55 protein-coding genes, 1 tRNA gene and 1 riboswitch (1 of these 57 running past the window's edge) are annotated in these 57,671 nt (G+C 70.5%); of the genes, 41 read left to right on the forward strand and 15 right to left on the reverse strand.

Annotated elements, in window-relative coordinates; all coding sequences use genetic code 11:
• The first annotated feature begins 178 nt into the window (after positions 1 to 178).
• The 35 genes from R4P08_RS15585 (at position 179) to R4P08_RS15755 (ending at position 34,139) form a co-directional block, all read left to right on the forward strand.
• Positions 179 to 1,312 carry a tetratricopeptide repeat protein gene (locus R4P08_RS15585; protein WP_317814820.1) on the forward strand — a complete coding sequence of 378 codons (1,134 nt, stop codon included), beginning with the start codon at positions 179 to 181 and terminating at the stop codon, positions 1,310 to 1,312.
• 5 nt (positions 1,313 to 1,317) lie between these two features.
• On the forward strand, positions 1,318 to 2,316 hold the full coding sequence (locus R4P08_RS15590; protein WP_317814821.1) for an HAD-IIA family hydrolase: 999 nt from the start codon (positions 1,318 to 1,320) through the stop codon (positions 2,314 to 2,316).
• A 10-nt stretch (positions 2,317 to 2,326) separates the two neighbouring features.
• Positions 2,327 to 2,533, forward strand: coding sequence for a hypothetical protein (locus tag R4P08_RS15595; RefSeq protein ID WP_317814822.1), 207 nt, complete (start codon positions 2,327 to 2,329; stop codon positions 2,531 to 2,533).
• Positions 2,533 to 3,354: a TlyA family RNA methyltransferase gene (locus tag R4P08_RS15600; RefSeq protein WP_317814823.1), complete on the forward strand. Its 822-nt coding sequence runs from the start codon at positions 2,533 to 2,535 to the stop codon at positions 3,352 to 3,354. The genes R4P08_RS15595 and R4P08_RS15600 overlap by 1 nt, the downstream gene beginning before the upstream one ends.
• A gap of 71 nt (positions 3,355 to 3,425) precedes the next feature.
• A complete protein-coding gene (locus R4P08_RS15605) occupies positions 3,426 to 4,355 on the forward strand; it encodes an NAD kinase (RefSeq protein WP_317814824.1) in 930 nt (309 codons plus the stop codon).
• Between the two features lie 9 nt (positions 4,356 to 4,364).
• Positions 4,365 to 6,110, forward strand: coding sequence for a DNA repair protein RecN (recN, locus tag R4P08_RS15610; protein ID WP_317814825.1), 1,746 nt, complete (start codon positions 4,365 to 4,367; stop codon positions 6,108 to 6,110).
• Positions 6,111 to 6,169: 59 nt separating this feature from the next.
• The gene (gene steA, locus R4P08_RS15615; protein WP_317814826.1) at positions 6,170 to 7,342 is read left to right on the forward strand and encodes a putative cytokinetic ring protein SteA; all 1,173 of its coding nucleotides are present in this window, start codon (positions 6,170 to 6,172) and stop codon (positions 7,340 to 7,342) included.
• A complete protein-coding gene (locus R4P08_RS15620) occupies positions 7,339 to 8,271 on the forward strand; it encodes a copper transporter (protein WP_317814827.1) in 933 nt (310 codons plus the stop codon). Before steA ends, R4P08_RS15620 begins: the two co-directional genes overlap by 4 nt.
• A 76-nt stretch (positions 8,272 to 8,347) precedes the next feature.
• Complete coding sequence (locus R4P08_RS15625) at positions 8,348 to 10,108, forward strand: CTP synthase (protein ID WP_317814828.1); 1,761 nt, start codon at positions 8,348 to 8,350, stop codon at positions 10,106 to 10,108.
• A gap of 5 nt (positions 10,109 to 10,113) precedes the next feature.
• Positions 10,114 to 10,683, forward strand: a complete 570-nt coding sequence (locus R4P08_RS15630; protein ID WP_317814829.1) for an NUDIX hydrolase — start codon at positions 10,114 to 10,116, stop codon at positions 10,681 to 10,683.
• Between the two features lie 14 nt (positions 10,684 to 10,697).
• Positions 10,698 to 11,648, forward strand: coding sequence for a site-specific tyrosine recombinase XerD (locus R4P08_RS15635; protein ID WP_317814830.1), 951 nt, complete (start codon positions 10,698 to 10,700; stop codon positions 11,646 to 11,648).
• A gap of 70 nt (positions 11,649 to 11,718) precedes the next feature.
• On the forward strand, positions 11,719 to 12,594 hold the full coding sequence (locus R4P08_RS15640) for a ParA family protein (protein WP_317814896.1): 876 nt from the start codon (positions 11,719 to 11,721) through the stop codon (positions 12,592 to 12,594).
• A 44-nt stretch (positions 12,595 to 12,638) separates the two neighbouring features.
• On the forward strand, positions 12,639 to 13,478 hold the full coding sequence (locus tag R4P08_RS15645; protein ID WP_411741225.1) for a segregation and condensation protein A: 840 nt from the start codon (positions 12,639 to 12,641) through the stop codon (positions 13,476 to 13,478).
• An 82-nt stretch (positions 13,479 to 13,560) separates the two neighbouring features.
• On the forward strand, positions 13,561 to 14,316 hold the full coding sequence (gene scpB / locus R4P08_RS15650) for an SMC-Scp complex subunit ScpB (RefSeq protein WP_411741219.1): 756 nt from the start codon (positions 13,561 to 13,563) through the stop codon (positions 14,314 to 14,316).
• A gap of 7 nt (positions 14,317 to 14,323) precedes the next feature.
• Entirely contained in the window at positions 14,324 to 15,082 is a 759-nt protein-coding gene (locus tag R4P08_RS15655; protein WP_317814831.1) for a pseudouridine synthase, read from the forward strand.
• Positions 15,083 to 15,159: 77 nt separating this feature from the next.
• A complete protein-coding gene (cmk, locus tag R4P08_RS15660; protein WP_317814899.1) occupies positions 15,160 to 15,849 on the forward strand; it encodes a (d)CMP kinase in 690 nt (229 codons plus the stop codon).
• Entirely contained in the window at positions 15,846 to 17,315 is a 1,470-nt protein-coding gene (gene der, locus R4P08_RS15665) for a ribosome biogenesis GTPase Der (RefSeq protein ID WP_411741220.1), read from the forward strand. Before cmk ends, der begins: the two co-directional genes overlap by 4 nt.
• 71 nt (positions 17,316 to 17,386) lie before the next feature.
• Positions 17,387 to 17,460: transfer RNA gene (locus R4P08_RS15670), tRNA-Pro, on the forward strand.
• Positions 17,461 to 17,653: 193 nt separating this feature from the next.
• Positions 17,654 to 18,280, forward strand: a complete 627-nt coding sequence (locus R4P08_RS15675; protein ID WP_317814832.1) for a DUF4178 domain-containing protein — start codon at positions 17,654 to 17,656, stop codon at positions 18,278 to 18,280.
• Positions 18,277 to 18,855, forward strand: coding sequence for a DUF2617 family protein (locus R4P08_RS15680; protein WP_317814833.1), 579 nt, complete (start codon positions 18,277 to 18,279; stop codon positions 18,853 to 18,855). Before R4P08_RS15675 ends, R4P08_RS15680 begins: the two co-directional genes overlap by 4 nt.
• Positions 18,852 to 19,271, forward strand: a complete 420-nt coding sequence (locus R4P08_RS15685; RefSeq protein ID WP_317814834.1) for a DUF4247 domain-containing protein — start codon at positions 18,852 to 18,854, stop codon at positions 19,269 to 19,271. Before R4P08_RS15680 ends, R4P08_RS15685 begins: the two co-directional genes overlap by 4 nt.
• Positions 19,272 to 19,314: 43 nt before the next feature.
• Positions 19,315 to 19,755 carry a DUF350 domain-containing protein gene (locus R4P08_RS15690; RefSeq protein WP_317814835.1) on the forward strand — a complete coding sequence of 147 codons (441 nt, stop codon included), beginning with the start codon at positions 19,315 to 19,317 and terminating at the stop codon, positions 19,753 to 19,755.
• A gap of 4 nt (positions 19,756 to 19,759) precedes the next feature.
• The gene (locus tag R4P08_RS15695) at positions 19,760 to 21,391 is read left to right on the forward strand and encodes a polyamine aminopropyltransferase (protein WP_411741221.1); all 1,632 of its coding nucleotides are present in this window, start codon (positions 19,760 to 19,762) and stop codon (positions 21,389 to 21,391) included.
• A gap of 139 nt (positions 21,392 to 21,530) precedes the next feature.
• Positions 21,531 to 22,670: a hypothetical protein gene (locus R4P08_RS15700; protein ID WP_317814836.1), complete on the forward strand. Its 1,140-nt coding sequence runs from the start codon at positions 21,531 to 21,533 to the stop codon at positions 22,668 to 22,670.
• 103 nt (positions 22,671 to 22,773) lie between these two features.
• Positions 22,774 to 25,071 carry an accessory Sec system translocase SecA2 gene (gene secA2 / locus R4P08_RS15705; RefSeq protein WP_317814837.1) on the forward strand — a complete coding sequence of 766 codons (2,298 nt, stop codon included), beginning with the start codon at positions 22,774 to 22,776 and terminating at the stop codon, positions 25,069 to 25,071.
• The gene (locus R4P08_RS15710) at positions 25,068 to 25,808 is read left to right on the forward strand and encodes a CDP-alcohol phosphatidyltransferase family protein (protein WP_317814838.1); all 741 of its coding nucleotides are present in this window, start codon (positions 25,068 to 25,070) and stop codon (positions 25,806 to 25,808) included. Before secA2 ends, R4P08_RS15710 begins: the two co-directional genes overlap by 4 nt.
• 72 nt (positions 25,809 to 25,880) lie before the next feature.
• A complete protein-coding gene (gcvH, locus tag R4P08_RS15715; protein ID WP_317814839.1) occupies positions 25,881 to 26,285 on the forward strand; it encodes a glycine cleavage system protein GcvH in 405 nt (134 codons plus the stop codon).
• A 120-nt stretch (positions 26,286 to 26,405) separates the two neighbouring features.
• Positions 26,406 to 26,825 (forward strand): FHA domain-containing protein, encoded by a 420-nt coding sequence (locus R4P08_RS15720; protein WP_317814902.1) that lies wholly within the window; start codon positions 26,406 to 26,408, stop codon positions 26,823 to 26,825.
• Entirely contained in the window at positions 26,822 to 27,556 is a 735-nt protein-coding gene (locus R4P08_RS15725) for a MerR family transcriptional regulator (RefSeq protein ID WP_317814840.1), read from the forward strand. The genes R4P08_RS15720 and R4P08_RS15725 overlap by 4 nt, the downstream gene beginning before the upstream one ends.
• A gap of 69 nt (positions 27,557 to 27,625) precedes the next feature.
• The gene (locus R4P08_RS15730) at positions 27,626 to 28,126 is read left to right on the forward strand and encodes a bifunctional nuclease family protein (protein ID WP_317814903.1); all 501 of its coding nucleotides are present in this window, start codon (positions 27,626 to 27,628) and stop codon (positions 28,124 to 28,126) included.
• A 249-nt stretch (positions 28,127 to 28,375) separates the two neighbouring features.
• Positions 28,376 to 29,017 (forward strand): MerR family transcriptional regulator, encoded by a 642-nt coding sequence (locus R4P08_RS15735; RefSeq protein WP_411741222.1) that lies wholly within the window; start codon positions 28,376 to 28,378, stop codon positions 29,015 to 29,017.
• A gap of 33 nt (positions 29,018 to 29,050) precedes the next feature.
• Positions 29,051 to 29,147: riboswitch (glycine riboswitch) on the forward strand.
• A gap of 182 nt (positions 29,148 to 29,329) precedes the next feature.
• Positions 29,330 to 32,203: an aminomethyl-transferring glycine dehydrogenase gene (gene gcvP, locus R4P08_RS15740; RefSeq protein WP_317814841.1), complete on the forward strand. Its 2,874-nt coding sequence runs from the start codon at positions 29,330 to 29,332 to the stop codon at positions 32,201 to 32,203.
• Positions 32,204 to 32,251: 48 nt separating this feature from the next.
• On the forward strand, positions 32,252 to 33,094 hold the full coding sequence (locus tag R4P08_RS15745) for a hypothetical protein (RefSeq protein ID WP_317814842.1): 843 nt from the start codon (positions 32,252 to 32,254) through the stop codon (positions 33,092 to 33,094).
• Between the two features lie 26 nt (positions 33,095 to 33,120).
• Positions 33,121 to 33,954: an alpha/beta hydrolase gene (locus R4P08_RS15750; RefSeq protein ID WP_317814843.1), complete on the forward strand. Its 834-nt coding sequence runs from the start codon at positions 33,121 to 33,123 to the stop codon at positions 33,952 to 33,954.
• Complete coding sequence (locus R4P08_RS15755; protein ID WP_317814844.1) at positions 33,951 to 34,139, forward strand: hypothetical protein; 189 nt, start codon at positions 33,951 to 33,953, stop codon at positions 34,137 to 34,139. Before R4P08_RS15750 ends, R4P08_RS15755 begins: the two co-directional genes overlap by 4 nt.
• On the opposite strand, the gene R4P08_RS15760 is transcribed toward R4P08_RS15755, so the two are convergent.
• The gene (locus R4P08_RS15760) at positions 34,114 to 35,670 is read right to left on the reverse strand and encodes a fatty acyl-CoA synthetase (protein WP_317814845.1); all 1,557 of its coding nucleotides are present in this window, start codon (positions 35,668 to 35,670) and stop codon (positions 34,114 to 34,116) included. The genes R4P08_RS15755 and R4P08_RS15760 overlap by 26 nt on opposite strands.
• A gap of 429 nt (positions 35,671 to 36,099) precedes the next feature.
• Here R4P08_RS15760 and R4P08_RS15765 point away from each other — a divergent pair, with 429 nt between their 5' ends.
• A complete protein-coding gene (locus R4P08_RS15765) occupies positions 36,100 to 36,423 on the forward strand; it encodes a YchJ family protein (protein WP_317814846.1) in 324 nt (107 codons plus the stop codon).
• Here R4P08_RS15765 and R4P08_RS15770 read toward each other — a convergent pair.
• The 7 genes from R4P08_RS15770 to R4P08_RS15800 form a co-directional block, all read right to left on the reverse strand.
• A complete protein-coding gene (locus R4P08_RS15770) occupies positions 36,420 to 36,956 on the reverse strand; it encodes a hypothetical protein (protein ID WP_317814847.1) in 537 nt (178 codons plus the stop codon). The two genes, R4P08_RS15765 and R4P08_RS15770, sit on opposite strands and share 4 nt — an antisense overlap.
• A 50-nt stretch (positions 36,957 to 37,006) precedes the next feature.
• Positions 37,007 to 37,948: a TY-Chap domain-containing protein gene (locus R4P08_RS15775; RefSeq protein WP_317814848.1), complete on the reverse strand. Its 942-nt coding sequence runs from the start codon at positions 37,946 to 37,948 to the stop codon at positions 37,007 to 37,009.
• A gap of 63 nt (positions 37,949 to 38,011) precedes the next feature.
• Positions 38,012 to 38,827, reverse strand: coding sequence for an NUDIX hydrolase (locus tag R4P08_RS15780; protein WP_317814849.1), 816 nt, complete (start codon positions 38,825 to 38,827; stop codon positions 38,012 to 38,014).
• 60 nt (positions 38,828 to 38,887) lie between these two features.
• On the reverse strand, positions 38,888 to 39,517 hold the full coding sequence (locus tag R4P08_RS15785) for a TetR/AcrR family transcriptional regulator (RefSeq protein ID WP_317814850.1): 630 nt from the start codon (positions 39,515 to 39,517) through the stop codon (positions 38,888 to 38,890).
• Positions 39,514 to 39,972: a DUF3817 domain-containing protein gene (locus R4P08_RS15790; protein ID WP_317814851.1), complete on the reverse strand. Its 459-nt coding sequence runs from the start codon at positions 39,970 to 39,972 to the stop codon at positions 39,514 to 39,516. The genes R4P08_RS15785 and R4P08_RS15790 overlap by 4 nt, the downstream gene beginning before the upstream one ends.
• A gap of 85 nt (positions 39,973 to 40,057) precedes the next feature.
• Positions 40,058 to 42,604: a DEAD/DEAH box helicase gene (locus R4P08_RS15795; RefSeq protein WP_317814852.1), complete on the reverse strand. Its 2,547-nt coding sequence runs from the start codon at positions 42,602 to 42,604 to the stop codon at positions 40,058 to 40,060.
• Positions 42,605 to 42,646: 42 nt separating this feature from the next.
• Complete coding sequence (locus tag R4P08_RS15800) at positions 42,647 to 43,582, reverse strand: PAC2 family protein (protein ID WP_317814853.1); 936 nt, start codon at positions 43,580 to 43,582, stop codon at positions 42,647 to 42,649.
• 266 nt (positions 43,583 to 43,848) lie between these two features.
• Between R4P08_RS15800 and R4P08_RS15805 the strand changes: the two genes are divergently transcribed.
• A complete protein-coding gene (locus tag R4P08_RS15805) occupies positions 43,849 to 45,048 on the forward strand; it encodes a DUF4192 domain-containing protein (RefSeq protein WP_317814854.1) in 1,200 nt (399 codons plus the stop codon).
• Between the two features lie 95 nt (positions 45,049 to 45,143).
• Here the strand turns inward: R4P08_RS15805 and galE are convergent, their stop codons facing one another.
• Both galE and R4P08_RS15815 read right to left on the reverse strand, forming a co-directional pair.
• A complete protein-coding gene (gene galE / locus R4P08_RS15810) occupies positions 45,144 to 46,124 on the reverse strand; it encodes a UDP-glucose 4-epimerase GalE (protein WP_317814855.1) in 981 nt (326 codons plus the stop codon).
• Complete coding sequence (locus R4P08_RS15815; RefSeq protein WP_317814856.1) at positions 46,121 to 46,810, reverse strand: metal-dependent transcriptional regulator; 690 nt, start codon at positions 46,808 to 46,810, stop codon at positions 46,121 to 46,123. Before R4P08_RS15815 ends, galE begins: the two co-directional genes overlap by 4 nt.
• A 231-nt stretch (positions 46,811 to 47,041) precedes the next feature.
• Here R4P08_RS15815 and R4P08_RS15820 point away from each other — a divergent pair, with 231 nt between their 5' ends.
• Complete coding sequence (locus R4P08_RS15820; RefSeq protein ID WP_317814857.1) at positions 47,042 to 48,274, forward strand: acetoin utilization protein AcuC; 1,233 nt, start codon at positions 47,042 to 47,044, stop codon at positions 48,272 to 48,274.
• A gap of 66 nt (positions 48,275 to 48,340) precedes the next feature.
• Positions 48,341 to 51,067, forward strand: coding sequence for a GNAT family N-acetyltransferase (locus R4P08_RS15825; protein ID WP_317814858.1), 2,727 nt, complete (start codon positions 48,341 to 48,343; stop codon positions 51,065 to 51,067).
• 158 nt (positions 51,068 to 51,225) lie between these two features.
• Here R4P08_RS15825 and R4P08_RS15830 read toward each other — a convergent pair whose 3' ends face one another.
• From R4P08_RS15830 to R4P08_RS15845, 4 genes are all read right to left on the reverse strand, one after another.
• On the reverse strand, positions 51,226 to 52,194 hold the full coding sequence (locus tag R4P08_RS15830) for a sigma-70 family RNA polymerase sigma factor (RefSeq protein ID WP_317814859.1): 969 nt from the start codon (positions 52,192 to 52,194) through the stop codon (positions 51,226 to 51,228).
• 237 nt (positions 52,195 to 52,431) lie between these two features.
• Positions 52,432 to 52,860 (reverse strand): D-aminoacyl-tRNA deacylase, encoded by a 429-nt coding sequence (dtd, locus tag R4P08_RS15835; RefSeq protein ID WP_317814860.1) that lies wholly within the window; start codon positions 52,858 to 52,860, stop codon positions 52,432 to 52,434.
• Entirely contained in the window at positions 52,857 to 54,473 is a 1,617-nt protein-coding gene (locus R4P08_RS15840) for a methyltransferase (protein WP_317814861.1), read from the reverse strand. Before R4P08_RS15840 ends, dtd begins: the two co-directional genes overlap by 4 nt.
• A complete protein-coding gene (locus tag R4P08_RS15845) occupies positions 54,470 to 54,991 on the reverse strand; it encodes a DUF3099 domain-containing protein (protein ID WP_317814862.1) in 522 nt (173 codons plus the stop codon). The genes R4P08_RS15840 and R4P08_RS15845 overlap by 4 nt, the downstream gene beginning before the upstream one ends.
• 58 nt (positions 54,992 to 55,049) lie before the next feature.
• Here R4P08_RS15845 and R4P08_RS15850 point away from each other — a divergent pair, with 58 nt between their 5' ends.
• Positions 55,050 to 55,295, forward strand: a complete 246-nt coding sequence (locus tag R4P08_RS15850; protein WP_317814863.1) for a DUF3039 domain-containing protein — start codon at positions 55,050 to 55,052, stop codon at positions 55,293 to 55,295.
• Positions 55,288 to 57,129 (forward strand): DEAD/DEAH box helicase, encoded by a 1,842-nt coding sequence (locus R4P08_RS15855; RefSeq protein ID WP_411741223.1) that lies wholly within the window; start codon positions 55,288 to 55,290, stop codon positions 57,127 to 57,129. The genes R4P08_RS15850 and R4P08_RS15855 overlap by 8 nt, the downstream gene beginning before the upstream one ends.
• A 338-nt stretch (positions 57,130 to 57,467) precedes the next feature.
• Here R4P08_RS15855 and R4P08_RS15860 read toward each other — a convergent pair whose 3' ends face one another.
• Positions 57,468 to 57,671, reverse strand: the final stretch of a protein-coding gene (locus tag R4P08_RS15860; RefSeq protein ID WP_317814864.1) for an RNA polymerase sigma factor. It continues 1,158 nt past the right edge of the window; only the last 204 of its 1,362 coding nucleotides appear in the window; its start codon lies off the right edge, out of view — the gene reads right to left on this strand; it ends in the stop codon at positions 57,468 to 57,470.

Here is a 57,671-nt window from a genome sequence, read left to right on the forward strand (position 1 = left end):
GGAAGCTAAGCCTGCCAGCGCCGATGGTACTGCACTCGTGAGGGTGTGGGAGAGTAGGTCACCGCCGAACACAACTTCAAGATCAGCGGGAGGGACTTTTGTCCCTCCCGCTTTTCTTATTTGTATCCCCCTTCTTCGACTGCAGTGCCGTCAGCGCGGCGCACGTAAGGTGAACGACGTGAACGAATCCCGGTCAGACCAGTCAGATCCCTCGCCGCGCCGAGGCGATCGGGACGTCCCCCGCAGGGGCGACGGTCCCGTCAGTCAGCCCCGCAGGGACAACAGTTCCTACGGTGAGCGACGCGGCAAGCGCTACGACGGATCCGACGCCGGTGCGTCGTCCAGCGAGCGTGGCAGCGGCGCCCAGCGCGCCGACGGTCCTCGTGCTGAGGGCCAGCGGACCGAGGGCCAGCGCGCCGGCGGTGCGCGGGCCAGCCTGGGACGCGGCGGTGCCGGTGGCGACAGGCGAGGGAGCAGCCCCCGCGGAGATGCTCGCGGTGGTGGCCAGTCCAGTGGTGGCCGGTCCGGTGGCGGTTTCCGAGGCAGCGATGGCCGGAGCGGCGACGGTCGTACCGGTGGTGCCCGGGCGGGTATGGAGCGGCGTGGGGAAGGTCGTCCGGGGCAGGACGCCCGGCAGGCCGCGCGGGTCGATGAGCCTGCGCTTCCCGACGACATCGAGCCGGCAGACCTCGACATGGAGATCCGCCGGGATCTGCGGGGGCTCGACAAGGCCAACGCGGAGCTCGTGGCCCGTCACCTGGTAGCTGCCATGCACTTCGTCGACGAGGATCCTGCGCTGGCTCTGGCCCACGGGCGGGCCGCCAAGAACCGGGCGGGTCGGATCGGCGTCGTTCGCGAGACCCTCGGCGTCCTAGCCTACCGCTCAAAGGAATGGTCGGAGGCACTGGGTGAGCTCCGTGCTGCCCGGCGCATCTCCGGCGGTCCCGGGCTGTTGGCCATGATGGCCGACTGCGAACGCGGTATGGAGCGCCCCCAGAAGGCGATCGAGCTCGCCCGCGGCGAGGAGTCGCAGCTTCTCACCGGGGAGGACCTGGTGGAGTTGCGCATCGTGGAGGCCGGCGCCCGGGTGGATATGGGCCAGCTCGACGCGGCGCTGGTGACCCTCCAGGACGCCGGGTTGGACGCCAATGCCACGGGGGAGGACGCAGCGCGGTTGGACTACGCCTACGCCGAGGTCCTCCTCGCCTCGGGGCGCAGGGACGAGGCCGCCGAGTGGTTCGGTCACGCAGTGTCGGCCGATCCCGATGACACCACGGATGCGCACGCGCGTCTGGCGGAACTCGAGGGGTAGTCCGGGTGCCGATATCTGCGCTGTCCCACTCTCACGACGCCCTTCTCGTCGATCTCGACGGCACGCTCATCCGCGGCACCGAGCCGATTCCCGGCGCCGCTGAGGCGCTCGAACACTCCGGTCTCCCGGTTGTCTTTGTGACGAACAACGCCAGCCGTTCGCCGGCCGACACCGCCGCACATCTGAGGGATCTGGGTTTCGCCGCGCAGACCTCCGATGTCATGACGAGTGCGCAGGCAGCCGTGGTGATGCTGGCCGAGCACGTGGCCGCCGGCGCCAAGGTCCTCGTGGTGGGCCACGACAGCTTCCGTGACCTGGCAAGGGACGCGGGTTACGAGGTCGTCCTGTCAGCCGATGACCGGCCCGAGGCGGTCCTGCAGGGCTTGTCCCGGGAATTGACCTGGTCGGACCTGGCGGAGGGCTGCCTCGCGATCCGTCGCGGGGTGCCCTGGGTCGCCTCCAACGTCGACACCACCCTGCCCACCGAGCGGGGACTGCTCCCCGGGAACGGGTCCCTGGTCGCCGCGCTGCGGGCCGCCACGGATCGCGAGCCGGTGGTGGCAGGGAAGCCGGCCGCCGGCGTCCTGGTGGCCGCGGCAGAACTCGTCGGCGCACAGCGCCCGCTCGTGGTGGGTGACCGTCTCGACACGGATATCCAGGGTGCGGTGGCTGCCGGGATGACGTCCCTCATGGTGCTGACCGGCGTCCACGGGGTGGCTGACCTGCTCGTGGCCGAAGACCGATGCCGCGCCACGCACCTCGCACACGACCTGTCGGCGCTCGCAGAGCCTCCGGAGGCCAGTCGGATCGACCGGGCAGCCGAGCTCGAGTCCCGGGTGGTGGACGGTGCACTGCGCCTGAACGGCGTTCCGCCCCGACTGGCGGGGATCGACCTGGCCCGCAGCGTCATCCGTCAGGCGTGGCACCACGGGGTGACCGCCATCCGGGACCCCCGGGACGAGTTGCGGTCCCGGCTGGCCGACGCCGGCCTCGTCGTCGACTAGCGTGGACGCCGTGAGCACCCCTGGACCCAGCCCCCTGCCCGGGCCCGACGTCGCCGAGCTCCGCTCGGCGTTCGACGATCTGCTCGCCGATTCGGTCGCTGCTCGTGGCGACGACGGCGAGGTGGACGGTGCTGTCCGGGACCACCAGGTAGAGGCGCTCGACGCCGCACATGAGCTGCTCGCGCAGGCACTCACCGCACTGGACGCCGCGCGCTGATGGCGCCCAAGCGGATGCGACTGGACGCCGAACTCGTCCGTCGCAAGATGTGTGACAGCCGGGAACGGGCGCGCGACCTCATCGATACCGGGCGGGTGATCGTCAACGGCGTCGCTGCCACCAAGCCCGCCACCCAGGTCGAACCCACCACGTCCATCGCACTCACCGCCTCGGACGGGCCGGACTGGGCCTCCCGCGGCGCGCACAAGCTCGTCGGGGCGTTGGACACCTTTGCCGACGTGACGATCGAGGGGGCGCGGTGCCTCGACGCCGGCGCCTCGACCGGCGGATTCACCGACGTGCTGCTCTCCCGCGGCGCCACACGCGTCGAGGCGGCGGACGTGGGCAACGGGCAGCTGGTGTGGCGGCTGCGCACCGATGACCGGGTCGGCGTGCACGACAAGACCAATGTGCGCACGCTCACCCCCGAGGTGATCGGAGGTGAGGTCGACGTGGTGGTCTCCGACCTGTCGTTCATCTCCCTCCGGCTGGTGTTGCCGGCTCTCGCCGCCTGCGTGCGGCCCGGCGGCGACCTGTTGCCCATGGTCAAGCCGCAGTTCGAGGTGGGCCGCGAACGCGTGGGCCAGGGCGGGGTCGTCCGTGACCCGGCTCTGCGGATCGAGTCGGTCACCGAGGTCGCCCGGGTGGGGGCGGCACTGGGTCTGGAGCCGCTCGGCTGCGTGGCCAGCCCGCTCCCGGGTCCCTCCGGCAACGTCGAGTACTTCCTCCACCTGCGCAGGACCGAGGCTGGCGGCCCGGTGGAGCTGACAGATCAGGCGGTCGATGCCATCCGTGTCGCCGTGGAAGAGGGGCCGCAGTGACGCACAGCACCGGGACGGAGACGCCCGGGGCGGGAGCGACCGACACAGGTGTAACCGAGACGGGAACGACCGTGGCGGTTGCGCCCCCGGCGGGCGGCTCGCGCCGCATCCTTCTCGAGGCCAACGTCGAGAGACTGGACATCGCCGCGATCGTCGCCCAGGTCGTCGATGCGTGCGCCAGCCGGGGTATCTCGGTACGGATGCTCGAGAGCACGAGCGGGAGCGTGGCGACCGGGACCGGTGTGGAGTCGGTGGCGAACACGCCGCTGGCGGCCGACGGGTGCGAGCTGGTCCTGGTCCTCGGCGGCGACGGCACGTTCCTGCGTGCCTGTCAGTATGCCCACGCCGCCGACGTGCCCGTGCTGGGTGTGAACCTCGGGCACGTGGGCTTCCTGGCCGAATCCGAGATCTCCTCGCTCAGGGGAGTCGTCGAGCAGATCGCGGACCGCGACTACCGGGTGGTCGAGCGGATGACCGTCGAGGCGACCGTCATGCACGGCGAGAAGGTTCTCGGTCAGGACTGGGCGCTCAACGAGGTGAGCATCGAGAAGGTCTCCCGCCAGGGGGTCCTCGAGGCGTCCGTGGAGATTGACGGCCGCCCGGTGAGCGACTACGGGTGTGACGGCATGCTCGTGTCCACCCCGACGGGCTCGACGGCCTACGCGTTCTCCGCCGGCGGCCCGATCCTCTGGCCGGAACTCGACGCCATCCTGGTGGTGCCCAACAATGCCCACGCCCTGTTCGCCCGGCCGATGGTGGTGGCCCCCAGCTCGCGCGTCGCCGTGGAGACGGGGGTCCGGTCGGGACCTGCCGTGGTGGTGCTCGACGGGCGCCGCCTGGTGGACGCGCCCGCGGGTAGCCGCGTCGAGGTGATCCGCGGTCGGCGCCCGGTCAAATGGGTGCGTCTGGACGATTCGCCGTTCACCGACCGGCTGGTGACCAAGTTCGAACTCCCGGTGACGGGGTGGCGTGGTCGGTCCGCGGCTCGTCCCCTCCCCTAAGGTGGGTGCGTGCTCACGGAACTGCGGATCAGCGGACTCGGCGTCATCGACGAGGCCGTCGCCGATTTCGCACCCGGCCTGTCGGTCCTCACCGGTGAGACCGGTGCGGGTAAGACGATGGTGGTCACGGGCCTGAGGCTCCTGGCCGGTGGCCGTGCCGACCCGGGGCGGGTCCGCCGTGGTGCGGACAAGGCGGTGGTGGAGGGACGGTTCGACCTGGCCGCCGCCGCCACCATGGACGTCGCCGACCGCCGCGAACTGGACGAACTGCTCGAGGACGCGGACGTCGAGCTCGACGAGGACGGTTCGGTGATCGCGGCTCGTCGGGTCGGTGCTGACGGACGCTCCCGGGCCAGGTTGGGCGGGCGGTCCGTTCCCGCCGGTACGCTCGCCCGCTTCTGTGCCCCGGTCCTGGCCGTCCACGGCCAGAACGACCAGCTCCGCCTGCTCAAACCCGACCGGCAGCGCGAGGCGGTCGACTCCCACGGGGGAGCGGCCGCGCGGGCCGCACTCGACGCCTACCGCGAGGTCTTCCACAAGTGGCGGGAGGCGAGGCGCATCCTGGCCGAGCGCACCGGGCGCGCCCGCGAGCTGGCCCGCGAGGCCGACATGCTCCGTCTGGGCCTCGAGGAGATCGACGCCCTGGACCCGAAGCCGGGGGAGGAGGCCGAACTCGACGCGGTCATCCGTCGCCTCACCGATTCCGAGGAACTGCGCGAGGTCGCGGGGCAGGCCCACGAGGCGCTGACCGGCGACGCGGAGTCCGCCGAACCCGTGGTCAACGTTCTCGACCACCTGCGCCACCGGCTCGCCGCCGCGGGGGACCCCGCACTCGACCCCATCGCCACCAGCATCGGGCAGGCGGTCGCCGCGCTGGGGGACGCTGCCACCGAGCTCGGGCGGTATCTGGCCGACCTCCCGGTGGACGCCGCCGACCTCGACTCCGCCCTCGAGCGACGGCATGACCTCAAGGCGCTCACCCGCAAGTACGGCACCGACGTGGACGACGTGATCGAGTGGGCCCGCACGGCGCGGGTCCGGTTGTCGGAGGTCGACACCTCCGATGCCGCGGTGGCTGAACTGACCGCCGCGGCCGAGCGCCTGGCCACCGAGCTCGCGGATCGCGGCGCCGCCCTCACCGCCGTCCGCCGGGCCGCCGGGGACGACCTGGCGGGGCGGGTGTCGGCCGAACTCGCCGAGCTGTCCATGGGAGGGATCGGGCTGGTCGTCCGCGTCCGGGCGTCGGGCGACGGACTCGCCGCCGCGACCGAGTCAGGACTGGACGACGTCGAGTTGGCGCTGGACGGACCGTCGGGCGTGGTCCCGCTGGGCAAGGGGGCCTCCGGGGGCGAGCTGTCCCGGGTGATGCTGGCGTTGGAGGTGGTGCTGGCCGAGCGCTCCGGGGGCGGGACCCTGGTGTTCGACGAGGTCGACGCCGGCGTGGGCGGCCGCGCCGCGCTGAGCATCGGCAAGCGACTGGCCATCCTGGCCCGGACACACCAGGTGATCGCGGTGACGCACCTGGCCCAGGTCGCCGCTTACGCGGACACCCACCTCGTGGTGAACAAGAGCGGCGACTCCGCCGGGGGCGCCGGCGTGGTGTCGGGCGTGCGCTCGGTCGACGACGCCGGCAGGGTGACCGAACTGGCCCGGATGCTCGCGGGGATGGAGGACACCGACACCGGCCTCGCGCACGCGGAGGAGCTGTTGACGAAGGCGCGGGCGGAGAAGTCTCAAGCTCAAGTCGACCGTTAACCCGACACGCCGACGCGACCTCCGGCGTCACTTGAATCACACGCGTGATACTCGTGCACATGAAGATGTCGGGTCTCCTCAATCGCCGTTCCAACGAGCTCGCCGGTGTGGTCGGCACCGTCCGCCAGATCCGGACGGGGTCGCCTGTTCCCAGGAAGCTCGGCGCCAAGGATGTGGCCGTCCTCGACCTCAACCGGGCGTCGCCGGAGACCGCCCGCGCGCTGGTCGAGGCCGGCGTCGCCGCCGTCGTCCACGTCCCCCGCTCCGGGGAGGAGATGCTGCCCCGCGCCGCGTTCCGGACCCTCGCCGCGTCGACGATCCCGGTCGTCGAGGACGCCGACCTGTCCGCCGTCGACGACGGCACCCGCGTGCGCATCGACGAGGGCGTGGTCTACTCCGTCAAGGGCGAGGGCGAGCTCGCCAGCGGGCGCGAGGCGGGCCCCGCCACGCTGCTCGCCGAGGTCGACGCGGCCGAGACCGGCTACATCGAGTCGGCGCTCGCGCACCTGGCCAACGCCACGGAGTTCCTCAGCCTCGAGCACCCGTTGCTCCTCGACGGTGAAGGTCTGCCCGAGATCGACGTCGTGTTCACCGACCGCCACGTCGTGGTGGTGACCGGGGACCTGACGTCGGAATCCCAGCTCCACGAGCTCAAGCCGTTCATCAAGGAGTACCGGCCGCTCCTCGTGGGCGTGGACGGCGGGGCCGAGCTGCTGCGCGCGGCCCGGCTGACCGCCGACGTCGTCGTCGCCACCCCCACGGCCGTCTCCGACGAGGTCCTCACCGACGGTGCGGTCCTGGTGGTCCCCGCCGACCGCGACGGCCGGGCCGAGGGGCTCGAGCGCGTCACGGAACTGGGCGTCGGCGCCACCACCTTCCCGGCCGCGGCCACCGCCCGGGACATGGCGCTGCTGCTGGCGTTCCACGGCGGCGCCGAGATGATCGTGGTCACCGGCGACGAGCGTGGGCTCGAGAACGCCTTCGGCTCGGATTCCGCGCCGTCCTCGACGATGGTCGACACTGCGGTCTCGTCACGACTCGTCCACGCCGGGGCGTGCGCGACCCTCTACCGCTCGCGCGGCGCCGGGATCGGGATGGCCCTGGTGGTCCTGGCCGCCCTGGTGGCGGTGGCCGCCGTGGTGGTCGCCCGCGACTCCGCCCAGGACCTGCTGATCTGGGCCGTCGACATGTGGAACACCTTCGCGCTCTGGGTTCAGGGACTGATCCGTTGATCTCGCTGCGTCGCCACGTCCTGACGTTGGTCGCCGTCTTCCTCGCCCTGGCGATGGGGGTGGTCCTGGGGTCGACGTCGGTGGCGACGTCGATCCGGGACGCGGTGGTCGACCGCGAGGAGACGACGACGGCGCGGCTCGAGACCGTGGAGGACGACCTGGCGGCGGAGCGCTCGGTATCGGGTCGTCTGGATGCCATGGCCGGAACTCTCGCCCCGTCCGTGCTGGACGGCGTGCTCGACGGGCGGCCCGTTCTGGTGGTGGTGGCGCCCGGCGCCGCCGAGGAGGACGTGGACGCCGCCGTGGAGACGATCAGCGCGGCGGGCGGCGTCGATGCCGGGCGGGTGACGCTCACCGACAAGGCGGTCGACCCGGCCGCCGACGCCGAGATCCAGGCGCTCGTGGCCAACCTCCCGATCGGGACCGCGCCGGCCACCGACGCCGACCTCGGTACCCAACTGGGGACCGCACTCGGCCGGGCCGGGCTACTCCGCACGGAGGACGCCAGACCGCACCTGCGCGACGTCGACCGCGCGACGGTCCTCACGACACTGTCCGACGCCGGGGTGATCGGGTTCGAACCCGGCACGCTGCGCCCCGGCCAGCTGGCCCTGATCGTGACCGGACCCGCCCGGGACGAGGCGACCGCCGTGCGGCTGGCCTCGTTCGCGCGGACCCTCGACAGCGAGGGGGCCGGCGTGGTGGTCGCCGCCCAACTGGCTCAGGGGGAGCGGGACAACGCGGTCACCGTGTTGCGCTCCGCCGGCGAGGAGGGTGTCTCGACGGTCGACACGGCGGGCTCCGACGCGGGACGACTGGCCACCGGGCTCGCCCTCGCGGAGCAGCTCGCACGGAAGCAGGGACACTACGGTCTGCGGACGGATGCCACTGCGGCGGTGCCGTCGGTCCCCACCGCCCCCGCACAGTGATAGCCTGAAGTCCCGTGGGGTGAACCGGAGCCACACCAGCTTTCATTCATTCCGGCGTCTTGACACGGGAGTCCCCTTGGCACTGAATCGAGCCGCGTCGCGGTCCGCGACAAAGCACATCTTCGTCACCGGCGGCGTGGCATCGTCCCTGGGTAAGGGGCTCACCGCATCGAGCCTGGGGCAGCTTCTCACCTCCCGCGGGCTCCGCGTGACCATGCAGAAGCTGGACCCGTACATCAACGTCGACCCGGGAACGATGAACCCGTTCCAGCACGGTGAGGTGTTCGTCACCGAGGACGGCGCGGAGGCGGACCTGGACCTGGGTCACTACGAGCGGTTCCTCGACCGCGACCTGAGCGCCAACGCCAACGTGACCACCGGCCAGGTGTACTCGGCGGTGATCGCCAAGGAGCGCCGCGGCGAGTACCTCGGCGACACGGTCCAGGTGATCCCGCACATCACCGACGCGATCAAGGAACGCATCCTCGCGATGGGCGACCCCGACGAGGAGGGACGGCGCCCCGACGTCGTGATCACCGAGGTCGGCGGCACGGTCGGCGACATCGAGTCCCAGCCGTTCCTCGAGGCCTGCCGGCAGGTCCGCCACTCGGTCGGCCGCGAGAACATCTTCTTCCTGCACGTCTCGCTGGTGCCGTACCTCGCGCCGTCGGGCGAGCTCAAGACCAAGCCCACCCAGCACTCCGTGGCCGCGCTGCGGTCGATCGGCATCGTGCCGGACGGTCTGGTGCTGCGGTGCGACCGGGACGTCCCGGACGGGCTCAAGGCCAAGATCGCGCTGATGTGCGACGTGGACCTCGAAGGCGTGGTCTCCACCCCCGACGCGCCGAGCATCTACGACATCCCCAAGGTGCTCTTCAACGAGCACCTGGACACCCACGTCATCCGCAAGCTCAGCCTCCCGTTCCGCGACGTGGACTGGACCGTCTGGGGCGATCTGCTCCAGCGCGTGCACGAGCCCCGCGAAGTGGTCGAGATCGCTCTGGTGGGCAAGTACATCGACCTGCCCGACGCCTACCTCTCGGTGACCGAGGCGCTGCGCGCCGGCGGCTTCGCCCACCAGGCACGGGTCAACATCCGCTGGGTCCAGTCGGACCTGTGCGCGACCGAGGCCGGCGCGCGCGAGGCCCTCCGGGGCGTCGACGGCATGCTGATTCCCGGCGGCTTCGGCATCCGCGGCATCGAGGGCAAGCTCGGCGCCATCTCGTGGTCGCGCAAGAACCGCATCCCGCTGCTCGGCCTGTGCCTGGGGCTGCAGTGCTCGGTGATCGAGGCCGCCCGGTCGGTGGGACTCGAGGGCGCCTCGTCGACGGAGTTCGATCCGGACACCGAGCACCCGGTGATCTCCACGATGGCCGACCAGGTCGAGGCCGTCGCCGGTAACGCCGACCTCGGCGGGACGATGCGCCTGGGCGCCTACCCGGCCGTGCTCACCAAGGGCTCGGTCGTCGCCGAGGCGTACGGGGCCACCGAGATCTCGGAGCGCCACCGGCACCGGTTCGAGGTCAACAACGCCTACCGCGACACGATCGCCGAATCCGGTCTGCGGTTCTCGGGCACCTCGCCCGACGGCCACCTGGTGGAGTTCGTGGAGTACCCGAAGGAGCAGCACCCGTTCTTCGTGGCCACCCAGGCCCACCCGGAGTACAAGTCCCGCCCGACGCGTCCGCACCCGTTGTTCGCCGCGTTCATCGAGGCCTCCCTGGCCTACGAGAACGAGATGCGTCTGCCGGTCGAGCCGTGGCGAACCGATCAGGCAGACGCGGAGGGCGCCTCCGAGTCCGAGCTGACCTCCGACGTCCGCTCGGACGGGAGCTGAGCGCGGTGTCCGGCCCGGGTGCCCCCGGATCGCACGACTACCGGACCGTCGCCAGTCGCGAGATCTTCGACGGCCGGGTCGTGCGGCTCCGGGTGGACACCCTCACCATGCCCGGTGGGGGCACCGCCGACCGGGAGATCTGCGGGCACGACGACGCGGTCGCGGTGATCGCGCTCGACAGTGAGGACCGGATCACGCTGGTCCGCCAGTACCGCCACGCGGTGGGGGAGCGGCTCCTGGAGCTGCCGGCCGGACTGTGCGACGTCGAGGGTGAGGAACCCCTGGAGACCGGGCGCCGCGAGCTGGTCGAGGAGACCGGCCTGGAGGCGGATTCCTGGGAGCCGGTGATCTCGATCGTTCCCTCCCCGGGCTTCTGCACCGAGCGCGTCCACGTGTTCCTGGCCACCGGGCTCCGCGAGGTCGCCCGGCCCGAGGCGGAGCACGAGGAGGCGGACATGTCGGTCGAGCGCATGCCGTTCGCCGACGCGGTCGAGGCCGTCCTCGACGGTCGGATCGTCAACGGCATCGCCGTGGCCGGGATCCTCGCCGCGCGGGCGATGACCGCCCGGTCCTGACGGGGCACACCGCGATGACGCCGGTGGGTGGCGCAGCAGTCCAGATCCGCGGGTACCTGGACCACCTCGCCGTCGAGAAGGGGGCCTCCGTCCACACGCTGGCCGCGTACCGGCGCGACCTGGCCAGGTACCGCGAGTACCTCGCGGACTCGGGCGTCGGTGACCTCGGGGCGGTGACCGAGTCGCACGTGGAGGACTTCCGCGCGCGGCTCGCCACGGCCGATCCGGACACGGGCCGGCGGGCGCTTGCGCCGAGTTCCGTGGCGCGGGCGCTGGCGGCGGTCCGCGGTGTGCACCGCTTCGCCACCCGGGACGGGGTGACCCCGACAGACGTCGCGGCGGCGGTCACACCGCCCCGCCCACCCCGGCGGCTGCCCAAGGCGCTGCCGGTGGGCCGGATCATCGCCGTGATCGAGGCCGCGGGCGGCACCGAGGTGGACACCGACCCCGCGCGGCTGCGGGACCGGGCGATGCTCGAGCTGCTCTACGCCACCGGGGCGCGGGCGGCCGAACTCGTGGGCCTCGACGTGGACGACGTCGACGGCCTCGACCACCCGGACGGCGGCACGGTGATCCTGCGCGGCAAGGGCGGCAAGGAGCGCGTGGTCCCGGTCGGGCGCCCCGCCTGCATCGCCGTCGGCGCATATCTGGTGCGCGCGCGGCCCGCCCTCGCGGGGAAGGGGGGACCGGCGTTGTTCCTCAACACCCGCGGCGGGCGGGTCACCCGGCAGACCCTGTGGAACGTGGTGACGGTGGCCGCCGAGCGGGCCGGCGTGGCAGAGGACGTCTCACCGCACTCGTTCCGGCACTCCTTCGCCACCCACCTGCTGGACGGCGGGGCCGACATCCGGGTGGTCCAGGAGCTGCTGGGCCACGCCTCGGTCACCACCACGCAGGTGTACACCCTCGTCACCGTGGAGACGCTCCGCGAGGTCTGGGCCGAGTGCCACCCCAGAGCACGGTAACGTGACCGGGGGTACGACCAGCGAGCAGGACGAGCGAGAGGAGACGCGGGTGGCGCAGGACTCTGGGACCATGGATCCCGCACTGTTCTCCCGCGCGGAGCTCCTGGGAGCCGGCGACCCGGCGGCCGGCGAGGGATTCTCCGCGATCCCCGAGCCGCAGCCGCTCACCACCCACGGGCCGGCCGTGGTGATCTCCATGTGCAACCAGAAGGGTGGCGTCGGCAAGACCACCAGCACGATCAACCTGGCGGCCGCGCTGGCCGAGTACGGCCGCAGGGTGCTGGTGGTGGACCTCGACCCCCAGGGCGCGCTGTCGGCGGGCCTGGGTATCCCGCACCATGAGCTCGACCTGACCGTCTACAACCTCCTGGTGGACCACTCCGTGTCCACGGAGGAGGTGCTGGTCCGCACCCGGGTGGAGGGCGTGGACCTCATCCCCGCGAACATCGACCTGTCGGCCGCGGAGATCCAGCTGGTCAACGAGGTGGGTCGCGAGCAGTCGCTCAGTCGCGCGTTGTACCCGGTGCTCGACCGCTACGACTACGTCCTGATCGACTGCCAGCCGTCGCTGGGCTTGCTCACCGTCAACGCGCTGGCCTGCTCCGACGGTGTGCTCATCCCGATGGAGTGCGAGTACTTCTCCCTGCGCGGCCTGGCGCTGCTGACCGACACGATCGAGAAGGTGCGCGACCGCATCAACCCGCGCGTGCGCCTGACCGGGATCCTCATCACCATGTTCGACCGCCGGACCATCCACGCGCGCGACGTCCTGAGCCGCGTCGTGGAGGTGTTCGGCGACAAGGTCTTCGACACCCTCGTCACCCGCACCGTCAAGTTCCCCGAGACCACCGTCGCCGGGGAACCCATCACCACGTGGGCGCCCAGGTCCGCGGGTGCGCAGGCATACCGCGCGCTGGCTCGCGAGGTCATCCAGCGCGGCAGGTGACCGGCCCGGTGACCGGGTCCGGGCCCCCGCCGGGGGTGGGCGCGGTGGAGGGGGCCGGGGTCATCACGGGCACCGGGGGCGATGAGGGCGAGGCCGGGGACCCGCGTGCGTTCACCGTCCACCTGACCAACTTCACCGGCCCGTTCGACCTGCTCCTCAAGCTCATCGACTCCCGGCGCCTCGACGTGACCGAGGTGGCCATCCACACGGTCACCGACGAGTTCATCGCCCACACCCGGAATCTGGGGGCGGAGGCCGGGCTCGAGGAGGTGACCGAGTTCCTGGTGGTGGCGGCCACCCTGCTCGACCTCAAGACCGCGCGGCTCGTGCCGTCCGGTGAGGTCCAGGACCTCGAGGACCTGGCGCTGTTGCAGGCGCGCGACATGCTCTTCGCCCGGCTCCTGCAGTTCCGCGCGTTCCGCCAGGTCGCCGAACTGTTCGCCGAACTCGACCGCACCGCCCGGCACTCGTATCCGCGGACTGCGGGGCCCGACGACGAGTTCCTGGAGCTGCTGCCCGAGGTGGAACTGGGCGTGGATCCCGAGCAGTTCGCCACCATCGCCGCCGTGGCGTTCCGGCCCCGGCCGGTGGACGAGGTGGGGCTGGGGCACATCCACGCACCCGAGGTGTCGGTCCCCGAGCAGGCCGCCCGCGTCCTGGAGTTGCTGAAGTTCCGGGGACAGGGACAATGGGTGGACTTCCGCGAGCTGGTCTCGGGGAGCGGTGAATCCCTCGTCGTCGTCGCCAGGTTCCTCGCCCTCCTGGAGTTGTACCGGGCGCGCGCGGTGGCGCTCGCCCAGGACGAGGCGCTGGGCGACCTGTTGGTGAGTTGGACGGGCGGCGACGCCACCGAGGTGACACGCGGAAGGGACGAATGGACGTGACTGCACCATGGACGTGACAGGGGAGGACGTGACTGTGGAATGGACGTGAGAGTGGAATGGACGTGAGAGTGGACGTGGAGACGTGACAGTGGACACGGGCGCGATATCCGGGGAACCGGCGGGCGGCGACGACGAGGTGCACGCCGACGAGGTGCACGACGACGAGGCGTCCGACGACGAGGTGTACGACGACGAGGTGGAGCGGTCGGACACGCCGCCGTTGCGCGCCCGGCTGGAGGCGCTCCTGCTGGTGGTGGACCAGCCGACGGCCGAGGGGCCACTGGCGGCGGCGGCCGGCTCCCACCCGGCAGAGGTGGACGCCGAGCTGCGGGCGTGGCGCGACGAGCTCACGGCGGAGGGCAGCGGCATGGACCTGCGGCGGTCCGACGAGGGCTGGCGTCTCTACACCCGTCGGGAGCTCGCCCCGTACGTCGAGCGCCTCCTCACCGACGGCACCCGGTCGAACCTCACCCGCGCCGCGCTGGAGACCCTGGCGGTGATCGCCTACCGCCAACCGGTCACCCGGTCGCGCATCGCGGCGGTCCGCGGGGTCAACGTGGACGGGGTCATGCGGACGCTCGCGGCACGCGGTCTGGCCGTGGAATGCGGCACCGACGCGGACACCGGGGGCATCCTGTATAGGACCACAGAGCTATTTCTGGAAAGATTAGGTCTGACGTCGCTCGACGAGCTCCCGGACATCGCTCCGCTGTTGCCGGATGTCGACCTGGTCGACGAGATGAGCGACGATCCCGCGGACGATCCGCGGATACCTCTGGGGCGGCGCAGGACTCCCGCGCCCGACCCCACACCTGAAGACAACGACGAAGAGATGTGACGAACTCATGAACGAGTCCGCTGGCCGAGACGGCGCACCGGTCCGCCTCCAGAAGATCCTGGCCCAGGCCGGGATCGCCTCCCGCCGAGCCTCGGAGGACCTCATCGCCCGCGGGCGCGTGGAGGTCAACGGGAAGATCATGCGGGAGATGGGCGTCAAGGTCGATCCCGCCACCGCCGTGATCCGCGTCGACGGCACCCGGATCGTCCTCGACGACGACCTGGTCTACCTGGCGCTCAACAAGCCGCGGGGCTACCACACCACCATGTCCGACGACATGGGCCGACGCTGCGTGGGCGACCTCGTGGCCGACCGCGTGGACGCCGGGCAGCGGCTCTTCCACGTGGGACGGCTCGACGCCGACACCGAGGGCCTGCTCCTGGTGACCAACGACGGCGAACTCTCGCACCGACTGATGCACCCGTCCTTCGAGGTGTCCAAGACCTACCTGGCGACCGTGACCGGCGTCGTGAGCCGGAGCGTCGGCAAGGAGCTGCGCGACGGTGTGGAGCTGGAGGACGGCCCGGCCAAGGTCGATCAGTTCTCGATCGTCGACGTCCACGAGGGGCGGTCGCTGGTCAAGATCGTGCTCCACGAGGGGCGCAAGCACATCGTCCGCCGGCTCCTCGACCAGGTCGGGCACCCCGTGGAGTCGCTCGTGCGGACGCGCTTCGGTGCTGTCGCTCTGGGCGACCAGCGCGCGGGCACCTTCCGCAAGCTCAACCGCAAAGAGGTCTCGGACCTCTACGAGGCGGTGGGCCTGTGACCGCCTCGACAGGGACCACCGCGGCAGCGGCCGCCTCGACCGGGACCGCCTCGACGGGAACGTCCCCGCGGCGCCGGATCGCGATCGACGGTCCCGCCGGCACCGGTAAGTCCACGCTCGCCCGCTCGCTGGCCGCGCGCCTCGGCGGCGCCTACCTCGACACCGGCGCGATGTACCGGGTGGCGACCCTGCAGGTCCTGCGCGCCGGGATCGATCCGGACGATGCCGACGCGGTGATCGCGTCCTCCGCCGACCTGCCCATGGAGATCGGCACCGACGCCGGGTCCGAGCGGATCCTGCTCGGCGGCGAGGACGTGAGCGAGGAGATCCGCACCGCCCGCGTCACCGCCGGGGTCTCGGCGGTCTCCGCCGTGCCGGAGGTCCGGGTCAACCTGGTGAAACTACAGCGACGCCTGGCATCCGGCGGCGGCACCGTGGTCCTCGAGGGACGCGACATCGGCACGGTGGTGCTCCCCGACGCCGAGGTGAAGGTGTACCTCACCGCGAGCCCGGAGATCCGGGCCCGACGCCGCACCGACCAGGATCGCCTCGCCGGACGCCGCGCCGACTACGACGAGGTGCTGGCGGCCGTGGTCGAGCGCGACCACAAGGACTCCACGCGCGCCGCGAGTCCACTGCGGCCCGCCGCCGACGCGATCATCATCGACACCTCAGACCTCACCCTCGACGAGGTGCTCGACCGACTGGTCGCACTCGCCGAGGACACCGACACGTCGCGCAGCGACACCGCAGAAGGGAACGCATGATGGGGACCAACGGGGAAAACTCGGACTTCGACCTGCCCACGGGACCCGTCGAGGAGACCGTCGAGGACGCCTGGAACGACGACACGGACTGGGACTCCGTGGCCGCGGAATGGGCCGATGAGATCGGCGCCGAGGTCGACAATGTGGAGATCCTGCCCACCGTCGCGATCGTGGGACGCCCCAACGTGGGCAAGTCCACCCTGGTCAACCGCATCATCGGCCGCCGCGAGGCCGTGGTCGAGGACGTCCCGGGCGTGACCCGGGACCGCGTGTCCTACGAGGCGCTGTGGAACGGCCGCACCTTCATGGTGCAGGACACCGGTGGCTGGGAGCAGGACGCCAAGGGCCTGCACCGCTCCATCGCGCAGCAGGCGGAGATCGCCATGGGCACCGCCGACCTGATCGTGCTCGTGTGCGACGGGACCGTGGGCATCACCTCGGCGGACGAGACGGTGGCCAAGAGCCTGCGCCGCGCGTCCACGCCCGTGATCCTGGCGGTCAACAAGGTCGACAGCGAGAAGGCGGAGCTGCAGACGCACGAGTTCTGGGGCCTCGGCCTGGACCAGCCCTACGCCATCTCCGCCGCCCACGGCCGCGGCAGCGCCGACCTGCTGGACGAGATCCTGCGGCAGCTGCCCACCAAGGCCCGCATGCGCGAGGCGACCGACGTGCCCCGGCGCGTGGCGCTGGTGGGCAAGCCCAACGTGGGCAAGTCGAGCCTGCTCAACAAGCTCACGGGGGAGGAGCGGTCGGTCGTGGACAACGTCGCCGGCACCACCGTCGACCCCGTGGACTCGCTCGTGGAGCTGGGGGGCCGCGAATGGCGCTTCGTGGACACCGCCGGACTGCGGCGCAAGGTCAACCAGGCGTACGGGCACGAGTACTACGCCTCGCTCCGGACCCGCGGTGCCATCGAGGCCGCCGAGGTCGTGGTGCTACTGCTCGACGCCTCCGAGCCCATCACCGAGCAGGACCTGCGGGTCATCTCGATGGTCGCCGACGCCGGGCGCGCGCTGGTGATCGCCTTCAACAAGTGGGACCTGGTGGACGAGGACCGCAGGTACGTCCTGGACAAGGAGATCGACCGCGAGCTGTCCAAGATCCTCACCTGGGCGCACCGGGTCAACATCTCCGCCACGACCGGCCGCGCCCTGGCCAAGCTCGTGCCCGCGATGGAGGCCGCGCTGGAGTCGTGGGACAAGCGGATCCCCACCGGTCAGCTCAACACGTGGATGGCCGAGGTCGTGGCCGCCACCCCGCCGCCGATGCGCGGCGGGCGCCTGCCCCGGATCCGGTTCTGCACCCAGGCCACCACCCGGCCGCCCACGTTCGTGTTCTTCTCCACCGGCTTCCTCGAGGCCGGCTACCGGCGGTTCCTCGAGCGGCGCCTGCGCGAGACCTTCAACTTCGACGGCTCTCCCGTGCGCGTGAACGTGCGAGTCAAGGAGAAGCGGGTGCGCAAGTGACCAGGCGATTGGGGTGTCCCGAGGGGCGTGCGCTAGTCTGATCCAGTCGCCGCGCGAGTCGCGGAGGCGGACGGGCTGTGGCGCAGCTTGGTAGCGCACTTGACTGGGGGTCAAGGGGTCGCAGGTTCGAATCCTGTCAGCCCGACACAGATAAACCCCAGGTCAGAGAAATCTGACCTGGGGTTTCGTCATATCCAGGGCCTCCGTCCCGGGCATCGCGTCGCGGCCCCCGGGTGGGGCCGGGGACCGGGGGTCCCTGTGGGTTAGCCTGGCGTCTGGAGACCCGCGGGCAGGATGTGCCCGTCGGGCGGTGAACTTCTTGTCAGGGGTGAATCAAGGTGGGAGAGCTACTCGTCGTGATCGGCGTGGTGGTCGTGGTGGTCGCGGTCATCGGGATCGTCCTCAAGATGAGGAAGGAGCGCGCGAGCAGCGCCCCGGGGCCCCGTCGTGACCCTCTCGCCCCCGATCAGCCCGTGCACGGCTTCGGACCTCGCAACCTCGGTCCCGGCGCGATCGTCGCCTACGGCGGGATCGACTACGTGGTCCGCGGCACCATCTCGCTCCGGCAGGGATCGTTTGTGTGGTGGGAGCACCTCCTCGACGGCGGTGACGGCGCGCAGTGGCTCGGGGTGGAAGAGGACGAGGGTCAACTTGAGCTGACCTGGTGGGTCACCAGGAAGGGGCTCGGGGTGGGCCCACAGGCCGAGGTGGTCGTCGACGACCGGGTGCACCGCGAGGACGAGTCCGGCGAGGCCGAGTACTCGTGCGAAGGGACCACCGGTCTGCCCGAGCGCGGGCGCATGCGGTACCGCGACTACCAGACCGGTGACGGCAGCGCCCTGCTGTCCTTCGAGGACTGGGACGGCGCCGGGTGGGAGGTCTCGACCGGTCGGCCGATCTCCCCGGGCGAGATGACCGTCTACCCGGCCCCGCCCGCCCCCGGCGTTCCCGGGTACACCGCGTGACCCTGCACCGACTCGACCTCGAACCGGACGACGTGGCGGCGGCCTCCCTGGGATACCGCGTCGACACGCAGCCGGCACCTGAGTCGCTCGTGACAGTGCTCCTCGAGCACCCGCAGCACGCCGCCGCACTACGGTTGTCGATCCTCGGCGCGTCCCACGCCGTCACCCTCGTGGTCGATGGACGGGACACCGTCACCGAAGAGGTCTCGTGCCGGGCGTCCACCTCGGCCGACGGGTTGCCGTCGGTGGGGGCGCTCCACCCCGGACCGTGGGGCACCCACCACCTCCGGGGAGCCGTGGAGACGCTGTCGCCCGAGGCCTTTGCGGCGATGGTGGAGCAGTTGACCGCCCTCGCGGACTCCGGGCCCGAGGTCCTCGCGGGACGCTTCCCCGGTGCCGAGGGCGCGCTCACCGTGGTGTCGGCGACGGCGGAACCGGCGGGATGGCGGTGGCGCACATGGCACCTCTACCCGGTGGCCGACGCCGACGCGGCGGGAGCCGGCGGTGAGGTCGTGACCACCGTGTCCCGGCTCGAGGTGGCACTCACCGACTCGCGAGTAGAGGTGGCGTCATGAACCGCTACCGCGGGTGGATCATCGCCCTGGTCGGCGGGGTCATGGTGATCCTGCTCGGGCTGGTCCTGGTGGCCGCCGGCACCAACGCGGTGCGGTACGTGCGGGAGAACTACACGCCGGTGGCGGGCGCCTCCAACACCTACGAGTGCCGCGGGGACAAGGCCGCCACCGTCGCCGACATCACGGCCCACGAGCGCCCGGACGGGAGTGGGCAGCAGGACCAGACCGAGTACCTGCGGTACGGCGACGACATGATCCTCGTCGGCCCCTCGGGAGCGATGAGGTGCCGGGTCCAGCTGGACCAGAACTCCCGGACGCTGCGCTCCGGCGGGTTCCTGTTCCTCGGCGGCGCCTTCGGGCCCAGGAGCCCGGCGAGCTCCTCGGGCGGCAGCTCCGGCGGTTTCGGCGCAAAGTGACCATCCCGACCGGCCCTGCGGGCCTGACACCAAAGGAAATATCGTGAATCTGGCCGACCACCTCCCCGACCTGCTCGACGGAATCGGAGTGTCCCTGGCGTACTTCGGGGTCGGCGCCCTCGTGCTGGCCGTCGGCTTTGTCGTGCTCGACCTGCTCACCCCGGGCAGTCTGCGTCAGCACGTCTTTGTGGACCACCGGCCCAACGCCGCGGCCCTCCAGGCGGCCTCGGCCCTGGCGCTGGCGATCATCGTGGTCACGGTGATGGTGAACGCCTCCGACGAGCTCGCGTGGGGTCTGGTGGACGTCGTGGTCTACGGCCTGCTCGGCGTCGCCTTCCAGGCCGTCACGCTGGTGATCCTCGAACTCGTCGTGCCGGGCAGGTTCCGCGACCTCGTGGCCTCGCCCACGTTCAGCACCGCCTCGCTCGCCGTGGCGGCGACCCTCGTCGCCGTGGCCGCGGTCAACGCCGCAGCCATTGCCTGAGCCCGTGACCGCGCCCGAGCAGGGGGCAGTCGCGCCGCCGGCCGCCGAGGAGTCCGTCAGCGGCACGGGCGCCCGGATCCCGGCCGGGCGGTGGTGGCGCCCCATCGTCCTGGCCGCGGTGGCCGCGTGCGCGGCGTGCGGTCTCATCTACGAGCTGGCGCTGCTCACCCTCGCGACGACGGTCCAGGGCGGGGGGATCGTCGCGACGAGTCTCATCGTGGCCGGATACGTCGCCGCCCTCGGCCTGGGCGCACTGCTCGCCAAGCCGTTCGTCGACCGCGCGGCATCGACCTTCGTGGGGGTCGAGACCGCGCTGGGCTTTGTCGGGGGAGTCTCGGCGACGGCGCTGTACGTCACCTTCACCACGTTGGGGTCGCAGACCGGTTCCCTGGTGGTCCTCGTCCTGGCCACCGCGGCGATCGGTGCCCTCGTCGGAGCGGAGGTGCCGCTGCTCATGGCGCTACTGCAGACGGGCCGACGGAGCGGGGCGGAGGAGTCCGGGCGGACGCTGGCGAACCTCAACGCCGCCGATTACCTGGGGGCGGTCGTGGGTGGCCTATTGTGGCCGTTTCTCCTCCTGCCGACCATGGGGATGCAGCAGGCCGCGGCCGTCACCGGGCTCGTGAACCTCGCCGCCGCCGCGATCCTCCTGGCGGTCGTGCTGCGCCACTTCCTCTCCCGCGCGCGGTCGATCGCCGCAGCCCTGATCCTGGCCCTCGTCGCCGCCCTGCTCGGAGCGCTCCTCGTGGTCGTGGACGACGTGACGGAGTGGTCCCGGGCGCGCCTGTACCCGGACCCCGTGATCGTGCACACGCAGTCCGCCTACCAGGAGATCGTCGTCACCCGGGCGCGGTACAACGGCCGCACGGACCGTCGCCTCTACCTCGACGGCACGCTCCAGTACTCGAGCCTCGACGAGTACCGGTACACCGAATCGCTGGTCCAACCCGCCGTCGCCGGCCGCCCGAGAGACGTACTGGTGCTGGGCGGCGGAGACGGACTGGCGGCCCGGGATCTGCTCGAGGTCCCCGGGATCAGCCGGGTGGTGCAGGTGGAGCTCGATCCCGCGGTCCTGGAGATCGCGCGGACGGACCTGCGCGCGGACAACGGGGGCGCGCTCGACGACCCGAGGGTGGACGTGGTCGTCGACGACGCGTTTGCCTGGCTGCGCCGGGGCGGCGACGGGGCGGTGCCCGCCGGTGGGTTCGGCGCGGTTCTGGTGGACCTGCCCGACCCGCGGAGCCCCGCGTTGTCCCGTCTGTACTCCCGCGAGTTCTACGGCTTGGTCCGGCAGGTGGTCCGGGACGACGGGCTGATGGTGGTCCAGTCCGGCAGTCCGTACTCCACGCCCAACCAGTTCTGGCGGACCGCGTCGACCGTGAGGTCTGCAGGGTGGGGCACGACCCCGTACCACGTCCACGTCCCGACGTTCGGGGACTGGGGGTTCGTCCTCGCGTCGAAGGACGGGACGCCGCCGGACCTGCGACTGCGCGCCGACGTCGTCGACCTCCGGTACCTCGACGCCGGCGTCCTGGAGGCCGCCGCCGAGTTCGGTGGCGACGTGGCACCGATGAACCTCGAGCCCTCGACGCTGGACCGGCCGAGGATCCTCGACGACACCCGCTACGAACGCTGACCCGGGACCGCGAGGGGGAGTGTGACCTGCTCGGTGCCACCGCCCCGGCAGGGAACACCGCTCCACGGCCTACCGTTGTATCCGATGAACTATCCCGTGACACAGACGCGCCCAGGGGGCGCAGGTCGAGGAGGGGCGCATGGCTGACGAGCGCACGCCGCATACGGCCCGGGACCGGATCGTGTCCGATGTGGACCGGATGTGCCGGGGTGTGGGTGCGGCGCCGGTCGTGGAACTGTCCGACCGCGCGGCGCTCCTGGTCGCCTGCGGGCTGGTGGAGCCGCGGATCACGAACGTCGTCCTGGCCCGCCTGCACCAGAACATGGCGTTCCCGACGGTCGGAGGGTTCCACCAGGTCCGGATCATCGAGGAACAGCGGCACGACCTCCGGCGGATCATCGACACCCCGGCCCCGTCGATGCTGCGGATGGCGCTGCGTACCCGGTTGGCCGACCTCGACCGCAGGTACCTGGTCCTGCGCACGGGCTTCACCCGCGGTGCCGGCGTGTTCGCCTTCCGGATCAAGGACATCCGGGTCGACCGGAGGCGTGGGGTCCATCTGGACACCGACGACCGCGGTCGGCTCTTCGACGCACTCGCGTCCACCCCGACGATGGCGCCGGTCCCGCTCGTGCCCCGGACCCTGGCCGAGCTCGGGACCGTCGCGGCGGCGTACGGACAGCGGGAGATGGGACGGGTGGTCCTACCCCAGCGGGTCCAGTCGGTGGTCCAGTCCCTGCCCTCGTTGCCCCAGATCCGCGCGGACCGCCGCCGGATCCCGGAGATGTACACCGCGATGCTCATGGAGGTGGGCGGGCTCTACGACACGCTGAACCGCGCATACGGGCGCGGCGGCCGGTCGGTGGAGGAGGTCCGGCTGCAGTTCGACGCCGAGACCGAGGTCGTGGGCCTCGCGGGTGATCTGTGCCGGCTCCGTGAAGCGGCCGCTGCGGCGGGCGTCCCGCCTGCCCGCGACGGCTTCACCACGCTCACCGGGATGGGGCCCGCGATCGACGAGGTGTGGGCGGAGGTCGTCGAACGGGCGGTGGCGTTCCGGGAACTGGTCGAATCCGTGCAGACCCGTGCGGAGGACGCGGTGTCGGAGGCCGCGCGGCTCGACGACATCGCGCGGGACCACGGGGTGCGACCGCCGTCGGCGGTCCACATGCCCACCCCGGCCGACCTCGCGGCCGAGCGGCTGGCCGCCCGCGCCGGCGACCGGATGCTCTCCACGGAGGCCATGCGCCGGCTACGCGGTCAGATCGAGCCGGATCGCTAGTGCCGGATCACCAACGCGTGACCGGCGGGGTGCACTGCCGGATGCGTGGGCGGCTGCGTACGGTGAGATCGACTGTTTTTTTAACCGGGAAGGACTCCAACGCGTGGGATTTGCCAACCGCTTCTGGAAGCTGATGGGCTCTACCCAGGGCCGGGACACCTCGCGCGCGCAGAGCGCGGTCGAGGCGTCCCACGGCTACGACGAGTGGGCCGCGGGGATGGACGACGACGAGTTCGCGGATGCCGCCCACGGCCTGCAGCTCTTCGGTGATTCCGCCGAGGACCTCGCCCGGTTCCTCGCGCTCGCCCGGGAGGCGGCCACCCGCACCGTGGGTCTGAGGCCGTTCGACGTCCAGCTCCAGGGTGCGCTGCGGATGTTCGCGGGCGACGTGGTGGAGATGGCGACGGGTGAGGGCAAGACGCTCTCCGGCGCGATCGCGGCGGCGGGGTACGCGCTGCAGGGACACACCGTCCACGTCATCTCGGTGAACGACTACCTCGCGGCCCGCGACGCGAGTTGGATGGGCCCGATGTTCGAGCTCCTGGGGCTGACCGTCGGACACGTCACGGAGTCGTCATCACGGGACGAGCGCCGGGTCGCCTACGGGTGTGACGTCGCCTACGGTTCGGTGTCCGAGATCGGTTTCGACGTCTTGCGCGAGCAGTTGGTCACCGATCCGGCGAAGCTGATCTCACCGACCACGGACGTGGCGTTGGTGGACGAGGCGGACTCGGTGCTCGTCGACGAGGCACTGGTGCCGTTGGTCCTGGCCGGGTCCACCTCGGGGGAGGCGCCCACGGGGGAGATCCTCGCCGCGGTCCGGAAGCTCCGCCCGGGCAGGCACTTCGAGACGGACTCCGATCGGCGCAACATCTTCCTCACCGACGACGGCGCCGCGGCCATCGAGACCGAGCTCCAGATCGCCGACCTCTACGCCGCGGACCACGTGGGGACCACGCTGGTCCAGGTCAACGTCGCGCTCCACGCGTGCTTCCTGCTCCGGCGGGATGTGGACTACATCGTCCGCGACGGGCGGGTCCAGCTGGTCAACGCCTCCCGCGGCCGCGTGGCCGAGCTGCAGCGGTGGCCGGACGGGCTCCAGGCCGCCGTGGAGGCCAAGGAGGGGGTCACGGTGTCCCAGGCCGGCCAGATCCTCGACAGCATCACCGTGCAGGCCTTCATCGGCAGGTACGACCGGGTCTGCGGGATGACGGGTACGGCGCTCGCGGCGGGTGCGCAGTTGCGGTCGTTCTACTCGCTGGGCGTGTCCCAGATCGACTCCAACGCCGCGTGCGTCCGCGTCGACGAGGCCGACCGCACCTACATCGACAGGGACAGCAAGACCCGCGCCGTGGTCGAGCACATCGCCGCGGTCCACTCGACCCGGCAGCCGGTGCTCGTGGGCACCCACGACGTCGCCGAGTCGGAGGAGCTCGCCGCCCGCCTGTCCGAGAAGGGCGTGGAGTGCGTGGTCCTCAACGCCAAGAACGACGAGGAGGAGGCCGCCATCATCGCCGAGGCCGGTGACGTGGGCAACGTCACCGTCTCGACCCAGATGGCGGGCCGCGGCACGGACATCCGGCTGGGGGGCTCGACCGAAACCCGGCGCGACGAGGTGGTCGCGCTCGGCGGACTGCACGTGGTGGGGACAGGCCGGCACCGGACCGAGAGGCTCGACAACCAGCTCCGCGGACGCGCCGGGCGACAGGGCGATCCCGGGAGTTCGGTCTTCTTCGCGGCGATGGACGACCCGGTGGTCACCTCGGCCCTGGAACCCGAGAAGATCCCCGACGCTCACGACAGGATGAGTGGGTTGCTCAAGGGCAATCGCGGACGTGACGCGGTGGACCACGCCCAGCGGGTCACCGAGGGGCAGATGCTGGAGATCCACTCCAACACCTGGCGCTACAGCCGGCTGCTCGCGGAACAGCGCGACATCCTGGCAGAGCGTCGGGCGGCGCTGCTGCTCACCGAGAAGGCGTTCGAGGAGCTCGCCGCCCACGATCCCGCACGGAGCGCCGACCTCGTCAAGGAGAACGGCCGCGACGCCGTGGTGCAGGGGTGCCGCGAGATCATGCTGTGGCACCTCGACCGGGGCTGGGCTCGGCACCTGGAGACGATGAACGACGTCCGTGAGTCGATCCACCTCCGGGCGCTGGGGCGGGAGAATCCGCTCGACGAGTTCCACCGGATCGCGATCGACCACTTCCGCGACCTCGCCTCGGATGCGGTCCGTGAATCCGAGGCGACCTTCGCGACCATCGAGTTCACCGGATCGGGGGTGGACCTCGAGGCCAACGCGATGGCACGGCCCACCTCCACATGGACGTACATGGTCCACGACAACCCGATGGCCGCCGGCGGCAACGTCTTCTCCGGGATGATGTCGACCTTCCGATGAGTGCGGCGCGGGAGGGCAGGCGTGAGACCGATCTGCGGGAATGGCGGACCGGTGAGGGCAAGGTGCTCGGCGCCCGCATCCCGCCACCCCGCGATGGTCACCTCTCCGCTGCGGTCCCGCCCGGGCTCGAGCCCGAGTCGCCCCCCAGAGGCCCGGAGGTCAGTGACAGGTTCTGGACCCTTCCCAATGTCATCTCGCTGGGTCGCATCGCACTGATCCCGGTGCTCATCGTGAGCATCCTGGTGTGGGACGACCCGAGTCTGGCTCTGTGGATCCTCGGAGCGCTGGTGGTCTCGGACTGGTTGGACGGCAAGATCGCCCGATTGTGGAACATGCGGTCCACCTGGGGCGAGCGCCTCGATCCGATCGCGGACCGCTTCCTCGTGGCCGCCGTGCCGGTGGCCTTTGCCGTGGCCGGATACGTCCCCGTGTGGATCGTGGTGGTGTTGCTCGCCCGGGATGCACTCCTCGTGGGGACACTGCCGGTGTACCGGCGCCGGGGGATGGAACCCGAGGTCACCTACCTCGGCAAAGCCGCGACCTTCGCGCTGTTCTGGTCCCTCCCGCTGCTCCTCGCCGGGTACGCGGAGGTGCTCGGCGGGGAAGGGTTGCGGATCCTCGGCGAGGCGTGTCTGTTCTGGGGAGTCGGTCTGTACACGTGGAGTGGGGTGATCTACCTGTGGCAGGCGTGGAAGGTCTCACGGACGGTGTCGCCTCGGGCGCGTCGGATCGCCTGATGTATCGAGGTCGGACGGTGTGTAATGTCGCCAGATGGAATCGGAAGTGAGCCACTCGAGAAGGGCACGTCAGTGAGCGATCAGAACATCCCCGACCAGCTCCGGTACACCGACGAGCACGAGTGGGTGGAGCGGGTATCGGACACGCGGGTCCGCGTCGGTATCACCGAGTACGCGCAGTCCAAGCTGGGCGACATCGTTTTTGTGCAGCTCCCCGACATCGGCGGCGGGACCGAGACGGGTGAGCCGTTCGGCGAGGTCGAGTCTCCCAAGAGCGTCTCCGACCTCTACGCACCGCTCACCGGGAAGGTCGTCGAGGTCAACACCGCCCTCGAGACGTCCCCCGAGCTGGTCAACTCGGACCCGTACGGTGAAGGGTGGATCGTCGTCCTCGAGATCTCGGACGTCGACGACCTGGAGGCGCAGCTCGAGCAGACGCTGGACTCCGACGGATACGCCAAGATCACGGTGGCCTGAGCGGACTGGTGAGCCCCCGGCCCCGCGGCCGGGAAGTCCGACATAGAATCCATAGCACCGCACGGTGAGCCCCTCGCTGGGCTCGGACGAGGAGAGACAAACGTGACCGAGAACAAGAACATGCCCGAGGCGACCGCCGAGACCACCTCGGTGTTCCGTGCCGAGCTTCTCAACGAGTCCGATCAGCAGGCGGCCCAGTCCGATTCGGCCGTCACCGGTGTGGAGGGTCTGCCCGAGGGGCAGGCCCTGCTGGTGGTCAAGCGCGGCCCCAACGCCGGTTCGCGTTTCCTCCTGGACCAGGCCACGACGTCGGCTGGTCGGCACCCGGACAGTGACATCTTCCTCGACGACGTCACCGTGAGCCGTCGCCACGCGGAGTTCCGCAGCGAGGGCGGGACGTTCAACGTCGTCGACGTCGGCTCGCTGAACGGCACCTACGTCAACCGGGAGCCCGTTGATTCCGCGGCGCTCACCAACGGCGACGAGGTCCAGATCGGCAAGTTCCGGCTCGTCTTCCTGACGGGTACGCCCGGGCAGTGACCGCCGCCGGACACGGCGCCGCCGAGGAGGGACACCTCTCGATCGGCGGCGTCATCGCACTCCTGGGTCCGGAGTTCCCGGACCTCACGGTGTCGAAGGTCCGGTTCCTCGAGAACGAAGGCCTGGTCACGCCCGAGCGGACGGCGAGCGGGTACCGACGGTTCAGCGTCGAGGACCGTGAACGACTGCGCTACGTGCTCACCGCGCAGCGGAACCGCTACCTCCCGCTCAAGGTGATCCGGGAGGAGCTGGAAGCTCTCGACTCGGCCATCGCCGACGGGTCGACCACGGCGCTTCTCCCACGACCCGGCGCTGAAGGCGTGCCGGGTTCGACCCCGGACGACTTCCGTAGCGACACCGTCCTCCGGCTCACCCGCGAGAACGTGGTGGAGCAGTCGGGCGTGGCGGCCGAGCTCGTCGATTCACTGGTGGACGCCGGGCTCATCGTGGCCGGATCCGGTGGCTTCTACGACCCCGAAGCGGTCCTCGTCGCCCGTACGGCCCACGATCTCGCCGCGCACGGTGTGGATGTCCGCCACCTCCGCGGATTCCGAACCGCGGCGGACAGGCAGACCGGTCTCATCACGCAGATCGCGGGCCCGGTCGCCCGTCAGGGTGACGCGGATGCCCGGGACCGTGCTGCCGAACTGGCACGGGAGATCGCGGCGTTGTCGGTGGCCCTGCATTCCACGCTCGTCACCGTGGCCGTTCGACACGCGTTGGAGCCCTGACCCGTTCGCCCCGGAGCGGATCGGGGCTAGGCTGCAGGAGTGCGAGAGGCGGAGAACATGGGAAAGAACATGCGTGAGGTCGACGTGGTCGGCGTGCGTTTCGAAGAGCCGGAGTACTCGCCGGTACTGATCCTGCACGAGAAGGAGGGCGGCCGGTACGTGCCGATCTGGATCGGTGCGGCCGAGGCCGCCGCGATCAGCCTCCAACAGCAGGGTGTGCAACCGGGACGGCCGCTGACGCACGACCTCGTCGCCACGCTCCTGGAGACGTTCTCGCACCCGCTCGAGCAGGTGGAGATCATCGGGGTGTCCGAGGGGACCTTCATCGCCGAGATGGTCTTCGAGGGCAAGCGTGTCTCGGCGCGTCCGTCCGACGCGGTGGCCGTGGCCCTGCGGACATCGTCCCCCGTACTGGTGAGTCGTGAGGTCCTCGACGAGGTCGGCATCTCGCTCGTGGAGCAGGGCGAGGAGGAGGTCGAGGCCTTCCGCGAGTTCCTCGACCAGGTGAGCCCGGATGATTTTCTCGGCGGCGACGACGCCCCGCAAGAGCCCGGCGGGCCCTCCGCCTGAGCGCTGTGACCAGGCAAGTTGGTGCTCCCAGGGGCACCACCGGCACCAGATCGCAGGTCGGAGCAATGTCTCAAGTTCAACTTGAGGTTGAGGTTTACCGCGTGTCCTATTGATCGCGGACCTTCTCCGGCCTAGCGTTGCCCTCAGTGAACTACACCGATGGTGTTCACGCCTCCAGGAACCGGGCTGCAGAGTCCCAACCTGTGCCGCCACGATCGTGGCGGCAACCCACAGCTTGAGGGAGCAATCGTGGCCGACCACACCCGGGATCCGGAGTCATCCTCCGCCGGTACGCATACGGAGGGTCTCTTCGGAGCCGCCGACGAGGCCACACAGGCCACGTTCGACGAGGTGCAGCCAGGACTCTTCCCGGATGCCAGCATCCCGGACAACACGAGCGGGTACCGCGTCCCGATCGCCTGCCAGATCGCCGGCATCACCTATCGTCAGCTCGATTACTGGGCTCGCACCGACCTGGTCGTCCCGTCGATCCGCAACGCGGCCGGATCCGGCAGTCAGCGTCTGTACTCCTTCAAGGACATCCTGGTCCTCAAGATCGTCAAGCAGTTGCTGGACACCGGCATCTCCCTCCAGAACATCCGCAAGGCGGTGGACCAGATCCGCTCCCGGGGCGTTAAGGACCTGGCCACCATCACCCTCTTCTCCGACGGTCGGACGGTGTTCGAATGCACCTCCAAGGAGGAGGTGTTCGACCTGCTCCAGGGTGGCCAGGGAGTGTTCGGGATCGGTATCGGCGGTGCGATGCGCGAGCTCGCCGGTTCGATCGCCGACTTCCCGGCCGAGACTGTCTCCCCGGAGGACGTCATCGAGCCGGTCGAGGACGAGCTGGCGGCCCGCCGGCGTGCCCGCTCCTCACGGCGTACGGGCTGACCGCGGCGATCGTCTAGACTCGGCCGTGCGTTCAAACGACTCACGGGAGAGCTCCGCGGCAACTGCCGCGGGCGCCGAAGGAGCAACTCCTCTCCGAGAATCTCTCAGGCCCCCGGACCGTGTGGTCGTCTAGCGCCTCTGGAGAGCGGTGGAACAGACCACCCGCCCACGGGGAAAGCCGGGCCCGCCTGCGCGTCCGGTGAATCTCTCAGGCGCCGGCACCCACCCGGCAGGGGACAGAGCGGAGAGGGTAGCACCGGCCCGCAGGTCGCCCACCCGGGCGGCCCCGCCCTTCGAGGAGCACCTGTGACGATGACCCCGCACGCCGCCCACACCGGAGGCGAGTTCGTCGCCCGCCATCTGGGTCCCGATGCCGACGGACTGGCCCACATCCTGGAGACCATCGGCGTGGGTTCGCTGGACGAGCTCGCCGAACGCGCCTTCCCCTCGGTGATCCTCGACGAGGTGGGCGATGACGGCCGTGCCGCCGGGATCGACTCGCTGCCCGAGCCGCTGTCGGAAGCCGACACCCTCGCGGCGCTGCGAGCACTCGCGGACCGCAACACCGTGGCGGTCTCCATGATCGGGCAGGGGTACTACGACACGCTCACCCCGCCGGTCCTGATCCGCAACATCATCGAGAGTCCGGCCTGGTACACGGGGTACACGCCCTACCAGCCGGAGATCAGCCAGGGTCGCCTGGAGGCGCTGCTCAACTTCCAGACCATGGTCTCCGACCTCACGGGTATGGACATGGCCAACGCGTCGATGCTGGACGAGGGCACGGCGGCCGCCGAGGCCATGACGATGCTCCGTCGGTCGAACCGCTCGTCCAAGAGCAACCGCTTCGCCGTCGACGCCGACCTCTTCCCCCAGACCGCCGCGATCCTCGCCACCCGCGCGGAGCCCCTGGGCATCGAGCTCGTCACCGTGAACCTCGTCGACGACGGCCTGCCGGACGGCGAGTTCTTCGGCGCGCTGGTCCAGACCCCGGGCGCCTCGGGTCGGGTCGCCGACGTCTCGGCGCTCATCGCCCAGTGCCACGAACGCGGTGTCCTGGTGGCCGCGGGCGTCGACCTGCTCTCCGCGACCGTGCTCACCCCGGCTGGCGAGAAGGGCGCGGACGCGTGCTTCGGCACCACCCAGCGCTTCGGGGTCCCGATGGGCTTCGGCGGCCCGCACGCCGGCTTCCTGGCCTGCCGCACCCCGCACGCCCGCAACCTGCCGGGCCGGCTGGTCGGGGTGTCCACCGACGTCGACGGGCGCGTGGCCTACCGCCTGGCCCTGCAGACCCGTGAGCAGCACATCCGCCGCGACAAGGCCACGTCCAACATCTGCACCGCCCAGGTGCTGCTCGCGGTGCTCGCGGCCATGTACGCGTCCTACCACGGGGCCGAGGGGCTGGCCGCGATCGCGCGCCGCGTCCACGCCCACGCCGCGACCCTGGCCGACGGCCTCCGCGCGGCGGGGGTCGACGTCGTGCACGCGGACTTCTTCGACACCGTCTCGGCGCGGGTGCCGGGCCGCGCGGACCAGGTGCTCGCGGCGGCCGCCGCGCGCGGGGTGAACCTGTGGAAGGTCGACGACGACGAGGTCTCCATCTCGTGTGACGAGGCCACCACCGCCGGGCACGTCGGCATCGTGCTCGAGGCGTTCGGCGCGGCGACGGAGTCGTCGACCGAGGTCCTCGTGGATCCCGCCTACGGCGACCGCACGAGCGAGTACCTCCAGCACGAGGCCTTTGTCCGGTACCGGACCGAGACGGCGATGCTGCGGTACCTGCGCGCCCTGTCGGACAAGGACATGGCGCTCGACCGCACGATGATCCCGCTGGGGTCCTGCACCATGAAGCTCAACGCCACCACGGAGATGGAACCCATCACGTGGCCGGAGTTCAACCGGCTGCACCCGTTCGCCCCGGCGGGGCAGAACGCGGGGATCCGCGAGCTCGTGTCCGACGTCGAGCAGTGGCTCGTGGACATCACCGGTTATGCCGCGGTGAGCCTGCAGCCCAACGCCGGCAGCCAGGGCGAGTACGCGGGCCTGCTCGCGATCCGGGCCTACCACCGCTCGCGCGGGGACGACCAGCGGACGGTGTGTCTCATCCCGTCCTCGGCGCACGGGACCAACGCGGCATCGGCCGTCATGGCGGGGATGAAGGTCGTGGTGGTGGCGTGCCGCGCCAACGGCGACGTCGACGTGGACGATCTGCGGGCCAAGGTGGGGAAGTACTCCGCGGAGCTGTCCGCGATCATGATCACCTACCCCTCGACCCACGGGGTGTACGAGCACGACATCGAGGAGATCTGCGCGGTCGTCCACGACGCGGGCGGACAGGTCTACATCGACGGGGCCAACCTCAACGCGCTCGTCGGCGTGGCCCGCCCCGGGCGGTTCGGCGGCGACGTCAGCCACCTCAACCTGCACAAGACCTTCTGCATCCCGCACGGCGGGGGCGGTCCGGGGGTCGGCCCGGTCGCGGTGGCCGAGCACCTGCGTGAGTTCCTGCCGGGCCATCCGCACGAGGAGGGCCTCGGCTCCGGCGGGGTGGTGTCCTCGGCTCCGTTCGGGTCGGCGTCGATCCTGCCCATCACGTGGGCGTACATCCGGTTGATGGGTGCGGACGGACTGCGCCGGGCCACGCTCACGGCCATCGCGAACGCCAACTACCTCGCTCGTCGCATCGGGGAGCACTTCCCGGTGCTGTACTCCGGCGACGGCGGCTGGGTGGCCCACGAGTGCATCCTCGACCTGCGCGGGCTGATCGACTCGGTGGGGGTGTCGATCGACGACGTGGCCAAGCGGCTCGCCGACTACGGCTTCCACGCGCCCACCATGAGCTTCCCGGTGCCGGGCACCCTGATGGTGGAGCCGACGGAGAGCGAGGACCTGGCCGAGCTCGACGCGTTCTGCGACGCGATGGCCGCCATCCGGGCGGAGATCGACCGGGTCGCGGCAGGGGAGTGGACGGTGGAGGACAACCCGCTGCGCGGGGCGCCCCACACCGCCGAGAGCGTGTCCGCCGACGAGTGGGAGCACGCCTACCCGCGCAGCGTGGCGGGATACCCGCTCGGGTCGGCGTGGCGCCCCAAGGTCTGGCCGTCCGTGCGTCGGATCGACGGCGCGTACGGCGACCGGAACCTGGTCTGCTCCTGCCCGCCGCTGGAGGCCTTCGCCGAGGAGTGATCCGGTGGGGGACCGGCGTTGTCGTACCCGCGTGGCACCGTACGGGCCATGACGACGACCGGTTCCCGTCCCGTTCCCGATCTCCCCGTGGCCTGCCGCGACTGGTGCCGCGCGCAACCCCCCGCGCTGCTCGTGGCGGACGAGTACGTGGAGATCAACCTCGACCAGTGGAACCTCCGGTTGGCCGAGCGGGGGATCGATCTCCGGCTGATCGCCGGCGGCCCGGACGGCGGGCGCGTGGAGACCGGTTCGGGGTTCCTCCGCCGGAGCGATCTGTGGGCTGCCGGGCGCAGGGCCCGCGGCAGTCTCGAGGAGTCGGTGGTCGCGCTCTACATGTGCGCGGCCTGGCTCGCCGGGCACCCGCAGCGCTCGGGTATCCGTCGGGGGCTCCCGGACTTCCGGGTCCCGGAGCGTGACCGAGCGGCGTGGCGCTCGGTCTCCTCCCACGGATATCCGCTGGTCCTGCACGAGGTCGTGGACTGGCTGGAGGCACCGGCAGAGGCGATGAACCTGCTGCGCAACGGCGCGCCCCACGGCCGGGCGGCTCGCGGGGTCCCCGACCTGGGCTACCCGCTGGCCTCGCTGTACCTGTCATCGCTGGGGATGGCGTGGTCACAGCAGTCCATCGTCCCGGTCGACCCGGCGGGAGTCGGCACCCTGGTCCACGCGGGGTGGACCGAGATCGAGTCGTTCGCGCGGATGACCCCGCGGCGGTATCAGCTCTACCTGGACGTGGTCTGCGCCTGGGCGGACGAGGCCGCGGTGGACCCCCTCGTGGTGGAGATGTGGCTGGTGCGCGACTGGCACGAGCGTCGATCGCTGGCCGCCCTGTCCGGTTCGCCTGCGCAGAGCCCGCCGGGAAGTCGTCCGCCCGGAAGTTGCCCGCGGTGACCGGCCGGACCGGATAGGGTCCGCCCATGGATCCCCAGCACCTGACCGTTGACGTCGCCGTCGGCCACCTCGACGTCCTGGACTGGGACACGGACGGTCCCACTCGGGACACCGTGCTGGCGCTCCACGGCTTTCCGGAGTCGGCGTGGGAGTGGGCACCGGTCGCCGAGATCTTGACCGAGCAGGGGATCCGCGTGGTCGCCCCGACGCAGCGGGGGTATTCGGCCGCCGCCCGCCCTCTCGATGTCGGCGCGTATGCGATCGAGCACCTGAGTGCGGATGCGCTCGCAGTTGTCGACCATCTCGGTCTGGAGCGTGTCCACGTGCTCGGACACGACTGGGGGGCGTCCGTCGCGTGGTGGCTGGCAGCTCACCACCCGGACCGTGTGGACACCCTCTCCGTCATCTCCATCCCGCACCTCTCGGCGTTCACCGAGGCGCTCGACACGGACCCGGACCAGCAGGCCCGATCCGTCTACTTCGAGCTCTTCCGTCAGGAGGGCAAGGCCGAGGACGTGCTGCTCGAGGGTGGGGCCCACCGACTGCGGGCCATGTTCGGCGGGGAGGTGGCCGACGACCAGCTGGAGAAACACCTCGCCGTCGTCGGTGATCGCGCGGGTCTCACGGGCGCGCTCAACTGGTACCGCGCGATGCGTCGGTACAACCTGCCCGCTGTCACCGTGCCCACGACGTTCGTGTGGGGCGACGGGGACATGGCGGTCGCGCGCAGCGGTGCCGAGGCGACCGCCTCCTGGGTGACGGGGGACTACCGGTTCGTCCCGATCCCCGGGAGCGGCCACTGGCTCCCGGAACAGGACCCCGAGCTGGTGGCAGCCGAGGTCCTGTCCCGGATCGGGTGATTCTCACCGGTGGCCGCCAGGGCCGCACGCGGGCGGACCTGGCGGACCTGGCGGACCTGGCGGACCTGGCGGGCTTAGCGGGCCAGATCAGCGACCAGATCGGCAATCAGATCGGCAACCAGCTCAGCAATCAGCTCAGCAATCAGCTCAGGGGCCAGATCAACCCTGGCGGAGCTCCCGCTTGAGGAGCTTGCCCGACTGGTTCCGCGGGAGTTCGTCCACAAAGACGACCCGCTTGGGCACCTTGAACGGAGCGAGGTGGGTGCGGGTGCCGTCGATGATCTCGGACTCCGTCGCGTCGGTACCGTCCTTGAGCACGACTATCGCGGTCACGGCTTCGATCCACTTCTCGTCGGGCGTGCCGATCACGGCGACCTCGGCGACGCGCTCGTCCTGGTACACGGCATCCTCGACCTCACGGGAGGCCACCAGGACGCCGCCGGTGTTGATGACGTCCTTGATCCGGTCGACCACCTCGATGAAGCCCTCGGAGTCACGGATCACCAGATCCCCGGAGTGGAACCACCCGTCGCGGAACGCCTCCGCCGTGGCCTCGGGCTTGTTCCAGTACCCCGCGCACAGCTGCGGGGAGCGGTAGACCACTTCGCCACGTTCGCCGTCGGCGACCTCGACGCCGTTCTCGTCGAGCACCCGGGCCTCCACGAAGAACACCGCCCGACCCGCACTGGCCGGACGGGCGTCGTGCTCCTCGGGGCGCAGGACACACGCCAGCGGCCCGATCTCGGACTGACCGAAGCAGTTGTAGAAGCCGAGTTCCGGGTACTTCCCCCGTAGCCGCTGGAGCACCGTCACCGGCATGATCGAGGCGCCGTACTGCGCCTTGCGCAGGCTCGACAGGTCCCGGGTCTCGAGGTCCGGGTGCGAGGCCAGCGGCACCCATACCGTCGGCGCGAGGAACAGCGACCCGATCTTGTCGGCCTCGACCCGACGGAGGATCTCCTGGATGTCCGGAGCCGCCATGAGGTGCACAGTCGCACCCAACGACAGGTACGGCAGCGCGAACACGTGCATCGCGGCCGAGTGGTACAGCGGCATGGTCACAAGGGGCTCGTCGTCAGCCGCGAGGTCGAGCGTGAGGATGCAGCTCACGTACTCGTGGACCAGCGCGGAGTGCGTCATCATCGCGCCCTTGGGGCGCGAGGTGGTGCCCGAGGTGTACAGGAGCTGGGCGAGGTCTCCGCCGGAGGCGGGGGACTCCACCGGCGCGCACGGGGCCTCGTCGAGCGCGGTACCGAGGACGGTGCCGTCGGGGGACTCGCCGGCGTTCGGCAGCAGGGCGAGGGTCTGCAGCCCGGGCATGCTCTCGAGCACCGTCTCCAGCGTGGGAGCCTGCGCGGGGTCCACCAGGACGAGCGACGCACCGGAGTCGGTCAGGAGGTACTCGAGCTCGGGACCGGTGAGGGCGTAGTTCACGGGGACGTGGGTGAATCCCGCACGGGAGACGGCGAGGAAGGCGATGAGGTAGGCGTCGGAGTTCACGCCGTAGGCCGCCACGCGGGCGCCGGACTCCAACCCGCGACTGGCGAGCATCCCAGCAACCCGGTCGACCGCGGAATCGAGCTCGGCGTAGGTCCAGCGACGTCCGGCGAAGGTCAGCGCGACGCGACCGGGGAACCGCGACGCGGAGCGGTGCAGGACGGCGTCGATCGTCGCCGAGCTCACTGCGGAGGGGAGGGGCTGGGGGGTGGTTGTCATCCGGCCAGTTTAGGGGCGGTCGGACCGGCCCATCCGACCGGCGCGAGATCAGTCCCTGGACCTGACGATCTCCAACACTTCCGGGGGGACCGCTCCGTTGCTGTCTCGCGGAGTCCACTGCTCGCTGGGGACCCACTGCGATCCGCATCCGCGGCACGCGAACACCGGCTCGCCCCGACGCTCGGCGGGAGTCCGGTTCCAGGCGCACAGGTCCCGGCAGGACCGGATGCGGAGAGGCGCCAGGTCGGGATCGGCCAGAGGGCGGGGACGGGGGCGGAGAATGCGGAAATCAGACATGTTCGCGTCCGAGTTTAGTCGGTCGTCTCGAACGATGGGTAACGTGAGCGCATCGCAGAGTGGACGGAGTCGACGACGATGACCGGATGTCCGTGTGGGGGTCCGCGACTGGATTCCTGTTGTGGGCCGTTCGTGGAGGACGGGATCCCGGCGGCGACCGCCGAGCAGCTCATGCGCTCCCGGTACACGGCGTTCGTGTTGGGCCGGGAGGACCACCTCTGGCGAACCTGGCACCCGCGGACCCGGCCGGCCCTGGTGGAGGCCGGTGACGGTGAGTGGACGGGGCTCTCGATCCTCGACGTGCTCGACGGCGGGGCCGACGACCAGACCGGGATCGTGGAGTTCGAGGCCCGCTTCATCGGAGACGAGGGGCCATCGGTCATGCGGGAGCGGTCGGTGTTCGAGCGCAGGGGTGGTCGGTGGACCTACCTCGAGGGGTCGGAGCCCGCGGGCTAGGACGCCGTCGGGTCGACCGGCTGGCGGGTCACGGTGACCGAGCCGATGGTCCTCGGGGTGACCACGTCGATCCGACCGATCCGCTCGCCACGCGGCATCTGCCACGCCACCATCCCCCGGATCTCTTCACCGGGGAAGGACAGCACCGACGGCACCAGTGGGTCGTCGACAGTTCCCGCGGGGTTCTCGATCCGCTGGAACGCCCTCCCCGACGGATCGAACGCGGAGAACTCCGCCGGACCCAGAGCGGGCTGGCCGGATGCCTGCACCGCGCGGACGTCCACCACCACGACGGACTCGGTGTCCTCGCCGGAGGGGACGATCCGCAGGTTGGACAGGGTCACCGTGGCGTCCCACGCCTCCCCGGCGACGGGGAACGGACGGTCGAACTGCTGCGACGACGGCAGGGGTCCGGTGGAACCGGTGGTCGGTGCCGGAACGCCGATGGCGTCGTCGTCACCGAAGACGGACGAGCAACCGGGCGTGAACACGGCCGCGGCAGCGATTGCTGCAGCGAGGACGGCGCGACGCATAGGCGCTCCTGGAGAGGTCGTGCGCCGGGCCCCTCCCGGCGGCCCTGATCCTACTGTTCGCCCGGCCCGTCGTCGTCGGCGGCGCGCAGGTCACGCCAACGCTTGCCCGCCACCCGGCGGGCGAGGTCCGAGTAGACGTCGTCGAGCTCGGCGGAGATCTCGGCCAACTGGATCTTGAAGTTGACGGGGACGAATACCCGGTCGACGAACTCGGACTCGGCGGAGATCGTCTTGCCGTCGAAGATGTACCGGCACCACAGTGAGTCACGGTTGAGGATCGCGACCTCGGTCTCGGCGGCCGCCACGTCCTCCACAGACGAGACCAGCGGGCTGCGGAAGACGACGAGGGGCAACGACCGGTGTGCTCGGACGAAGAGCAGGACACATCCGGCGGGCACGGTGAAGACATCGTGCATATCGGGCTGGATCGGACGCTCGTACACCTCCGACAGGGCGGTGCCGACAGCTCGGGTGGCCTCGTCGGGACTGGTGATGGGCTGCGACTGGAAATCCGCCTCCTCGGCGGCCTCACCGGAATCCGCCGGGGCCTCGGCGTCGGTGCCCACCACGTCGTGGAGGAAGACCGGGTGGGGGATTCCGAAGACGCGCTCCATCGTGCCGGCGACGAGGTGCGCTGCTTCCGACGCGCGCGCGATCGGCAGCGTGACGAACGGTCCGGATGCCTCCGGCGCGGCCCCCTCCGCGTCGGGCTGGGTCCACCCCAGCCCCGCGAGTTGCTCCAGCTGGGCCGGACGCAACGGGATCGGGGCGTCCTCCGACCCGCCGCCGGAGACCTCCGCGTGGATCCGACCGGTCCCGGTGGCGGTGAACCGAACGTACGGGGCGAGCGTGGACGGCGATCTCAGGACGGGGACCGCCAGATCGAAAGTCGCACCCGGGACGAGGTCACGCAGGAGGTCCGCGAGGCGGGCGGCGAAGCGGTCCCACCCGGCGGCGATCGACGCGTCCACGTCGAACTCGAACTCCGGCATGACTCGCAGTCAACCACCGCGCCGCGCCGTCCGTGAAGGGTTCGGGATGTCCGGGCCCGGCAGTCAGCCCTCCGCTGCTGCGCGTGCCGCCTGGTAGTCCGACCAGTATTCGTCGGATCCGTCGAAACCCACCCGCAGTCCGTCGCCGGACTCGATGATCTCCGGCTCGATGGGGGAGATGGTCCGCTCCGAGGCCAGCGCGGAGTCGACGTCCGTGAACTCGGCGAGGTGGCGGAGCTGAGTCCACGTGGGAGGCAGGAGCATCGAGTGACCCGACCGGAAGGCCTCCAGGAGGTCGACGGGGCGGGCCCACATGGTCAGGTCGACCTCGGTGGTGAAGTCGTCCGGTTCCTGCCCGTCGGGGAGGGCGGCGAGGAAGAAGCGGGTGTCGTACCGGCGCGGCTCCACCGAAGGGGTGATCCAGTGGTCGAAGGGTCGGAGACGCCCGGCCGCGAGCGACAGCTCCTCGACGGCGAGGAACCGGCCGAAGGTCAGGCGGTGTTCCTCGAGTTCGGCGCGACTGGAGTGGTACCGACCCGCGTCCGAGACCGGCGAGCCGTCGAGGTGGTCCGCCAGGAGGACGCCGCATTCCTCGAAGGTCTCCCTCGCGGCAGCACACACCAGCCGGCGGGCGCGGGGCACATCACAACCGAACCTGTCGGCCCACCACCCCGGGGCGGGTCCGGTCCAGGCGACGTCCGGGTCGTCGTCGGCGGCGTCGACGCCACCACCGGGAAAGACCGTCATGCCGCCGGCGAACGCCATCCCGCGAACCCGCCGGGCGACAAACACCTCCATCCCGGAACCGGCGTCGCGGACGACCATCACGGTGGAGGCATCCTTGATCGGGCGAGCGGTGTCCTGGGGGCCGTCAGTCATCTGGTCAGTGTCGCGCGGAGCGGTACCTGGTCGTGCACGGGGGTCGGCAAAGCTCCACCGTCAGGAGGCGTTCACCGCACCCGTGGCGAGGTCGGGAAGCGCGCCGTGCAGGACGCGGTGGACGTGCCCGCTGAGTTCGGACCGATGGTCACGACCGACGGTGGGATCGGCGCCCGACCGCACGATGCTCATATAGAGCACGTCGAACACGGTCTGGGCAGCGCTCACCAGGTCGGTCGAATCGGCGTCCCGGCCGGTATGCCGCGCGAGGATGATGCCGATGATCCCGCGCAACTCCCTCAGGATGCGCTGGGCTTCCTCGCGATGGGGACCGTGTTCTCCGAAGAGCGTCTCCCGGTGGTACGCCGCGATGTTCTCGGGCTGCTGGTCGAGGGCGGTCAACAGGGGTTCGCACAGGACCACCAGGTCCTCCACCGGGTCACCGGTGTCAGGCACGGTGTCCACCATGGCCCGGAAGTTCTCGTTGGCCACCATGCACAGGAGCTCACCCTTGGACTGGGCGTACCGGAACAGGGTTCCGGTGCCGACCTCCGCCAGGTCGGCCACCTCCTGCGTGGTGACGGAGGAGTATCCGTTGCGGGTGAACAGCTCGCGGGCGGCGGCCTGGATTCGACGTTGCTTGTCCGCCTTGTTCAGTTCTCGACGACCCGGTTCGCGCGTCAGGCTCACGAGAACCACTCGGTGGGCTTGCCGGCCACCAGGAGGAGCGAGAACACCACCGTCACCACGACGAGGGCCACGATGAGCGCGATGACGGGTGACCGAAGCGCGAAGGCCAGGACTCGCTCCGGGAGTGACCGGGGTGTCTCTCCGCCCGGCCCGAGCCGCCACGGGCCCTCGAGGAGAGCCCGGCGATCGACAGAGCGCTCGAACGGAACGGTGGCGTAGGGGATCACTGCGGACGCCAGACCCAGGACACCGGTCCCGGGCGACCACTTCTTGTCGGTCCAGACGGCGATCGTCGCCGCGCCGTAGCAGAGGAACACGAACCCGTGGATGCTGCCGCCGACCGCCGTCGCCCAGTCGAGTCCGAAGACATACTTGCCGATCATGCCCAGGATCAGCAGGGTCCAGGTGATCACCTCCGCGAACGCGAGCCTCGTATACAGGATGCGGGGGGTCACAGTTGTCCTCCAGGGGTCGGGTCGGTGTTCGTCGGTCATCGTACGGTCACCGGACACTCCGGCCGGTCTCAGCCTCTCGACGGTCTCACCCGATGAGGGTCAGGGACGCAAAGCGGACCTCCCCGGCGTCGTCGCTGGCCTCGAGGTCCACCACGCCCTCGACCGCCCAGCCGTGGTCGCCGTCCGGGTCGTCGAGCACCTGCCGGGTCCTCCACGTTCCCGGTTCCACTCCCTCGCCGGACGTGGTGACCGAGAACAGAGCGGGCCCCCGGGCGGCCGGGCCGGCGCCGATCTCGTCGTACTCGTCCCAGTAGGCGTCGATCTCCTTGTCCCAGTCGGGGTGCTCGGGGACGTCGGCGTCGAGTTCCACCAGGCGGGCGATGTCGTCCCTCGACAACAGCTCCACCCGTTGGAACATGGCGTTGCGGACCATCACCCGGAAGGCCCGCTCGTTGGCGGTGACGGGCCGGGTGGAACCGGCCGACTGCCCGAATGCGAGCTCGGCCACCTGCTCGGCGGAGACGTCCGGATCGGTGAGCAGCTCCCACTCGTCCAGCAGGCTCGAGTCGACCTGCCGGACCAGTTCCCCGAGCCACTCCACGAGGTCGTCGAACTCCTCGGTCCGCAGATCGGCGGGGACGGTCTGCCGGAGCGCGCGGTAGGCATCGGTGAGGTAGCGCAGTACCGAACCCTCGGACCGACTGAGGCCGTACAACGAGACCAGGTCGGAGAAGGTCATGCCGCGCTCGACCATCTCGCGGATCACCGACTTGGGTGAGGGCTCCACGCCGGCGACCCACGGGTGCCCGGCACGGTAGGCGTCGTACGCGTCGGCGATGAGGTCCGCGAGGGGTGTGGGCCACGAGATGTCCTCGACGAGTTCCATCCGCTCGGAATACTCCACGCCGTCGGCTTTGAGGGCACCGATCGCCTCGCCCCGCGCCGCCCGCTGCTGGGCGTAGAGGATCGGGCGCGGGTCGTCGAGGACGGCCTCGATCACCGAGACCAGGTCCAGGACGGGGGTGGGGGATTCGGGGTCGAGGACCTCCATCGTGGCGATGGCGAACGGGGCGAGCGGCTGGTTGAGTGCGAAGTCCCGCTGGAGGTCGACCGTCAGCCGGACGTGGCGCCCGTCGGCGTCCGGTTCCGGCACGCGCTCGACGATGCCCGCGGTTTCGAGGCCACGGAACAGCTCGATGGAGCGGAGCACGTGTTGCCGGATCCGCGCTCTGGTCTCATGGGAGGACAGCAGCAGATGGCGCATGTGCGCGTAGCAGCTCCCTGGCCGCGAGATCACGTTGAGCAACATGGCGTTGCTCACCTCGAAGCGGCTGGTGAGCTGCTCGGGCTGCGCGCCGACGAGCTTGTCAAAGGTGGATTGCGACCAGTTCACAAAGCCCTCCGGGGGCTTCTTCTTGGCCGCCTTGGCCTTCTTCTTGGGGTTGGCCGCCACCTTGGCGGCGGCCTTGGAGTTCTCGACCTCGTGCTCGGGGGCGAGCACCATCACCGAGCCCTCGGTGTCAAAGCCGGCCCGCCCGGCGCGGCCGGCGATCTGGTGGAATTCACGCGCCTTGAGTACGCGCTGACGGCGGCCGTCGAACTTTGTGAGGCCGGTGAACAGCACTGTCCGGATGGGCACGTTGATGCCCACCCCGAGGGTGTCGGTCCCGCAGATGACGGTGAGCAGGCCGTTCTGGGCGAGCCGTTCCACGAGCCGCCGGTACTTGGGCAGCATCCCCGCGTGGTGGACGCCGATACCGTGCAGCAGGAGCTTGCGCAGCGTCCGACCGAAGGCGGTCGAGAAGCGGAAGCCACCGATCTCCTCGGAGATCGCCGCCTTGAGTTCTTTGGAGGCCACCGTCAGCGAGGTCAGCGCCTGGGCTTGTTCGAGTGCTGAGGCCTGGGTGAAGTGGACGACGTAGACGGGGGCCTTGCCGTCCCGGAACAGGAGCTCGACGGTCTCGTGTACGCCACTGATGACGTACTCGTACGACAGGGGCACGGGACGTTCGGTGCCGCCGACCAGGGTGCACTCGCGTCCGGTGCGCATCCGGAGATCCTCGACCAGCCAGTCCACGTCGCCGAGTGTGGCGGAGAGCAACAGGAACTGCGTGTCCGGCAACTCGATGAGCGGCACCTGCCAGGCCCAACCGCGGTCGGGTTCGGAGTAGTAGTGGAACTCGTCCATCACCACCTGGCCGATGTCCGCAGCGGCTCCCTCGCGCAGCGCGATGTTCGCCACGATCTCGGCGGTGGCGCAGATGATCGGGGCGTCGGGGTTGACCGCCGCGTCGCCGGTGAGCATCCCCACGTTCTCGGCGCCGAACACTGCGCACAGCGCGAAGAACTTCTCGCTGACGAGCGCCTTGATCGGGGCGGTGTAGTAGCTGCGGACGCCCCGGGCCATCGCCGAGAAGTGCGCGCCCAGGGCGACGAGGGACTTACCCGAACCGGTCGGGGTGGCCAGGATGACGTGGCTGCCCGTCGTCACCTCGAGGACGGCCTCCTCCTGCGCCGGGTAGAGCGTCAGTCCCTGTTCGGCCGCCCAGGCGACAAAGGCGTCGAACACCGCCTCCTCGTGGAGGTCGGAGGGGACGTCATTCAGGTCGGCGAGGAGTTCGGGCAGATGCACCCGACCGAGCCTAGCCGCCCGGTCGGACACACCCGTCCGGTGCTAGCCGGCGTCGGGTGAGCCGTCGCCGGTCTGCTGGGCCAGGAATTTCTCGAACTCGGCGCCGATCTCGTCACCGGACGGCAACGGCTTGCCGCCGGGGTTGAGCGAGTCGGACCCGTGCCGGGTCTCCATGAAGTCGTCGTACTGCTTCTCCATCAACTCCACCGCGGTGCGGATCTCCGGACTGTCGGTGATCTGCGCGGTGACCTGGGCGGTGAACTCCTCCGCAGCCGTCTCGAGCTCGCCCGTGGGCAACTCGAGATCGGAGATCTGGGCTATGTTGCCGACCAGGTTGAGGACAGCCGCGGGGTAGGCGGTCTGCGACAGGTACTGCGGGACGTGCACGGTGAACCCGGCGGACGGGATGCCGTGCTCGGCCATCCGCAACTCCAGCAGCGACGTCACGTTCCCGGGCACCGAGAACTCCCCGGGCCAGGCGGTGAACCCGCGGATGAGGTCGACGTTGCTCGCGTGCGCGCTCGCCTGTGTGGGGCGGGTGTGCGGCACGCCCAGGGGCATGGCTCCGAGACCCACTGACATCCGGGCGCCGAACGAGTTGGCCAGGTCGATCACCGATTCGGTGAAGCCGTCCCACTTGAGATCCGGCTCGAGCCCGGAGAGCAGCAGGAACGAGGTGCCGTTGGAGTCCTTGACCGCGTGGATCTGGATGGTCGGCTCGGAGTATCCGGCGAAGTGGTCGAACGAGTAGCGCAGCTGCGGGCGACGTGAGCGGTAGTCCACGAACTCGTCGACGTCGAACTCCACGATCAGCTGGGAGTCCAGACTCTCCCGGAGGTGTTCGGCGACGCCCTGGATGGCCTGGCCGGCATCGGAGAAGCCCTCCAGGGCGTGCACGATGACCGGCCCCTCCCCGGACTCCGACCGTAGGTCGGGGACGGGCTCGATCAGTCGGTACAAATCGCTGTGCCTGGCCATGTCGACTCCTCTCGTAACGACGCCCCGATTCAATCGGTCGGGACCCTGTGGTCGTCCACCCGGGACGGGGTATCACCTCATTGCCAACCACACCGGTCGGTCCTTAATTCCCACACCCCCTGCTCCCTCCACAGCCGTCCCCGACCACACCGTGTGCAGCCCGGAACGGCGGCCGGGGTGAGGAGAAGGTTGATCCGGTGCATCAGCACCCCGGACCGCCTCCGCCGGAGCGCGGCCGTGAGACGCGAAGAGACGGGTGTATGGAGATGACCACGAGTGGACGGGCCGGTGGCGACGGTGGGATGGACGGCGCGATGGACAGCGGGATGGACGACAGGCCGACGGTGGTGATCTCCTCCCCGGAGGAGCTGATCGCGTCGATCCCCGCGATGTTGGGTTTCCCCCCGGGAAGGGGCTCGGTGGTGGTGATGTGCGGCAATACCGCAGACGGTCGGCAGGGTCCGGTGGTCCGGATGGACGTCGACGGATTGCTCGACGGATCGCGGGCGTCCTCCTACGGAGGTAACCCGTACCGCGCTGGTACGTACCGCAGTGGCACGTACCGCTCTGACCTGTACCACCGAGACCCGTATGGCGGAGACCCGTACGACGACAGTGACTACGACGACGAGTTGGCGTGGCCTCCGGAGCTGGGCGCCGAGCTGCCGGCTCGCGGGCTGGCGCAGTTCTGCTCGAGGGAGGGCGTGTCCGGTGTCCATCTGGTGGTGGTTCACGAGGACTGCGCGGACGGGTCCGGCGCCGGGCTCCGAGCCGAGGACGCGGCCGCGGCGTTCGAGTACTGGTTGGGCATGGTGGGCACGCGGGTGATCGCGGCCTACGGGGTCGGTGAATTTGCCGAGGGTGCGCGTTGGGTTGATCTGTTCGGGATGGTCGGTGGCGTCCAGCTCGACCCCGACGCGACGGAGATCGCAGCGGTGCACGCCTTCGACGGCCGCGTGCGGGCGGGTTCTCGCGACGAGATCGCCCAGCTGTACCTGGCCAGGGACCCGGATGCCTGCGACATCGACCCGCACGGTCGGGGCCTGGCCGAGCTCGAGCGCCCCACAGCGGTAGAGCGTGCCGTGGCGGCCCATGACGGCGCCGTCGAACTGCTCGAGGCGGGGGAGGAGATTGACGACGACGAGCTGGCCCGGATCGGGGAGGCGCTGCTGGACATCGCGGTGCGCGATGAGGTGTACCGACGGCTTGCTCAGCTGGGGCTGGGCCACGAGGACGGTCGCCGCCTTCTGTGGTGGGCCCTGGCCCGCCGCCGGCCCGGGCGCGAGAGGTCCGTGGCGTTGGTGCTGCTGGGGGCCGGCGCCTACTTTGCCGGCAGCGGGGTCCACGCCCGCTCCGCACTCGAGGCGGCCGTGAGCGCGGACCCCCGGAACTCCCTGGCGAGGCTCCTGCTCCACGGGCTCGAACAGGGAATCGCGCCGGAGAGGCTCCGCCAGGCGGCAGCCTGACAGGCGCCGCCGCCGGACTGGCTCGGCCGCTGGCCGGACTGGCTCGGCCGCTGCCTGACCGGCTCGGCTGCGGCCCGACCGGCTCCGCGGCGGGGCTACCGCGGGGTGGAGTGCGCGCGCTCGCCCAGGACGGAGGTGAACGACCAGGCGTCCTCGACGATGGTGCGCAGGGCGGTTCGGGTCGGCGTCCAGCCGAGCTCGGTGACGGCCTTCTCGCTGGAGGCAATCAGGACCGCCGGATCGCCGGCCCGTCGCGGGGCCACCACCTCCGGGATCGGATGACCGGTGACCTCCCGGCAGACGTCGATCACCTCGCGGACGGAGAAACCCTCGCCGCTGCCGAGGTTGAGGACGCGGTGGACACCGGCCACGTTCGACTCGAGCGCGAGGAGGTGGGCGTCCGCGAGGTCGGCCACATGGATGTAGTCGCGGACACAGGTGCCGTCGGGGGTGGGCCAGTCGTCGCCGAAGACCTTGATGTCCGCGCGGTGGCCCAGCGCCACCTGGAGGACCAGGGGGATGAGGTGGGTCTCGACGACCCGGTTCTCACCCGCCGTGCCGTACGCACCCGCCACGTTGAAGTAGCGGAGGCTGGTGGCGGCCAGGCCGTACGCAGCCGCATACGAGGTGATGGCGTGGTCGATCGCGAGCTTGGTCGCGCCATAGGTGTTGGTGGGACGGGTGGGCATGTCCTCGGTGATGGGGACCTGCTCCGGCTCGCCGTACGTGGCGGCCGTCGAGGAGAACACGAGGTTGGTGACGTCGGCGGCACGCATCGCGTCGAGCAGCGCGAGAGAGGTGACCACATTGCCCTGCCAGTACTGCGCGGGCTGCTCCACGGACTCGCCCACGAGCGAGCGGGCGGCGAAGTGCAGGACGGCGTCGAAGCTCGGATCCAGGACGTCCGCGGCGAGGGCGGCCACGTCCCCCTCGACCAACGTCGCCCCCTCCGGGACCCCGTCACGGTTACCGGTGGACAGGTCGTCGAGGACCACGACCTCGTGACCGCGCTCGAGCAGAACCGTGGCGCAGACCCCACCGACGTACCCGGCACCCCCGGTGACGAGGAGCTTCACGAGAGGATCTCGACCTGGACCGCATGCGCGTGGTCACCGTCGAGCTCGACCCGGTGGCCGTCCCCCGAGTCGAGTTCGACGAGGTGACCGCGGCGGGTCGCGGTGACCGTCTTGAGAGGCTCCACCCCGGCGGCGCGGAACTCGGAGATGAGCTCGACGTCGATCTGCACGTTCTCGCCGATCGCGCGGATGCGGACCCGGTGCGGGGTGTCCGTGTCGAGCGCGGAGAGTCGCACGAAAGCGGGTTCCTCGGCGGCCGTGGTCACATATCCGATGCGATCGAGACCAGGGATGGGGTTGCCGTACGGGGACGTCGTGGGGTCGTCGAGCACCTCGATGAGGCGACGCTCGACGTCGTCACTCATCACGTGTTCCCACCGGCACGCCTCGGCGTGCACCTTCTCCAGTTCCAACCCGATCACGTCGACGAGCAACCGCTCGGCGAGGCGGTGCTTACGCATCACGCCGACGGCCAGGTCGCGACCGCTCGCGGTGAGCTGCAGGTGCCGGTCGGGGGCGACGAGCACCAGGCCGTCCCGCTCCATGCGGGCGACCGTCTGGCTGACGGTCGGGCCGCTCTGCTCGAGACGCTCGGCGATTCGCGCCCGGAGCGGGATCACGCCCTCCTCCTCGAGCTCATAAATCGTGCGGAGATACATCTCGGTGGTGTCCACCAGGTCTTTCACGCTGCGTCCTCCACGTCGGATCGTCCTTGCTCGTCACTTCCGGCAGGTGACATCTCCGGCCGGGTTCCCGGTCGAGCCTACCGCCGGGCTTCCAACCGGGGTGGACAGCGCGCAATCGCGGGCCTGGCCGGGCCCTGCCGCGTAGGTTTGCGCCAGGACGCACAATCTGGATTTCCACCAGGTGTGCCTGCGCTGGGATCGACCCGGCACCACGACGGGAGGACGCCAGCCATGGCCCGGATCCAGAACGGTGTTGCAGCCGAGGTTGTGTGGAGCCCGTCGCTCCTCGACTACCGGCACTCCGCCGAACATCCGATGAGCCCGCGGCGTCTGGACCTGACCATGTCCCTGGCGACTGAACTGGGCGTGCTGCAGGGCGTGGAGATGTTGGATCCCGGGATGGCGAGCGACGAGGAACTGCTCCGGGTCCACACGTCCCGCTACATCGACGCGGTCAAGGCGGCCGGTGAGCTCCCGCCCGGTGAGCACCTCGGGATGAGCCACGGTCTGGGGACCGCCGACAACCCGATCTTCCCGGCGATGCATGAGGCCAGCGCCGCGGTTGCCGGTGGCACGCTCGCGGCGGCGCGGGCCATCGCCAGCGGCGCAGCAACCCGCGCGGTGTCCGTCGCGGGCGGTATGCACCACGCCATGCCGGCGGCCGCCGCCGGGTTCTGTGTGTACAACGATGCGGCGGTCGCCATCAGCTGGCTGCTCGACAACGGGTACGACCGCATCGCCTATGTGGACATCGACGTCCACCACGGGGACGGTGTCCAGGCCGCGTTCTACGAGGACCCGCGGGTCCTGACGATGTCGCTCCACCAACACCCGGCGACCCTGTGGCCGTCGACGGGCTGGGCCTCGGAGACCGGCGTCGGACGGGCCGAGGGCACCTCGGTGAACCTCGCGTTTCTCCCCGCGGTCACCGACGAGCTGTGGCTGCGCGGCTTCCACGCCGTGGTGCCGGGGGCGTTGCGCGCCTTCGAACCGCAGATCATCGTCATGCAGGCCGGGTGTGACTCGCACCGGGAGGACCCGCTCGCGGACCTCTCGCTCACCGTCGACGGTCACCGGGCCTCCTACCTGGAGGTGATCGCGCTGGCGGACGAGATCTGTGAGGGCCGGATCATCGCGATCGGCGGTGGGGGATACGAGCTGGTCCGTGTGGTCCCACGGTCCTGGACGCATCTCATCGCGGCGGTTCTGGGGGTCCCGGTCGAGCCGTCGACCGCGATCCCCGAGTCGTGGCGGACCATGGCCACCCGCTTCACGGTCCCGGACCGGGTCCCGGAGACGATGAGTGACGGTAGCGACGCCTCATACTCCCCGTGGGAGCCGTCGGGCGCCGACCGTGGGGTGGAGATGGACCGCACGCTGGCACGGCTGGATCAGTCGATCCTCGACACCCGGCGCTCCGTCTATCCCCTCCTGGGCCTCGACCCCGACGATCCCCGAGATTGACCCGACGTACCCCTGGCGGTACGGCGACACCCGCGACTCCCGACGCTCGTCCTTTGGAGGACCCTGATGGCTGACCCAGGCGACGGAACGACCGACGGCGACACCCCCGCGGTGACGCCGCCCGAACACGCCTCCACCGACACGGCGGTCGCCGAGTACCCGGAGGGTTACCCGCACGAGTGGGCGGCCGACGTCCTGGGCTCGGACGGGCGGGCGGTGCGCATCCGCCCGATCCTGCCCACGGACTCGGACAAGATCTCGCAGTTCCACTCCAGCCTGTCCGACCGGACTCGGTACCTGCGGTACTTCGGCTCCCACGACGTCCTGTCGGAGAAGGAACTACGCCGGATGACCCACGTGGACTACCGCGACCGGATGGCGTTCGTCGCCGAGCTGGGCGCGGAGATCATCGGGATGGCGATCTACGAGCGACTGCCCGACTCGACCTTCGCCGAGGTGGCGTTCACGATCTCCGATCAGCACCAGGGCCGGGGCCTGGGTTCGATCTTCCTCGAGCACCTCGGTGGAGCCGCCGCCGAGTGCGGGATCGATCACTTCGAGGCGGAGGTCCTGTCCGAGAACCGGTCGATGATCCAGGTGTTCCGGAGGGCAGGCTACGAGATCTCGCGCTCCTTCGACGGGTCGACCCTGCATCTCGAGTTCGCGATCGACCCCACCGAGGCGTTGACCAACGTCCGCAACTCCCGCGAGACGGCCGCGGAGGCGCGCAGTGTGGCGCGGGTCCTCACCCCGGGATCGGTGGCCGTGATCGGCGCCTCCGACCAGGTCGGGAAGATCGGTCACACGGTGCTGCGCAACCTCATCGGCAACGGGTTCACCGGCCCGGTCTACCCGGTCAACTCGGACGCGACCTCCGTCCAGTCCGTCCGCGCCTACTCCAGCGTGCGGGACATCCCGGACCCGGTCGACCTGGCCGTGGTGGCGGTCCCCGCGGCGTCGATGTCCGAGGTGCTCGACGACTGCCTGTCCAAGGGCGTGTCGACCCTCGTCGTGATCTCCGCCGGGTTCTCCGACGTCGGCAGCGCGGGCGTCGTGTCCGAGCGGCGACTGGTGAGCGAGGCCCGGGCACACGGGATGCGGGTGGTCGGCCCCAACGCCCTGGGCGTGATCAACACCTCCGCCGATGTACAGCTCAACGCGACCCTCGCCGAGGTGGTCCCGGGTCCCGGGCGGGCGGGCTTCTTCTGCCAGTCGGGTGCGCTGGGGATCGCCATCCTCGCGGCCGCCGCACGCAGGGGATTGGGCCTGTCGACCTTCGTCTCCGCGGGAAACCGCGCCGACCTCTCCGGCAACGACCTGCTCCAGTACTGGGACACCGACACCGGGACCGAAGTGGTGCTGCTCTACCTGGAGAGCTTCGGTAACGCCCGCAAGTTCTCGCGGATCGCGCGCCGGGTGGCCAGGAACAAGCCGGTGGTGGTGGTCCGGCGGGCGGCCGATGACCTCGAGTCGGGCGTTCAGGGGCTCACCGCGTCCGCCATCCGCGGACTGTTCCGGGACTCCGGACTCATCCAGGTGGACTCGATCACCGACATGTTCGACACGGCGACGTTGCTCGCCTACCAGCCGCTGCCGGCGGGGGGCCGCCTGGCGATCGTCGGGAACTCCACCGCTGTCGGCCGGCTGGGCGGGGACTCCGCCCGGCAACAGGGGTTCACCGTGGCGCATTCGGTGGACCTCGGTGCGGTCGCCTCCCCGGAGGATTTCCGCGAGGCGATCGCCGACCTCCTGGCGCGCGACGAGGTGGACTCGGTGCTCACGGTGTTCGTCCCACCCGTCGCCACGGAGCCCGACGCCTACGCGGAGGCCATCCGCGCCGCGGCGGCGGAGAGCGACAAGCCGGTGGTCAGTACGTTCCTCGCCGGGGAGGGCCTGCCGGAGGGACTCACCGTCACCGACGAGTCCGGTGTGGCGTCACGGGGATCCATCCCCTCGTATCCGTATCCGGAACGGGCGGTGTCCGCGTTGGTGCGGGCCCGCCGCTACGCCGAGTGGCTGGACCGACCCGCGGAGGAACCGGCGGAATTCGACGACATCGACCGCGTCCGCGCCCGGGAACTCGTCGACTCGCTGTGCCACTCCAACGCGGGAAGTGAATCGTTTGAACTCACGCAGGGGCAGGTCCGCGGCCTGCTGGAGTGCTACGGCATCGACATCGTCGACTACCGCGTAGCCGCGGAGGTCGATCAGGCCGTCATGGCGGCCGATGAACTCGGGTACCCGGTGGCAGTCAAGGCGATGACCGAGCAGTGGCGGACGCGCAGCGATCAGTCCGGGGTCCGGCTGGACCTGACCGGGCCGGCGGCGGTTCGTGATGCGTTCGAGTATCTCCAGGGGACCACCGGTTCGCGGTCGCTCCACATCCAGAAGATGGCGACCAAGGGCGTCGCGACGACCATCCGGGTGGCGGATCATCCGATCTTCGGTTCGCTCATCTCGTTCGGGCTGTCCGGGATGCTCTCGGACCTCCTGGCCGACCGCGCGTTCAGCACCTTGCCGGTCTCGCCGACCGAGGCCCGGTCGCTGCTCGACCGCCCCCGAGCCGCCCCCATCCTCGACGGGTACGCGGGGGACGCCCCGGCTGACCGCGACGCGTTGGTCGAGCTCATGGGCCGCATGTCGTGCCTGGTGGAGGACGTCCCCGAACTGCGCCACCTGTCTGTGGACCCGGCGCTCGCGGCCCCCGACGGTGTGTCGGTGTTGTACGCGCAGGTCCACCTGGGCCCGCCGCCGCGGTCCAGTGGCGACGTGGGCCCGCGGCGCCTGCGTTAGGGCACGCCTCGAACCGGGCCTGAGGGTAGCCCTGGGAACTCCGGAGCGGAGGGCTCCCCGGTTCGCCCGGAACCCCGCGAAGCCCCGGCTCCTGAAGAAGCCCCGGCTCCTGAAGAGGAGTCGGGGCTTCGGTGTGTGCGGGTTGGTCCGCCTATGAGTTAGTCCGCGTACGAGCGGAGCTTGTCCGCGCGGCGTCCCTCGCGGAGCTTGGACATGACCTCGCGTTCGATCTGTCGAACGCGCTCGCGGGAGAGCCCGAAGCGCTTGCCGATCTGGTCCAGGGTGCGCGGCTGCCCGTCGTCCAGGCCGAAACGCAGGGTGATGACCTGCTGCTCGCGCTCCTCCAGAGTGGCCAACACCGCGCGCACGTCCGAGTGCATCACGTTGGTCAGGACGGTGTTCTCGGCGCTGGTGGCCTCGGCGTCCTCGATGAAGTCACCCAAGGGGGCCTCTTCGTCCGCGCCGACCGGCATGTCCAGACTCACCGGGTCGCGGGAGTGGTCGAGCAACTCCTCGATCTTGTGGGCGAGGATGCCCGATTCCTCGGCGAGTTCCTCGAGCGTGGCCTCGCGACCGAGCTGCTGGTGGAGCTCGCGCTTGATGCGGGCGAGCTTGTTGACCTGCTCGACCAGGTGCACTGGCAGCCGGATGGTGCGGGACTGGTCAGCCATCCCGCGGGTGATGGCCTGACGGATCCACCACGTGGCGTAGGTCGAGAACTTGAAGCCCTTGGCGTAGTCGAACTTCTCCATGGCCCGGATGAGCCCGAGGTTGCCCTCCTGGATGAGGTCCAACAGCGGCATCCCGCGACCGGTGTAGCGCTTGGCCAGCGAGACCACGAGGCGGAGGTTGGCCTCGAGGAGATGGGCGCGAGCGGCCTCGCCCTCGTCGACGATCAGCTTGAGGTCGGCCTTCTTGGTGGGGCCCATGCGCTTCTTGGTTGCCAGGAGGTGGCGCGCGTACAGACCGGCCTCGATGCGCTTGGACAGCTCCACCTCGTCCTCGGCGTTGAGCAGTGCGGTCTTACCGATCCCGTTGAGGTAGACGCGGACGAGGTCCGCGCTGGGGCTCAGTCCGTCCGAATCCGCCCCCGTCCGACGATCTGATCGGGTGGTGGCTGACGTCATGTCTCCTCCTCCTGCCAGGCCCGGTAGATCAGGGCCGGCGTTCGGTTGCTGGTGGACGGATCAGGCGTGTGTCCGGGTCACGGTCACGTACTGCTACAACGGCGATGACCCACGGAATGTTCCCGGCCTCATGACGTTCGTCACGATCGGGGAGCACGGGAGGGGTGGTCCAGCACGCGGGATCGGTACGTGTGCACGGAACGTGTGGCACGGCACCTGACGTTCAGCACCGGACGATCAGCTCGTGTCGATCAGAACAGTGAACGGGCCGTCGTTGACGGAGTGGACCCGCATCATCGCCCCGAACGCACCGGTGGCCACCTCCAACCCCTTCTCGCGCAGGCCGCGGACCACCGCCTCCACCACGGGCTCGGCGCGCGCCCCGGGGGCGGCTCGGGACCACGACGGCCGGCGGCCCTTGGCGGTCGATCCCATGAGGGTGAACTGACTGACCACCAACACGGGCGCACCGATGTCGATTGCGCTCTTCTCGTCGTGCAGGATCCGCAGCTCCGAGATCTTGCGGACCATGGTGGCGATGTCCGCCTCGTCGTCGTCGGTCGACACCCCGAGCAGGACCAGCAGACCGGGACCTCCGAGCGCACCGACGACCTCGTCGTCCACGGTGACCGACGCCTCGGTGACGCGGGAGACCACCGCTCTCATCGGTCGTCGTGCCGTGCGGCGTCGTGCCCGGCGGCGACGGCCGCCCGGACGCCCGGGGGCAACAACCCGGGGACGTCGACAGGGACCACGACACCGTGGAGGAACAGGTCGGCCACGACCCTCCGCACGGGGTCCGCGAGCTCGTCCGGGTCTTCGCCCGCCCCGGCGGCGGCCAGCACGACCAGATCCTCGAGGGGGAGGGCACCCATGCGGGCGCCCCGGAGGACGCTGGCGGTGAGGGGGTCGATCTCGTGCCGCCAGCGCGCGCCGGTCACGCGCTCGACGACGACCGTCGTGGCGGCTTCTGATGCCCCGTCCTCCCCGATCCCCGGCGCGAGGGACTCGGAGACGTGGAGGTGGACATCGGGGGAGACGGTGAAGACGGTGGCGTCCAGGGCTTCCGCCCGGCCACCGTGATGGTCCGTGGCCTCCCGCAACCACGCGGTGCGGGCGAAGTAGGCCTCGGCCTCGTCCCCCAGACCCTCGCCGAACGCATGGTTGAGGTCCTCACAGAGGACCGAGGAGGGACCGTCGATCCGGCGCAGGAAGACGTAACCGAAACCGACCCGGGCGACCCCCTCCTGTTGGAAGTGGTCGAGCCACGCCTCGGCAGCGCGCGTCGTGGCCTCGTCGCGCGGGTCCATGCCCTCGTCGGAGAGCCAGGTCCACACGTAGAGCTCGGGGTCGGAGGAGTCGCGCCGGAGGAACCAGGCGTCGACCCCCTCGTCGGGGATCCACGTGGACAGGTGCGACCTCCAGTCGGTGTCGTCCCGCTCCACCCAGGACGCCAGCAGGATCGCCGTCCCGCCCTCGGCCAGGAGCCCGGGGGCGCCGGAGACGACCGTCTGGCTGGCCCCGTCGAGGGCGAGCCCGGACTCGCGGTACGAGTGACCGAGCTCGGTGGGGCCCACGACGAAGGGCGGGTTGGCCACGATCCGGTCGAACCGGCGCCCGGCGACGGGGTCGAACCACGGGCCCTCGAGCAGTTCGGCCTCCAGGCCGTTGACGGCGAGGGTGGCGGCCGCCAGGTCGAGGCAGCGTGGGGTGATGTCGGTGCCGGTCGCGGCACGGGCGGTCTCGAGCGCATGGACCAGCTGGATCCCACAACCGGTGCCCAGGTCCAGAACGGTGTCCGCGGGCGAGGTCGGCGTGACCCGCAGGAGGGAGAGCGTGGCCTGGCCGACGCCGAGGACGTGGTCCGGCCGGGTGACGGTGTGGGCCATCGACCCGTCGATGTCGGCGAAGACCCACCGCGTCCCGTGACCGGTGTCGACGGGGCGCAGATCGACTGCTCCGCGCAGGCACCCTTCCGGGGAGCCCGGCCGGGTCCAGAGGCTGGCGGCGATCCCGTCTTCCACGTCGACACCGCCGATGGCCGCGGCGACCTCCTGCTCCGGCACCGCATCTCCCAGGATGAACAGGCGCACCAGGGCCCCGGCCTTCCCCGCGGTCCGTGCGTGCCGACGCACCGATGCCGCGTCGGACCGGGCGAGCGCCGACACCGCGTCCGGCCCCAGCGACTCCTCCAACCCGGAGACGGTGTAGCCGTGCTCGCGGAACGCCTCCGCCAGCATCGGTGCGAGATCGGCGAGGGACGGGGAGGGGAGGGTCACGGTGCGGGATCACTCTCGTCGGGTGTCGGGGTGCTGTGGCGGGAAGTGGTGTCGTCAGAGGTGCGATCGCCGGGGGTGGCGTCGGTGGGAGTTCTCTCGCTGGAGGTGCGGTCGCTCGGGGTGTCGGCGCCGGGGGCACTGCTGCTGGGGGCGCTGCCCGCCATCCCCGTGACCCCCGACGGGAGCGCATAGGGGGTGTGGTTGGACAGGGCCCCCGCGGAGTACCGGCGTGCCTGTCCCTTGGGCAACGGCGGTCGGTCGTTGGCGCCGATCACCGCGATCCACGGGAGCGGGATGGACCCGCCGACGATCGCCAGCGCGATCCAGGGGTTGTTCCAGAGCGCCAGGGAGCCGGCGGCCAGCAGTAGGGCCGGGATCCGGATACCCATGAGGAGGAAGTACCGCCTCTTCCGGGCGGCGAGTTCGTCCCGGTAGGACTCCCGCGCCGCGGTGATCAGTACGGGAGCCGCGGTGTCATCCCGATCCGTGGACCGCTTGCGCCGGAAGTCGGGTGCCATGGCCCCCAAGGTACTCCGGCGTTGGCGCACGGACGCCTGGGTGCGGCATCATGAGGGGGTGAGCACCACCCGGACTAAAACACTCGAGCGCCCCGAGGTCACCACGACCGAGGAGACGCAGGACGACGCCCCCAAATTCTTCCACTACGTGGACAAGAGCAAGATCGCCGAGAGCGCGGTCATGGGCTCCTACGTGATCGCCCTGTGCGGCGAGGTCTTCCCGGTGACCCGGTCCGCCAAGCCCGGTTCTCCCGTGTGCCCCGAGTGCAAGCGCGTCTACGAAGCCCTGAAGCCTGGTGAGTGAACCCGGCGCGGTCCCGGGCACCGAGGAACAGACCGCAGACGCCACGACTTCCGTAACCGGGGGTGCGCCGCTGCGCGCCTGGCAGCGGACCGCGCTGCGCAAGTACCTCATGGCCCGGCCGAAGGACTTCCTCGCCGTGGCCACTCCCGGCGCGGGTAAGACCACGTTCGGTCTGCGCGTGGCCACCGAGCTCCTGACCGACCGGACGGTTGACTCGATCACGGTCGTCGCCCCCACCGAGCACCTCAAGTACCAGTGGGCCGGGGCGGCCGCGCGGGCCGGGATCGCCCTGGACCCCGAGTACTCCAACTCCTCCGGTGCCCTCGCGCCGGAGTACCACGGAGTGGTGGTGACGTACGCCCAGGTGGCCGCGCACCCGTTCAAGCACCGGGAGCGAACCGCGTCCCGCCGCACCCTGGTGATCCTCGACGAGATCCACCACGGCGGCGACGCCAAGAGCTGGGGGGACGGCATCCGCGAGGCGTTCGACGACGCCGAGCGCCGGCTCTCGCTGACCGGTACGCCCTTCCGGTCGGACGACAGCCCGATCCCGTTCGTCACCTACGAACCCGACGGGCAGGGCCACCAGCGTTCCAAGGCGGACCACTCCTACGGCTACGCCGACGCACTGGCCGACGGCGTGGTCCGGCCCGTGGTCTTCCTGGCGTACTCGGGTGAGGCCCGCTGGCGCACCAATGCGGGCGAGGAGTTCTCGGCCCGTCTCGGTGAGCCGCTCAGTGCGGACCAGAACTCCCGCGCCTGGCGGGTAGCGCTCGACCCCCACGGCGACTGGATGCCGGCTGTGTTGCAGGCAGCGCACACCCGTCTCCGGCAGATCAGGGCCGCCGGAGTCGCCGACGCCGGTGGACTGGTGATCGCCACAGATCAGGAGCGCGCGCGGGAATACGCGGCGTTGCTCCACGAGATCACCGGCCGACCCCCCGTCGTCGTCCTCTCCGACGATCCCACCGCCACGAGCCGGATCGGGACGTTCTCGGACTCGACCGACGAGTGGATGGTGGCCGTCCGGATGGTCTCCGAGGGCGTGGACGTCCCGCGTCTCTGCGTGGGCGTCTACGCCACCAGCGCGTCGACACCCCTGTACTTCGCTCAGGCCATCGGCCGCTTCGTCCGATCACGCAGACCGGGGGAGACGGCGTCGGTGTTCCTCCCGTCGGTCCCGGTGCTGCTGCAACTCGCCTCGCAGATGGAAGCGCAGCGCGACCACGTCCTGGGCAAGCCACACCGCGAGGACGGCCTCGAGGACGAGCTGCTCGCCCAGGCAAACAAGCAGCAAGACGAGGCGGACAACGCCGACGAGGAGGACAAGGGATACATCTCCCTCGGGGCCGACGCGGAGCTCGACCAGATCCTGTACGAGGGGTCCTCGTACGGCACGGCCACGTTCGCCGGGAGCGAGGAGGAGGCCGACTACATCGGGCTCCCCGGACTACTCGGCGCGGACGACGTCAAGGCCCTCCTGCGTCAGCGGGAGAAGAACCAGATCCGGCGGGCGTCCGGAGAGGCGTCGTCGGGGGTCGGTTCTGTGGCTGTGGTCGGCGTCGACCCGACGATCTCCGGGGCCACGATTCCCGGGAACGTCGCGGGACCCGGCGCGAACGCGGGTGCCGCGGCCGATCGTGTGGCCTCCGCTGCCGAACTCAAGGACCTCCGCCGCCAGCTCAACACGTTGGTGTCGGTGTACTCGGGTCGCCTGGGCAAGTCCCATGGCGCGATCCACACGCAATTGCGGAACTCGTGTGGCGGTCCGCCGGTGCCCATGGCCTCGGGCGAGCAGATCCGCGAGCGGATCTCCCTGTTGCGGAGCTGGTAACGGGCTTCGGCGCCCGGGTCGACGTTTCGGCGCCCGGGTCGACGTGTCGTCGCCCGGGCCGAGCAGTCCGCCAGCGCGACAGGCTCGGGATGCGCTGCGTCTCTGACCTGCGATGTCTCTCTGGTCCCTACCGCCAGCGCAGGTCCGCCCAGAGCGGGCACTCTGCCAGCGCGAGCCGATCCGGCAGCGTAACCGGAGCCGGACGCGCTGCCGGAATGCCATTCATGCAACCGCACGGGCTCAGGCGCACCCGGCCGCGGCAGCGGACCCCCTGGGACAGACGAGAGCGGGCCCGTCGCCGAGATCTCGACGACGGGCCCGCAGTTGTCCCTCGTGGATCAGTCCAGGTAGTCGCGCAGGACCTGCGAGCGCGACGGGTGGCGCAGCTTGGACATGGTCTTGGACTCGATCTGCCGGATGCGCTCGCGCGTGACGCCGTACACCTGACCGATCTCGTCCAGGGTGCGCGGGAGGCCGTCGGTCAGACCGAAGCGCAGCCGGACCACGCCGGCCTCACGCTCGGAGAGCGTGTCCAGCACCGA

The organism is Rhodococcus sp. IEGM 1408 (assembly GCF_033142235.1).
Classification (GTDB): domain Bacteria; phylum Actinomycetota; class Actinomycetes; order Mycobacteriales; family Mycobacteriaceae; genus Dietzia.

Excerpts from the sequence above, each read along its gene's own strand:
- R4P08_RS15600 (WP_317814823.1), top strand. The coding sequence starts at position 2,533 with ATGGCGCCCAAGCGGATGCGACTGGACGCCGAACTCGTCCGTCGCAAG.
- steA (WP_317814826.1), top strand. The coding sequence starts at position 6,170 with ATGAAGATGTCGGGTCTCCTCAATCGCCGTTCCAACGAGCTCGCCGGT.
- R4P08_RS15635 (WP_317814830.1), top strand. The coding sequence starts at position 10,698 with ATGACGCCGGTGGGTGGCGCAGCAGTCCAGATCCGCGGGTACCTGGAC.
- R4P08_RS15640 (WP_317814896.1), top strand. The coding sequence starts at position 11,719 with ATGGATCCCGCACTGTTCTCCCGCGCGGAGCTCCTGGGAGCCGGCGAC.
- R4P08_RS15655 (WP_317814831.1), top strand. The coding sequence starts at position 14,324 with ATGAACGAGTCCGCTGGCCGAGACGGCGCACCGGTCCGCCTCCAGAAG.
- der (WP_411741220.1), top strand. The coding sequence starts at position 15,846 with ATGATGGGGACCAACGGGGAAAACTCGGACTTCGACCTGCCCACGGGA.
- R4P08_RS15685 (WP_317814834.1), top strand. The coding sequence starts at position 18,852 with ATGAACCGCTACCGCGGGTGGATCATCGCCCTGGTCGGCGGGGTCATG.
- R4P08_RS15700 (WP_317814836.1), top strand. The coding sequence starts at position 21,531 with ATGGCTGACGAGCGCACGCCGCATACGGCCCGGGACCGGATCGTGTCC.
- R4P08_RS15710 (WP_317814838.1), top strand. The coding sequence starts at position 25,068 with ATGAGTGCGGCGCGGGAGGGCAGGCGTGAGACCGATCTGCGGGAATGG.
- R4P08_RS15720 (WP_317814902.1), top strand. The coding sequence starts at position 26,406 with ATGCCCGAGGCGACCGCCGAGACCACCTCGGTGTTCCGTGCCGAGCTT.
- R4P08_RS15730 (WP_317814903.1), top strand. The coding sequence starts at position 27,626 with ATGCGTGAGGTCGACGTGGTCGGCGTGCGTTTCGAAGAGCCGGAGTAC.
- gcvP (WP_317814841.1), top strand. The coding sequence starts at position 29,330 with ATGACCCCGCACGCCGCCCACACCGGAGGCGAGTTCGTCGCCCGCCAT.
- R4P08_RS15745 (WP_317814842.1), top strand. The coding sequence starts at position 32,252 with ATGACGACGACCGGTTCCCGTCCCGTTCCCGATCTCCCCGTGGCCTGC.
- R4P08_RS15750 (WP_317814843.1), top strand. The coding sequence starts at position 33,121 with ATGGATCCCCAGCACCTGACCGTTGACGTCGCCGTCGGCCACCTCGAC.
- R4P08_RS15760 (WP_317814845.1), bottom strand. The coding sequence starts at position 35,670 with ATGACAACCACCCCCCAGCCCCTCCCCTCCGCAGTGAGCTCGGCGACG.
- R4P08_RS15770 (WP_317814847.1), bottom strand. The coding sequence starts at position 36,956 with ATGCGTCGCGCCGTCCTCGCTGCAGCAATCGCTGCCGCGGCCGTGTTC.
- R4P08_RS15775 (WP_317814848.1), bottom strand. The coding sequence starts at position 37,948 with ATGCCGGAGTTCGAGTTCGACGTGGACGCGTCGATCGCCGCCGGGTGG.
- R4P08_RS15780 (WP_317814849.1), bottom strand. The coding sequence starts at position 38,827 with ATGACTGACGGCCCCCAGGACACCGCTCGCCCGATCAAGGATGCCTCC.
- R4P08_RS15800 (WP_317814853.1), bottom strand. The coding sequence starts at position 43,582 with ATGGCCAGGCACAGCGATTTGTACCGACTGATCGAGCCCGTCCCCGAC.
- R4P08_RS15805 (WP_317814854.1), top strand. The coding sequence starts at position 43,849 with ATGACCACGAGTGGACGGGCCGGTGGCGACGGTGGGATGGACGGCGCG.
- R4P08_RS15820 (WP_317814857.1), top strand. The coding sequence starts at position 47,042 with ATGGCCCGGATCCAGAACGGTGTTGCAGCCGAGGTTGTGTGGAGCCCG.
- R4P08_RS15825 (WP_317814858.1), top strand. The coding sequence starts at position 48,341 with ATGGCTGACCCAGGCGACGGAACGACCGACGGCGACACCCCCGCGGTG.
- R4P08_RS15830 (WP_317814859.1), bottom strand. The coding sequence starts at position 52,194 with ATGACGTCAGCCACCACCCGATCAGATCGTCGGACGGGGGCGGATTCG.
- dtd (WP_317814860.1), bottom strand. The coding sequence starts at position 52,860 with ATGAGAGCGGTGGTCTCCCGCGTCACCGAGGCGTCGGTCACCGTGGAC.
- R4P08_RS15845 (WP_317814862.1), bottom strand. The coding sequence starts at position 54,991 with ATGGCACCCGACTTCCGGCGCAAGCGGTCCACGGATCGGGATGACACC.